This is a genomic window from Roseibium marinum (assembly GCF_002906165.1).
In the GTDB taxonomy this organism is placed as follows: domain Bacteria; phylum Pseudomonadota; class Alphaproteobacteria; order Rhizobiales; family Stappiaceae; genus Roseibium; species Roseibium marinum.
Genome location: NZ_PPCN01000002.1, coordinates 171,045 through 225,821, shown reverse-complemented (window position 1 = coordinate 225,821; position 54,777 = coordinate 171,045). Strand labels below are relative to the sequence as shown.

Sequence of the window (54,777 nt, the reverse complement as noted above, 5' to 3'; positions counted from 1 at the left end):
CGGATGCCGCGGCAAAGGAAAGCGTCGCGCTGATCGAAAACGACACAACGCGGGTGATCGATGCCTCCAGCGCCCACCGGGTCGCGGAAGGCTGGGCCTACGGGTTCGCGGAGATGGATGCCGACCAGGGCGATATCATCGCCGCCGCCATGCGGGTGGCCAATCCGGGCTGCTGGCCGCAGGGCCTGATCGCGGCGGTTCGTCCGCTCGTCGCCGCCGATCTGCTTCCGGCCGACTTTCCGCTCACCTATCACGGCATTTCCGGCTATTCCGGCGGCGGCAAGTCGATGATCGCCGATTATGAACTCCGCGGTGCGAGCGCCAGCGCCTTTGCACCTTACGGGCTTACCTTCAATCACAAGCATCTGCCGGAAATGAGCGAATATGCGCTGCTGGACGCCACGCCGCTGTTCACACCGTCGGTCGGGAATTATTACAAGGGCATGCTCACTATCCTGCCGCTGAACCTGGCGGGACTGGACAAGGTGCCGACGGGCGAACAGCTTCACGATGCGCTGGCCGATCACTATGCCGGCTGCCCCGACGGTTTTGTCGATGTCGCGCCGCTGGAAGCCCTGGACCGGGCCGAGATTCTCGACCCGCAGGCGCTCAACGACACCAATCGTTTGCGCCTGCATGTGTTCGCCAATGACGCCCGGGCCCAGGCGGCGATCCTCGCGGTCTATGACAATCTGGGCAAGGGCGCATCCGGCGCGGCCGTCCAGAACCTCAATCTGATGCTCGGAGTCGATCAGGCCACGAGCCTGGCCGCCTGAGTCCATCTTCGCCTTCCGGCCTTTCAGGAGAAATATAATGGAAAAATTCGAAACCCTGACCGGTGTCGCGGCCCCCATGCCGATCGTCAACATCGACACGGACATGATCATCCCGAAGCAGTTTCTGAAAACGATCAAGCGGACCGGTCTCGGAACCGCCTTGTTTCACGAAATGCGCACCAATGACGACGGATCGGAAAACCCGGATTTCGTGCTCAACAATCCGGCCTACCGCAATGCCAAGATACTGATCGCCGGCGATAATTTCGGCTGCGGCTCGTCGCGCGAACACGCTCCCTGGGCGCTTCTCGACTTTGGCATCCGCTGTGTGATCTCGACGTCTTTCGCCGATATCTTCTACAACAACTGCTTCAAGAACGGCATTCTGCCGATCCAGGTGTCCCAAGACGAGCTGGACTCCCTGATGAACGCTTCCGAGCGCGGCGCCAATTTCACGCTGACCATCGACCTGGAAAACCAGCGGATCCAGGGCCTGGAAAGCGGCGACATCGCCTTCGATATCGATCAGTTCCGCAAGCACTGTCTGTTGAACGGACTTGACGACATCGGCCTGACAATGGCCAAGGCGGAGCAGATCGAAACCTTCGAGGGTAAACTGGGCGAAAACCGTCCCTGGGTGTGAGACCGTTCAAAGCCGAATCTCCACATCTTTCTCAGCGCTGTCCCGGCCTTGAGCCGGGACCTGCCGAGCGGCCCTCGCTCGTGATCGGGGCGGTCGGTTCTAATTTGTCGGTGAACCTTTCTTCACACAGGCTTGAAAAGCTGTGCAGTGAAAGGTGCGGGGCGGCGGGTTAGATCCGGAAGATGGCATTGACTTCCACCAAACACTTCATGCTTCGGCATTACGCGCCCTGGACCGACCGGCGGGGAGAGCTGTCCGGTTTGCGGCTGTGCGTCTTTGTGCTGCTGCTGTTTCCCGCCGCGTGGATCTTTTTCGATCTGGCGTTCGGACCGGTCTATCCGGAGCCCTCCGAAAAGGCGCTTCACGAGAGCGGCACATGGGCCGTACGGTTCCTGCTGCTGACGCTTGCGGTCACGCCGCTCAGGCGGGTCTTTCATTGGAACAGGGTCATAGGTCTCCGGCGCATGATCGGCGTCTCGGTTCTCGCCTATGCACTCCTGCATCTGGGACTTTACGCCGCCTCGGAACACTGGAACCTGTCCAAGGTCGTGTCGGAGATCTTCATCAGGTTCTACCTGATTGTCGGTTTTACCGCGCTCGCCGGATTGGCGGTTCTGGGGGCAACGTCCTTCGACAGTGCGGTCCGCCGGCTGGGACCCAACTGGAACAGGCTTCACCTTCTGGTCTATCCGGTGGCGGTGCTTGCCCTTTTTCATTTCTTTCTGCAGTCGAAATCCGATGTCGGTCAGGCAACGCTGATGGCCGGGGTCTTCGCGCTGCTGATGCTCTACCGGCTGACGGTGAAGACGGGCTTCCCGCTGTCGAATTTTCTCGTGCTGGCCGCCTGCGCGCTGCTCGGTGCGGCAGCGACCGCAGCCATTGAATATGCCTGGTATGCGCTTGCGACCGGAATTCCCGCCGACAGGGTCTTTCAGGCGAATTTCAATGTCTCCACCAGCATTCGCCCCGCCGTGTGGGTCGGAATCTCTGGGCTTGCCGTCAGTGCGATGGCACTTCTGCAGACAGTGGGAAAACACGCAGGCAACAGGCTGCGTTTGAAAAAGGCGTGAAGCTGGTAATTACGACTGTGTCTCGTCGTTGCGCCTGCGCCGTTCGGCGTTGATCTGTTCCAGTTCGGCCATCTTCTCGCCGATCGGGCGAAGGGCTGCGACGGTCTGCCGGTAGCGGGCGGCGTGCACGTCGAGCAGACGCTGGGCGAGCTCGGGATATTCCTGGATCATGCGTTTGAAAAGCGCCCGGCGGATGCGGATGATGCGGACCGGGCCAGCAGCCTCGGCGCGGCAGGGGCGCTTGTTTTCGGCAAGCAGCGCGGTTTCCCCCAGAAGGGTTCCCTCAGCGACGCGGTCGACTTCGTCGTATCCGTCCTTGCCCCGTTTTTGAAGGCTGACTGTGCCGCTGGTAATCACCAGCCCGCCATCGGCCCGCTCGCCCTCGTCGAACAAGCGCTGGCCGTTACCGTAATCCATGCTTTCGGCGCTGAAGGCGAGCAGGCGGAGCTGATCGTCAGAGAAGTCCGAAAGCATCGGGATTTGTTTGAGAATCGCTATGTCTTGGGCAAGGCTCATACCCCAGATTTACGATGATTTTCCGTTATGGCACAAGCTTATATCCACCGGCTTCTGTCACCAGGAGCTCGGCATTGGACGGATCGCGTTCGATTTTCTGCCTGAGACGGTAAATGTGGGTTTCCAGCGTGTGGGTGGTGACGCCGGAATTATAGCCCCAGACCTCATGCAAAAGCACATCCCGCGTGACCGGTTTCTCACCGGCGCGATAGAGGAACTTGAGGATCGAGGTTTCCTTTTCCGTCAGGCGCACCTTGGAGCCGGCATCGTCCTGCATGACCTTTGCCGCCGGACGGAAAGAATACCGGCCAATGGCGAATGTGGCGTCCTCGCTCTGCTCGTGCTGGCGCAGATGCGCCCGCACCCGGGCGAGCAATACCGCGAACTTGAACGGCTTAGTGACATAATCATTTGCGCCGGCCTCCAGGCCGAGGATCGTGTCGCTGTCGCCGTCGTGGCCGGTCAACATGATGATCGGTGACTTGAAACCGTTCTTGCGCAACAGCTTGACCGCCTCGCGGCCATCGATGTCCGGCAGGCCGACATCCATCAGCAACAGGTCGATATGCTCGTCCTTCGCCAGGGCAATGCCCGAGCTTGCCGAATCCGCCTGGATGGTCTCGAACTCGTCGTAAAGGGAAAGCTGTTCAACCAGCGCCTCGCGCAGTTCGGTATCGTCGTCGACAATCAAGATTGTGCGGGCGGTCATCGTTGCTGTCCTCGCCAAATGCTGAATACTGATCACGTCGATTTGTGTGAATGACACAAGCGTGTTCCTGCCTCTATGTGCGCGGGAAATACTCGTCATACAAGCATTGCTTCGTCAATTCTTCTTCACGCGGGGTTTAGGACCGGTTTATCAATGGCTTCCGCGACTTGCGGAAAATGCGACGGAGAGACCATGAGGAAACAGCAAAAACCGGCGGATTGCCTCGAGGTCCGGGCTTTGCCGCGCGACCGGAGCAAAGGCATCCTGCGCCTCGGCGGGATCACGGTTCCGTGTTCCCTGGGTCGGTCCGGCATCCTGATCCGCAAAAAGGAAGGCGACGGGGGAACCCCGGCCGGCCGTTTCGGACTGCTGCATGTCTATTACCGGCCGGACAGGCACCTGCCCCCGGCAACGCGCCTGCCGGTCGAACGGCTGACGCCCGGCTCGGGCTGGTGCGACGATCCCGGACATGCCCGCTATAACCGGCCGGTCGACCTGCCCTTTGCAGCCAGTCACGAGAAAATGTGGCGCGAGGACAGGCTCTACGACATTGTCGTGGTTCTGGACTGCAATCTTCTCCCCGCGGTGAAGGGCAAGGGCAGCGCCATCTTCTTTCACATCGCGCGGGAGGATTACCGTCCGACGGAAGGCTGCGTCGCCGTCGCGCCGGACCACATGCGGCTGATCCTTTCCAGGATCGGCCCGGCTGCGGAAATGCTGATTCGCGCCTGAAAAGCCCGTTGTGAAATTGCCTTATTCGGAAACCTGGGGCCGGTAGATCGTGAAGGAACCGCTGACACGAACGGTCGTCCTGTCGCCGCCTTCCTCGAGATCCGCCGTTCGGACGTGGAAGCGGTTACGCTGAACGTCGAAACTGTCGTTGACATTGCTTTCCAGGAAAGTGGCGACGCCATTCGCGTCGATACTTTCCAAAATGGCGGTGTGACGCGGCGCGCCCCGGCTCTGGGTTGCCTCCGTCCAGCTGCCATCGGCGCTTTCGATCCTGACGGCCACCCGGAAATTGGAAAACTGGAAAACATCTCCCGGCCGGGCGTTGGCCAGCTGTTCCACGACGCGTCCCCAGCGATAGGTCGCCGAGGGCTTGTGAAAGCCGACACTGCGAAAACCGTTGTCGACCAGCGTCCAGCACTGACCGTTTCCTTCCACCTGTCCCATCCGCTGGGTCGCGAAGGCGATCAAACGACGAGCCTGCTGTTCGGTAACGTCGGGCATCTGCATCATCCTTGTTGGTGCTTGCGCATGATGAGATTGCTTCAATCCTGGCGGGGCGGCTGTAACCGGCATCACATTTGCGCGGATTTCTCCTGCCGCGCGGCGCCTTTTGCGTTGGGTGTTGTCTTTGAGGTCTGCTATTCACAAATCAGATCGAACAGACGAAATGGAAAAGACATGCGCTGGAAGGGCCGCCGCGGCAGCAGCAACATCGATGACAGGCGTGGCTCGGGCCGGCGCATGCGGATGCCGTCCGGCCGGCGGGCGCGTGCCGGCGGCGGGCTGGGCCTGACCGGCATTCTCGTCGTCGCCGGGATAGCCTGGTTCATGGGCATCAATCCGCTGACGCTGCTCGGGCAACTGGAAGGCGGCGGTTTCGAAGCGCCGCGCAGCCAGAGCCAGGCGCCGCGGTCCGCCGCGGATGACGAGACGGCGCAATTCATCTCTGTTGTCCTTGCCGATACCGAAAATACCTGGCAGCAGCTGCTCGACCGGCATGGCGCCGATTATCCGGAGCCGACGCTGGTGCTGTTTTCCGGCTCTGTGCCCTCCGCCTGCGGCTACGCCAGCTCGGCCACCGGCCCGTTCTATTGCGGCGCTGACAGCAAGCTTTACATCGATCTGTCCTTCTACCGGGAGCTTGCCACGCAGCTGAACGCTCCAGGCGATTTCGCCCAGGCCTATGTTCTGGCGCATGAAGTCGGTCATCATATCCAGAACGTGCTCGGCATTCTGCCCGAGTTCCACAAGGCCAGGCGGACCATGAGCAAGGAGGAGGGCAATGCGCTTTCCGTGCGCGTCGAGCTGCAGGCGGACTGCTTCGCCGGGATCTGGGCGCATTACGCCGCCCGCCAGCAGGGGTTCGTCGAGGAGGGGGACATAGACGAGGCGCTGAATGCGGCAAGCCGCATCGGCGACGACACCTTGCAGCGGCAGTCACAGGGTTACGTGGTCCCGGAAACCTTCAACCATGGCACATCGGCGCAGCGCGCCAGTTGGTTCAAAAAGGGGTTCCAGTCCGGCCGCATCGAAGCCTGCGACACGTTCAGGGCGGAAAGCCTCTGATCCCGGCCGGATTTCCCGCGACATATGGTGCGCCACCGTCTGGCAATCCGGAAATAGCCCCACTGGTAATTTCCGGTATTTTCCGCCATATAAGGGCGATTGACCGCCAATGAGCGGGCTCGCTATCCAACAAACCAAGAAACGAAGTGCACCCGGTATGGCGTCGGACACCAGACCCTTTTTGAAAATGAACGGCCTCGGCAACGATTTCGTGGTCTGGGACGCGCGCGAAAAGCCGCTGCGTCTGGCCAGGGAGGCGATTGCCGGGCTGGGCGACCGGGAAAGCGGCATCGGCTTCGACCAGATGATCACCGTGGAACGCTCTTCCCTCGGGGTCGATGCGTTCATGCGCATTCACAACCGCGACGGCGGCGAGGTGTCGGCCTGCGGCAATGCCACCAGATGCATCGGCCGCCTGCTGATGGAGGAAACCGGCAAGGACCTGGTGACGATCGAGACAGGCGCCGGTCTTCTTCACGCATTCGATGCCGCCGGAGCACGCAATGTGACCGTGGATATGGGCGTGCCGCGCCTTGAGTGGGACCAGATCCCGCTGGCGGAGGAATTCGCCGACACGCGGGCGATCGAGCTGCAGATCGGTCCGATCGACGAGCCGATCCTGCACACGCCCTCCGTTGCCAATATGGGAAATCCCCATGCGATCTTCTGGGTGGACGATGTGGAGGCCTATGACCTTGAACGGGCCGGTCCGCTGCTGGAGCATCATCCGGTCTTTCCCGAAGGGGCCAATATCTCGCTTGCGCATGTCTTCGACGAGAACGAGATCCGCGTGAAGGTCTGGGAACGCGGTGTCGGGCTGACGTTGGCCTGCGGCACGGCGGCCTGTGCCGTCGGGGTTGCGGCCGCCCGTGACGGCAAGACCGGCCGCAAGAGCACGATCCATCTGCCCGGCGGGCCGCTGGTGATAGAGTGGCGCGAGGCCGACGGTCATGTCTTGATGACCGGTCCGACCGAAGTGGAATTCGAAGGCGAGGTCGATCTCGAAACTCTTTCCTGGCGCAGGACCGCCGCGGGCGACGGGGCACCCGAAGCAGCAGGATCCGCTCCATGAGCATCGACGTGGTCACATTCGGCTGCCGGCTCAATTCCTACGAGTCGGAAGTCATGAAACGCGAGGCGGAGGCGGCCGGCCTCAAGGACGCGATCCTTATCAACACCTGCGCGGTTACCAGCGAAGCCGTGCGTCAGGCGCGTCAGGCGGTGCGCAGGGCCCGGCGCGACAATCCGCAGGCCAGGGTGATCGTGACGGGCTGCGCCGCCCAGACCGAGGCGGAAACCTTCTCCGCGATGGAGGAAGTCGACCTGGTGCTCGGCAACACGGAAAAGCTGGAGCGCAAGTCCTATCAGGACGTTGCCGCCTTCGGCATTTCGGAAACCGAGAAGGTGCGCGTCAACGACATCATGAGCGTCGAGGAGACGGCGGGTCATCTGATCGACGGACTGGCCGGGCGAGCCCGTGCCTTCGTTCAGGTGCAGAATGGCTGCGACCACCGCTGCACCTTCTGCATCATTCCCTTCGGCCGCGGAAATTCCCGTTCGGTGCCGATGGGCGTGGTGATCGACCAGATCTCGCGCCTTGTCGCCAACGGCTACAACGAGATCGTCCTGACCGGCGTCGATATTACCTCCTATGGCGCCGATCTGCCTGGGACACCGAAGCTGGGCACGTTAAGCGCCAAGATCCTGAAAATGGTGCCGGAGCTGAAGCGGCTGCGGCTTTCCTCCATCGATTCCATCGAGGCGGATGACGATCTGATGCGGGTGATCGCGGAAGACGAGCGCCTGATGCCGCATTTCCATCTGTCGCTGCAGGCGGGCGACGACATGATCCTCAAGCGGATGAAACGGCGGCATCTGCGCGCCGATACAATCCGCTTTTGCGAGGATGTGCGCCGCGTGCGGCCGGATGTGGTTTTCGGGGCCGATATCATTGCCGGGTTCCCGACGGAAACCGAGGAAATGTTCCAGAATTCCCTGAAGATAGTCGATGAATGCGGCCTGACGCATCTGCATGTGTTTCCGTTCTCCCCGCGCCCGGGCACACCTGCCGCACGGATGCCGCAACTGCCGCGTAGTCTCATCAAGGAGCGCGGCGCGCGTCTCCGGGCCAAGGGCGAAGACGCGCTTACGCGGCATCTGGCGGGCGAGGTCGGCAAGATCCGGCCGGTGCTGATCGAAAAGGAAGGCCTTGGCCGCACGGAACAGTTCACCCAGGTTGAACTGAGTGGCGGACAAGCCGGACAGATTGTGGAAACCAGGATTATCGGCCATACCGGACGCCATCTCCTGGGCGAAGCCCTTTCCAAAGCCGCCTGAGCGGCTGAGTCGAATTCTTGAGGCGATTTCATGAGCGAGAAAAAGCGCGGGTTTCTGGGTCGGCTCTTTGGCGGCAAGGAGACGCCGGACGGCCAGGAGGAGACGGTAGCAGAAACGGCCGCGGCCGAGGCCGCCTCTCCGGAACCGGCCGGGGATGAACCCGAACTCGACGTGGAAATGGAAGTCAGGCCGGCCGCCGCGATCAATGACCCTTTCAGGCCGATCCAGATGGATGCGGCTCTCGGACGTCTGCCGGACATGCCGCCTCCTGTTCCGGTCCCCATTGACGAACCGGTCTCGACCGATGTGGCGCCTGAACCCGTGGCTGAGCCAAACAATGAGCCGGAAAATGAGCTGAGCGACGAAGCAGCGCCGGAGCCGGAACCCGCCACGGAAGAACCGAAATCCTCCTGGGTGCAGCGGCTGAAGAAGGGCCTTTCCCGGTCCTCCTCGTCGCTGACGGAAGGCATTTCGTCGATCTTTACCAAGCGCAAGCTCGATGCCTCCATGCTGGAGGAACTGGAAGATGTCCTGATCCAGGCGGATCTTGGCGTGGATACGGCAATGGCGATCACGGAAAGACTGTCGGTGGGCCGCTTCGACAAGGAAATCTCGACAGAGGACGTGCGGGCGGTTCTCGCGGAGGAAGTGGAGAAGGTTCTCGAACCGGTGGCCCGGCCACTGGATTTCACCACCGGAAAAAAGCCTCATGTGGTGCTGATGGTCGGGGTGAACGGCACCGGCAAGACCACCACCATCGGCAAGCTGTCGCAGAAACTGCGCTCTGAAGGAAAAAAAGTGATGATGGCGGCCGGAGACACGTTCCGCGCGGCCGCCGTCGAACAGCTCAGGATCTGGGCCGGGCGCACAGGCGCGGAAATCGTTGCACGCGACACTGGCTCCGATGCGGCCGGCCTTGCCTATGACGCCATGAAGGAGGCCGCGGACAAGGACATGGACGTTCTCCTGATCGATACGGCAGGGCGTCTGCAGAACAGGACCGAACTGATGGAAGAGCTGGAAAAGGTCATCCGCGTGATCCGCAAGCTCGATCCGGACGCCCCGCACACGGTTCTCCTGACCCTGGATGCAACGACCGGCCAGAACGCCCTCAATCAGGTCGAGATCTTCGGCAAGGTCGCCGGTGTCACCGGACTGGTGATGACCAAACTCGACGGCACCGCGCGCGGCGGCATTCTGGTGGCGATTGCCGCCAAACACGGCCTGCCGGTGCACTTCATCGGTGTCGGGGAAGGTGTCGCCGATCTGGAACCGTTTTCCGCGAAGGATTTCGCCGGTGCGATCGCCGGCATGGCGTGAGGATTTCCATCGGCGGTCTGCGCTCGCACCACTCCCGGTTCTCGGCTAACGTCATGCGGATCGTTCAGGAGCTGCAATTGATGCTTTCAGAAAAGGCATTTTCGACCGGGCGTGTTGAAACCACTGCGGTCGGCAAGTTGCTCATGCTGGCGGTGGTGGCGTGCTGTCTCACTGCCGTTCCGCAACGAGCCGCCGCACAATCGGAGACGCAGCCGGCAACGATCGCCGCGGAGACAAATGCTTCTGACGATCGTGCCATTCAGCGCCGCATCCACGGCATATTCGAAGAGCTGGAAGGTCTGGAAAAAATCACGGTTTCCGTCAAATCAGGCGTTGTGACGCTGCAGGGAACCGTTGCGGAAACGCCGCTGGCCAACCAGGCCAGGGAACTGGCCGGACGCGTCGACGGTGTTGTCGCCATCAGGAACGAATTGCGCGAAGAGACCGCGCTCGAGGAGCGGCTGGTTCCCGCATACGAGCGCCTGCAGGCCCGGGCGTTCCAGGCGCTCAATTACATTCCCCTCGTACTGGTTTCAGGTGTGCTGTGGTTTCTCGTCAGCTTTGCCGGCTATCTGGTCGCCGGACTGCAATGGCCATGGAACCGGCTGGCGCCGAATGCTTTCATTGCCGATCTGCTCAGACAGATCATCAGGATATTGTTTTTTGTCATCGGCATCGTTCTCGCGCTCGACGTGCTGGGCGCAACCGCTGTGATCGGAACGTTGCTCGGCGCGGCCGGTATCGTGGGACTGGCGGTCGGTTTCGCGGTCCGCGACACGGTCGAAAATTATATCGCCAGCATCATGCTGAGTATCCGGCAACCCTTCAGCCCCAAGGATTTCGTGAAGATCGAAAATTTCGAAGGAATCGTGATCAGACTTACCTCGCGGGCAACCATCCTGATGGAAATGGACGGCAATCACATTCGCATCCCGAACGCAATCGTCTTCAAGAGCACGATCATCAACTACACGGTGAACCCCCAGCGCCGCTTCACCTTCGAACTTGGCGTCGATGCGGAGAGCGAACTGGACAAGGCTCTTCAGATCGGTCTGGAAACCATCGCCTTGCAGGACTTTGTACTGAAAGACCCTTCGCCGGATGCCTGGATCGACAGGGTTGGGGATTCAAACGTGCTTCTCATATTCGCCGGATGGATCGACCAGAACAAAACCGATTTTCTGAGAGCCCGTTCGGAGGCGATGCGGCTGGTCAAGCAAGCGCTTGAAACCAACGGGTTTTCATTGCCGGAGCCGATTTATCGCCTTCGCTTTGACAGCGATGTCTTCGTCCCGCGCCCCGGGGAAGACGCGGAAAAGCGAACGGCTCCCCGTCGGGCACAGCAAGCGAAGAAACAGCGTACGGCGAAAATGGGCAAGGCCAAGGACACAGGTGCCGACAAGGATCTCGAAAAGCGCATCGACGAAGAGCGCATGACGTCGGGATCCGAAGACCTTCTCGACGATACAGCGCCTAAGGAATTCGGATCGAACTCGCCGCAATCCTAGCGGTATTTACCTGGCCCGCAGGTGCATTGCGTTGTGTCTGTGAATGTGTGGTTCGACTGGAAACAACCTGTGGGCCGGATGCTGATTGGACGGTCGGGGGGAAACCGTTGAAATTTTTTTGTTCAGCACCCGGCCCGGCGGTCTTGGGGCCTGGGAGTTTGGGGTCAGGTATGGGGCAACGTGATCAGGCCAGTCCGATGAAGGACAGGATCGCGCCGACGACGACTACGAGGCCGACGAGATAAATGATGTTATGCATTTCTCTCTCCTTGTTCCGCAAAGAGAACGTGCCAGCCGGACATTGGTTCCCCGGCAGCAAGATTTTTTCTGAAAAAAGAAATGTTGAGGTCCGGCGGGCTTAGAGTATGTCGCGTTAAATTGAATTCAGGAAGTCGCCCGAACGCATTTGCAATGCAAACGCTGCCTCGGGCGTCTTCCTGAATCCGCTTAAACGCGACACGCTCTAATTACCCGGCTCCCAGCCTTCAGGCGCCATTTCAAATCCTTCGAACCGGAAACCCGGCGCGACGGTGCAGCCCACGAGCGTCCAGGACCCCAGCGAGCGCGCCTGCTGCCAGCCGTCACGGGGGACGACGCCTTGCGGACGCTGCCCGGCGGCAAGATCGTTGCCGATCGCAAGGATCTGTTTTGTCCGGCCATCGGGACTTATTGAGAGTTCCAGCGGAGCGCCTGCGTACCAGTGCCAGGTCTCGACTGCGTCGACCCTGTGCCAACGGGACAGCACGCCTTCCGGCAGCAGGAAATAGATCAGCGTCGATGCCGCGCGGCCGCTCTCGTCGGTCACCTCGTCGCGGAAGGTCTCGGCATAAAAGCCGCCTTCGGGATGCGGCTGCATCCGAAGGAGAGCGCTAACCTCTTCGGCGGTCATTTCCGGGCTGGCGGGCATCTGGGGTCCTTGAAACGGAGTTTCGACGGCAAACGAGCTTCCGGTCGCGATCCGCTCAGGTGGATTTGGTTTCCGTGCAAAAGGCAAGATCGTCAATGGTCTCGCGCAAGGCGGCAACAACTTCCTCGTAGAGCAACTGCATGTCCAGCTTGTGTCCGCCGCCCTGCTGGAGCGGTATGGATTCAGCCTGGCTGACGATGCGGCTGACCACGTCCTTTGCCCGCTGTTCGGCAGATCGCGAAAGATGATTTTCGCTGGTCGAAGGTGTCATGGTAACTGCCCCCTCATGAGTCCGTACCCCAGTGCATATGGGGGCGAAGACCGGGGTTTTAAGGCTTACGTCGAATAAAAGATGGGGTCGCGGCCCGGACGTGAACAATCGGAAAAAGTCAGGCGTTGTCCTTTCGGGTGCGGATTTCGGCGAAGATCTCGGCGGCGGATTTGCCTGTCATGCCCAGTGCCGCGGCCACGGTGGGCTCGGCGGCGCGCAGAAAGGGGTTGGCCGCCTTTTCCCGTGCCATCGTGGTCGGCAGCGTTGGCGCGTTCCTGGACCGCAACTCCGCGACTTCCTGCGCGCGAGCCTTCAGGTCGGCATTTTCAGGTTCGATGGTCAGGGCAAACCTGGCATTGGCTTCGGTATATTCGTGGCCGCAGTAGATGGCGGTGTCGTCCGGCAGTTTTCGGGCCAGCTTGGAAAGGGATGACCACATCATTTCCATATCGCCCTCAAAGACCCGGCCGCAGCCGAGCGAGAACAACGTGTCGCCTGTATGGGCGAACCCGATGGAGGGAATATACCAGGAAATCTGGTCGAGCGTGTGTCCGGGTGTTGCGATCGCGGTGATCTCATAGGGGCCGCACAGCACACCGTCTCCGTCTTCCACGGTGCGGTCGAGTTCGGCTATCTTCTGGCGGGAACGCTCCGGACCGATCACCCGCGCACCGGTTTTCTGCTTGAGCTCTCCAAGCCCCTGCACATGATCCCAATGGTGATGAGTGATGAGAATGTGGGTGAGCTTCCAGCCCTTCTCCTCCAGCGCCTGCTCGTAGGCGCCGGCATGGGGCACGTCGAAGGCGATGGTCGTCCCGCTCTCGGTATCATGAACAAGCACGCCAAAATTAGCGTCCAGGCAGGTGAACTGATGGATTTGCGTGGTGTCGCTCACGGCCATGAAAAGGCTCCTGCAGTGATTGGCGGATTGAAACCTACAGTGTCAAAGAGATGGCTTGAGAGCAAGGCAAGAGAGCTTGCGCTTTCGCTCCGTTCCCTGTTCAATCGCGACCGGCTGTAACCTGAAGGGCATAGGTTCACGACCTGATGTATCTCGACGTCGTCCATCTGCGCGCTTTTTACGATTTACCGCTTGGACGGCTGTTGCGGGGCCTGATCGGGACGCCTATCCGTAAAATGTGGCCGGACCTGAAAGGTCAGAGCCTTCTGGGCATTGGTTACGCCGGACCGTTCATGCGGCCCTATCTCGACAAGGCCGAGCGGGTGATCGCCGCGATGCCGGCTCCGCAGGGAGCGGTTCCCTGGCCCCGGGAAAAGAACAGCAGCGCCTGTACTCTCGTCGAGGACGACGCCCTGCCGTTTCCAGATGCCTATTTCGACCGGATCATGCTGGTCCATGCGCTGGATCACTGTGCGGATCCGGCCGCTCTGCTGAGGGAGGCGTGGCGGGTTCTCGCGCCGGGCGGGCGACTGATCGCCGTCGTGCCGAACAGGCGCGGGCTGTGGGCGCAGTCGGAGTTGTCGCCCTTCGGCTACGCACGCCCCTATTCGGGGAGCCAGCTCAAGGAGCTCCTGAAGACCTGCCAGTTCAATGTCCTGGAGGACAGGGAAGCCCTGTTCATGCCGCCTTCCCGGGCTCGCTTCATTCTGCGGGCGGCGCGGACCTGGGAAGGTATCGGCCGCCGGATGTGGCCCGCCTTCGGTGGCATATTGATCATGGAAGCGGAAAAGCTGGTGTTCAAGAGTCTGCCCGCCGACGGCAAGAAAAGCCGGCTGAGGGTGCTGCGGCCGGTCTTCCTTCCCGAAGGTGTCGCAACGGGGCTGAAACCGGTGAGGGCCGTACAGCCGTCAATCGGGACAAAGCAGCACATCGGTTCCCAGGTCATTACGGACAAGTGAGGCAAAGCCGAACGCGGATCGGGAACGACGGCTGGACAGGTTTCGGTTCAGACGTTCCGGTTACCGCTTCAGCAGAAAGACAGCCTGTTCGGCGACGATGTTCCAGACCCACCAGGGGGCGTTGATCGGGATCTTGTTGCCTTTGCCGCTGAGAGCGACCGCCTTTTCGACATCGGCGTCCAGTTCGTGGCAGAGGGCAACGAAATCCCTTAGCGAACAGAAATGAATGTTCGGCGTGTCGTACCATTCGTAGGGCAGGTATTTGGTCACGGGCATGCTGCCGCGAAACAGGAGCTGCGCCCTGTTGCGCCAATGGGCGAAATTCGGGATCGATACGATCACTTCCTTACCGATGCGCAGGAGTTCACTCATCACCTGTTTCGGTGCGCGGGTCGCCTGCAGGGTCTGGCTGAGGATGGCAACATCGAAGGCCCGGTCGGGATAGTCGGAAAGGTCGGTGTCCGCGTCGCCCTGGATGACCGAGAGGCCCCGGGCGACGCAGCGGTTGACACCTTCCTGGGAAAGCTCAATGCCGCGTCCGTCCACCTGCCGGTCGCGAGTCAGCAGATCGAGCAGCGCACCGTCTTCCGAACCGATGTCGAGCACACGGGCGCCTTGCGGCACCAGCGAGGCCACCACCTTGTGGTCGCCGCGGATTTCACCGGGTCCGGTCTTTGTCGGGGAAAGGTTCATGACCGGGGCTCCACCTCTTCACCGGGAGCCGGAAGGCCGCGTGCCCGGGCCGCGCCGGTTATGAAGCCGCTGATGGTCTGAAACATTTCAGGCACGTCCAGAAGGAACGAGTCGTGCCCGCGGTCGCTTTCGATCTCGACAAAGGAGACGTTCGCGGCGGCGGCGTTCAGCGCCTTGACGACCTGACGGCTTTCGGAGGTCGGAAACAGCCAGTCGGAGGTGAAAGACATGACGCAAAAGCGGGTCCTGGTATCCTTGAAGGCGTTCGGCAGCGATCCGCCGAATTCCTGGGCCAGATCGAAATAGTCCATTGCGCGGGTCACATAGAGATAGGAATTCGCGTCGAAGCGGTCGACAAAGGTCATGCCCTGGTGGCGCAGGTAGCTCTCGATCTGGAAATCTGCGTCGAAACCGAATGTCAGGTGGTCCCGGTCCTGAAGGTTGCGGCCGAATTTCTGGTGCAGGGATTCATCGGACATGTAGGTGACATGAGCGGCCATGCGCGCGATGGCGAGACCCTTGGTCGGGCGGACGCCTTCCTGGATGTAATTGCCGGCGCGCCAGTCCGGGTCGGCCATGATCGCCTGACGGCCAACCTCGTGAAAGGCAATGTTCTGCGACGTGTGGCGGGCGGCCGCGGCAATCGGCACGGCGGCGAAGACCCGCTCCGGATAGTTCACCGCCCATTGCAGCACCTGCATGCCGCCCATGGAGCCGCCGATCACCGCAAAAAGCGTTTCGATCTCCAGATGATCGAGCAGCCGTGCCTGGGCGCGGACCATGTCGCGGATCGTCACCACCGGAAGATCCAGTCCGTATGGCGCGCCTGTCAGCGGGTTCAGCGTTGCCGGGCCCGTCGTGCCAAGACAACCGCCCAGCACGTTGGCGCAGATGACGAAATAATGGTTTGTGTCGATCGGCCTGCCCGGACCGACCATCAGGCTCCACCAGCCGGGCTTGCCGGTCACCGGATTGGTCGACGCGGCATACTGGTCGCCGGTCAGCGCATGGCAGACCACGACGGCGTTGGTCTTGTCCGCATTCAGTTCGCCATAGGTCTCGTAGGCGATCTGCCAGGGACCGAGCCTGACACCCGAATCCAGCTCCAGCGCTTCGTCCGCCGAAAAACGCACGAGCTTGCTGGAAGGTGTTTCGACTTCGCTCGCCTTGAGATCTTCGGTGGCAGCGGAATTGGCTCTATCAGCGGACATGGTTTTTATGAATTTGCTCTTTGTCGTTCCGGGTGAATTTCCTGACCGATTGCAAAGATTCGGGCCTGACAGGTGCGCCAGCCAGACTGGCGACCTAGCCGCGCGAAGTCGCCTGAGTCAATGTTTTCTTTTGCGTTTGAGCGATCACATGCCTATGACTATGCGCCGCTGAACCGAAAAAGAAGGCCGGAGCCTCACATGTCTCAATTGCCGGACAGCGGACTGGCGCTGGACGATTTGCGAACGCGCATCGATGCCATCGACGCGCGCATCCACGCCGCTCTGATGGAGCGCGCGCAAGCTGAATCCGGTTTCGCCGCCGCCTCCCTTTCCGCAGGCGGAACAAGCGCTCTGTTTCATCCCGAACGCGATGCGGACATGATGCGCCAGATGGTGGAACGGCACGAGGGCGACCTGCCGCTGGTCACCGTGGAGCATCTCTGGCGCGACATCATCTGTGCCTGTACCAGTCTTCAGTCGGATACGGCCGTGCATCTCGATGGCGGCGCCGAACTGATCGACATGCTGGATCTGGCCCGGTTCTACTTCGGGTTTTCGGTCGAACTGGTTCCCGGCAGCGATGCGGCCGATGTCGTCGGCGCCGTTGCCGTCTCACAGGGCGATCTGGGCCTTGTCGCCCTGACCGACCGCGCGGAAATGCCCTGGTGGCGGGAACTGAGCGAGGCCGGAGCCCTGGTGCGGGCACGCCTCCCCTTTCTGGTTCTGGACGAAAGGCCCGCGGATCTTCCGGCTCTGGTCCTCGCCCAGGCGGACAGTCTTGTCGAGACTGCCGATATTGCCGTATATGACGCGCGCTGGACGGATCTTCTGCCTGGAAGACTGATGGATCAGGGCATCGAAGTGCTGAGTTTCTTCCGCTCCGCGAGTGGCGTTGACGCGCTGATTGCGATTTCAGCAGACCTGCCGGAAGAAGACGTTTTCAAGGCTTGCGTCGCGGCGGGCGCCGAACCGGAGGTCTTGAGACGTGTCGGCGGATATGCCGCGCCGATCGACGGCAACGGCGATCCGGACGAAACATTCGAGCCGGAGGACGATGCCGGGTTGGGCGAAGGGGACGTTCGGAAATGAACGAGATTGCAACAGTGACACAAGCTCAAGAAACCGGGACAGCGCGTCCCAGGCCCAGACCCAGGGCAGGCGTTCTGGATATCGCAGCTTACGTGCCGGGAAAATCCAAGGGCTCGCACGGCAAGACCGTGCACAAGCTTTCGTCCAACGAAACACCGCTCGGCACCAGCGCGGCCGCCAGGGCCGCCATCGAGGATGTTGCCCGACATCTGGAACTCTATCCGGACGGCTCCGCGTCCGAATTGCGCTCGGCCATTGGCGATGTCTACGGGCTCAATCCCGAGCGGATCATCTGCGGCGCCGGATCGGATGAAGTTCTCAGTCTGCTGGCCTACGGCTATCTCGGGCCGGGCGATGAGGCAATCTATTGCGAGCACGGCTTCCTGGTTTACGACATCGCCATCCGGGCAGCGGGAGCGACCCCGGTGGTCGCCCCGGAAACCGGTCTGACGACGGATGTCGACGCGATCCTTGCCCGGGTGACGGACAAGACGAAGATGGTCTTCATCGCCAACCCGAACAATCCCACCGGCACCTATCTGCCTTTCGAGGAAGTCAGGCGCCTGCATGAAGGCCTGCCGGCGGATGTGCTGCTGGTGCTGGACGCGGCCTATGGAGAATATGTCCGCCGGAACGACTATGAAAGCGGGATCGAGCTTGCCGCGACAGCCGACAACGTCTTCATGACCCGGACCTTTTCGAAGATCTACGGCCTTGCCAGTCTGCGCCTCGGCTGGGGTTTCGGCCCGGCGCATGTCATCGACGCGCTAAACCGCATCCGGGGGCCGTTCAATGTTTCCAGCGTGGCTATCGCGGCGGGCATTGCGGCCGTCAGGGACCGGGAGTTCGTTGCACTCTCGGTGGATCACAATGACAAATGGCTCCCCTGGCTGACATCCGAGCTGGAGAAGCTTGGTTTGAGGGTCACGCCAAGCGTCGGTAATTTCGTGCTGATCCACTTCCCGGAAGAAGACGGCAAGCGGGCGGTGGATGCGGATGCCTATCTTCTGGAGCGCGGCTGCGTGTTGCGTCTCGTCGGCAATTACGGCCTGCCGAACGCCCTGCGCATGTCCGTCGGCTCGGAAGACGCCAACCGGACCGTCGTTGCGCATCTGAAAGATTTCCTGGGATAGCCTGAAAGCAATACGAGACACTATGACCGGTACTCCCCTCTTTGAACGCATGGCCCTGATCGGGATCGGCCTGATCGGTTCTTCCCTCGCGCAGGTCGCCCGCCAACGTGGTCTGGTTGGGGAAATCGCGATTTCCACACGTTCGCCGGAAACCTTGCGGCGGGCCGAGGAACTGGATCTGGGGGACATCTATTCACTGGACGCCGCTGTCGCGGTGGAAGGCGCAGATCTGGTGATTTTATGCGTGCCGGTCGGTGCGAATGAATCGGTGGCGAAATCGATTGCTCCGGGCCTGAAGAAAGGCGCTATCCTGACGGACGTCGGCTCGACCAAGGGTTCGGTGATGGAGCAAGTCAGCCCGCATGTGCCGGACGGCGTGCATTTCATCCCCGGGCACCCGATCGCCGGCACGGAGGAATCCGGCCCGGACGCCGGTTTTGCCACGCTGTTCGATCAACGCTGGTGCATCCTGACCCCGCCGGAAAACGTGGATAGCGAGGCGCTGGAAAAACTCAGCGCCTTCTGGCGCGGCTGTGGCTCCGACGTCGACAAGATGGACGCCAAACACCACGATCTGGTGCTGGCCATCGTCTCGCACCTGCCGCATCTGATCGCCTACAACATCGTCGGCACGGCCGACGATCTGGAAACTGTCACCAAGTCGGAAGTGATCAAGTATTCCGCGTCGGGCTTTCGCGACTTTACCCGCCTTGCCGCATCCGATCCGACCATGTGGCGGGATGTCTGCCTGCACAACAAGGACGCGATCCTGGAAATGCTGTCGCGGTTTTCCGAAGACCTCTCCGCCATGCAGCGGGCCATCCGCTGGGGCGACGGACAGACGCTGTTCGACCTCTTTACCCGCACCCGCAGCATCCGACGATCGATCATCGAAGCAGGCCAGGAAACCGACGCACCCGATTTCGGCCGCCACGCCAAGGACTGACCGGCGTTCAGTTTGTGCGGCTGACAATGAATTCGGCGATGGCCGTCAGGGTCCGCGCTTTCGCGCCATAGGGTTTCAGCAGGGTTTCGGCTTCCTGAAGCAGGCGGGCGAGTTCCTGCCGTGTTTTTCCGGCACCCCACAGACCGACCAGCGTCGCCTTGCCCGCTTCGGCGTCCTTGCCGGTGGCCTTGCCCATGGTTTCCGGGCTTGCCTCGACATCCAGAAGATCGTCGGCGAGCTGGAAGGCGAGACCGATCAGTTCTCCGAACCGGGTCAGGCGGTCGACATCCGTTTCCGGGGCATCGGCGAGTATCGCGCCCGCCCGGCAGGCGTGGCGTAACAGGGCGCCGGTTTTCATGGACTGCAATTGCCGGATTTCGGCTTCCGAGCGAGCCCGGTGCTCGGAGTCCAGATCGAGCATCTGGCCGCCGGCCATGCCGCCGATGCCCGCGGCGCGGGACAGTTCCCGGCAAAGGCGCAGGCGCACCGCCGGATCGGCATGGACGATGTCCTCGCAGAGCACGTCAAAGGCCAGTGTCAGCAGCGCGTCACCGGCCAGGATCGCTGCCGCCTCGTCATAGGCCTTGTGAACTGTCGGCTGACCGCGACGCAGGTCGTCGTCATCCATTGCCGGCAGGTCGTCGTGAACCAGCGAATAGCAGTGAACAAGCTCAAGAGCGCAGGCGGCCTGCAGCACACCGGCATCGTCCCGCCCGAACAGCCTTGCCGCTTCCAGCACAAGGACCGGACGCAGGCGTTTGCCACCGTTCAGGGCGCCGTGGCGCATGGCGGCGAGAAGGCGCGGCGGTCGCACGGTCTCCCCGCTCAACGCGGCAGCGCTCGTCAAACGGTCGAGAACAGTCTCCACATTCCCTGCCTGCACGGCGAGATGCTGCTGCAATTCAAAGGTCACGAAGGGCTCCAGAGCGAATCAGAGACTGGTGAAATGAAGGATTTAGCCGCGGTTTGATCACGCATCGCTCAGGGTCTGGAAGCAAAAGCGCAGGACGGAGCTTTCTTTCAAGGGATCGCGCAGCCGCGAACCGGATCGCCACACCAATAAGAACCTAACGTCAGAGCCAGATTGACGGGCCTTGTCCCGCTCTCTCAAGAGGTCTCTGGACACCTGTCTCGGGGCACGATCCGGCTTGAATCCAAGCCCGGTGTCGTCAGGGCGATTACCGCAATATTTGACAGTGTTTAGATTACTTAGCAATTTTAAGCCGTTGCTTTCTTTTTTGGAGACTTGTCTCATGAGACTGCTGTCGAAACTCCTTCGGTCCGTTATCAAACGTGGCCGGCTACGCGTTTATGACGCATCCGGTGTGCTCCATGAATTCGGCTCCGGAGAAGACGGCCCGATTGTAACCATCCGGCTTCACGATAAAAAGCTCCACCGCGCGCTTTTTTTCAATCCCGAGCTCGCGGCGGCGGAAGGCTATATGGATGGCTCGCTTACCCTGGAGGAAGGGTCTACCTGCTACGATCTCCTGCACCTGGTTTTCATCAATGAGGATCCCGTCGAAACTCATCCTTTGGGAAAGCTGCTTCCCGTGCACTGGGAGGCGCTCAGACGGTATCTGCATCTGAACGGGGTCGAGCGGGCGAAAGAACAGGCCCGGCGTCACTACGACCTCTCAACCGAGCTTTACCGGCTGTTTCTCGACGAGGGCCTGAACTACAGCTGCGCCTATTACACCGATCCGCAGGACAGCCTGGAAACCGCCCAGGCGGCGAAACTGACCCATCTGGTCGCCAAACTGAACCTGGAACCGGACATGAAGGTCCTGGAGATCGGCGGCGGCTGGGGATCGCTGGCCATTCGCATGGCGCAGGCCGGCGCGCGCGTGACATCCCTCAATGTGTCTCCGGAACAGGTGAAGGTTGCCGAGGCACGCGTGAAGGAAGCGGGCCTGGAAGACAGGGTCACCTTCGTCCTGAAGGATTACCGGGAATTCGAAGGCCGGTTCGACCGGATCATTTCCGTCGGAATGATGGAACATGTCGGGATGGGTCAGCTCGACGCATATTTCGGCAAGGTGCGCGATTGCCTGACCGGGCGCGGATATGCCGTCATCCATTCCATTGGACGCATGACCCCTCCGGGGATCACAGGCCCTTTCATCAGCAAATACATTTTTCCCGGTGGGTATGTCCCCGCCTTGTCGGAAGTTTTTGCGTCCACCGAGCGGATCGGGTTATGGGTCTGCGATGCGGAAATCCTGCGGCTGCACTATTACTACACCATTCGTGACTGGCGGCAGCGTTTCCAGGAGAAGCGGGACGTGGTCGCGGGGCTTTATGATGAAAATTTCTGCAGAATGTGGGAGTTTTACCTGAGTGCCGTCGAATTGGGGTTCCTGCACGGCTCAAACATGGTCTTCCAGCTTCTTCTGTCGAAAGAGCTGGATGCGGTTCCGGTCGTCCGGGACTTCATGGTCGACAACGAACGGAAACTGAATGGCAAGGTGTAACCTGCATGCCCCGCACTCACCACATGTCCCGCCGGTCAGGGCGGAAGGCGGTGCGGCCCATCGGTGTGGCGCGGCAGGAAACCTCGGACGGGGTGCTCCGGCAGCAACATCTGTATCAGCCGGGCCGAAGGGGCTGTAGGAGATGCCGCCCAGACCCACGCCGGGAGGGACATCCGGCACCGGTAAAAGATCCCGGAAGGCAGGTTTCTGGCGCGTTGTTCGCAAGCGTATCTTTCAGGTGCTGCTCGTTCTGATCTTTCTGCCGCCCGTACTGACCGTCATCTATTCGGTGGTGCCGCCGGTGAGCACGCTGATGATCGGCCGCTATGTCCAGTTTCTCTGGGTCGACCGGCAATGGGTGCCTCTGGGGGAGATATCGCCCAACCTGATCAAGTCCGTGATTACCTCCGAGGACAGCGGCTTTTGTGAAAACCACGGGGTGGAATGGGACGCGCTGCAGGATCAGGTGGAGGCCCTGAGTGACGGGGAAAAACCGCGCGGTGCCAGCACTCTCACCATGCAGACGGCGAAAAACCTGTTCCTGTGGGGCGACCGCTCCTATTTCCGCAAGGCTCTGGAACTCCCGTTGGCGGTGATGATCAATGCCATTCTTTCCAAGAAGCGTGTCCTGGAAATCTATCTGAACATCGCCGAGTGGGGCGAAGGTGTCTTCGGCGCGGAGGCCGCGGCCCAGGCCTGGTTCGGCAAACCGGCAAGGGACCTCACGCGGACGGAGGCGGCCCGCCTTGCCACGGCGCTTCCCAATCCGCTTGCCCGCAACCCCGCGAAACCGGCACCCGGACACCGGCGGCTGGCCGCGACCAATCTTGCCAGGGTCAACGCGGCGGGCCCTATTTTCGGGTGTGTTCTGGGGAAATAGGACAAAGGTTTTGCCCCGCGAAACGGCTTGTTTCCTTGGGAAAAAGAATTTTTCGTCTTTGGGGTGGCAAAACACCGGCGTTGCCTGTATAACGCCGCCCATTCCAACACGTTGCGTGCTACCACGCCCCGGGCAACCCGGTCCGGGCCGCGCGGTTATGGACCACGGAGAAAATAAAATGGCCGTTCCAAAGAGAAAAACGTCGCGTTCCAAGCGCGGTTTTCGTCGTTCCACGGACGCCCTGAAGCAGCCGACTTACGTCGAGGACAAGGATTCGGGCGAACTTCGCCGTCCGCATCACGTTGACCTGAAGACCGGCATGTACCGGGGCCGTCAGATCCTGACTGCAAAAGAAGAGGCGTAAAGCCCCGATTTGCTTTCGAGCCGGATCGCCGCATGGCAAAACAGGATTGAGGCTGGCTTGTTCGACAGGCCGGCCTTTTTCTTGTCCGGAGCGCTGCAACATGAGCGTTCCCTCCGACTTTAGAATGGAGGAGCGTCTTGAATTGGCCCTCAAGATCGTGTCAGCTCCCGGCGTTCCACCCAATCCGGGTCCGTTCATTCCGGGAGCCGCCGCATGCGCCTTTTCTCCGCCATTCCTTTCACGCTGTTCGCACTTCTGATCTACAACGCCTTTGCCTTCACGGCGGGCGCAGCCGATCCTGCCTTCTGGGCCCGGCCGGTGATCAGTATCGCGATGGTCTCCGGCACGACATTCGAGCTTCTGGCAAGCGACCTGCTTATTACCGCCGGCCTGTTCTTTCTGTTCATAGAAATCCTGAAAGCAACGCGCATCGGTACGACTGCGCTGCTCGACCACATGTTCTCGGTTCTGGTGTTTGTCGCCTATCTGGTGGAATTCCTGGTGGTGCAAGAAGGAGCGACATCGGTCTTCTTCATCCTGATGGCGATTGCCCTGATCGACGTGATCGCCGGCTTTTCCATCTCCATCACCGGTGCCCGCCGGGACGTGTCCTTCGGGCACGGGGACATGCATTAAGAGCCCGACTGCGCGTCACGCGCACTCAGTTGAAAAATCGCACAGGGGACGACCGCTTCAAGCGTCGCCGGGTTTATCCGGGATTGCGTGTTTCTGGATCAGAGGCAGTTGCGTCAGCGTGAAGAGGAGAGTGATCGGCAGGATGCCGAAGACCTTGAAGCTGACCCAGAAATCGGTCGAGAAGCTGCGCCAGACAATTTCGTTGATCGCGGCCAATACGAAAAAGAACACGCCCCAGCGGAAAGTCAGCTTGCGCCAGCCCTCGTCGGTCAGCTGGAAGGCGCTGTCGAAGACGTAGCCGAGCAATGCCTTGCCGAACAGCAGGCCGCCCAGAAGAATGGAGCCGAACAGGCAATTGACGATGGTCGGCTTCAGTTTGATGAACAGATCGTCATGCAGCCACAGCGTCAGGGCACCGAAGACCAGCACGACGACACCGGACACCAGCGGCATGATCGGCAGGCGCCTGGTCAGCCACAGCGACACTATCAGCGAGACGGTGATGGCCACCATGAAGGCGGCGGTCGCCAGAAAGATCGGCTTGCCGACCGCCTGCAGCGCGGGAAACGCGGCCGCGATCTGTTCCCCCCTGGCATTGAACAGGAAGAACACGCCAAGCGGACCGAGCTCCAGCGCCAGTTTCAAGAGCGGCGATATTTCCTTGCGGGTCGGATCGTTCGGGCCGTGTTCGAATTCCATCTCGGTGTCTCATCCCGTTGCTGGCTTGCAATGCACCGGACATAGGTGATGCCAGGTGCCGGGGTCAAGCTTTGCGGGTTCGTTACAGGCGGAGGAACCGCCTTTCCGCCGGCAGGCCAGGAGTTTCGCTCCCGTAAATGAAAAGGCGCCCGAAGCGGACGCCTTTCCAAGCAGGGGACCTTGCCTGAAGTGCGTTGGTTCAACCGTTGGCGATGTACTGGCCACCGTTGATCGTGAGCACCGAGCCGGTCATGAAGGCGGCACTGTCGGAGGCAAGATAGACGACTGTCTGGGCGATTTCCTCCGGATGGCCGAGACGGCCGACCGGGATGTTGGCGACGATCGATTCCAGCACCTTTTCCGGCATGGCCGCGACCATTTCGGTGTTGATGTAGCCCGGGCAGATGCAGTTGACGGTGATGCCCTTAAAGGCGTTTTCCTGCGCCAGCGCCTTGGTGAAGCCGATGACGCCGGCCTTGGCGGCGGAATAGTTGGTCTGGCCCATCTGACCCTTCTGGCCGTTGATGGACGAGATGTTGATGATGCGCCCCGCGCTGCGGCCGCGCATGCCGTTGATCACCGGATGTGTCATGGTGAACATGGAGTCGAGGTTGGTCGACAGCACCGCGCGCCACTGATCGAAATCCATCTTGTGGAACATGCCGTCGCGGGTGATGCCGGCATTGTTGACGAGAACCTCGACCGGGCCCAGCTCTTCTTCCACCCGGGCCACGCCGGCGGCGCAGGCTTCAGGATCGCAAACATCCCATTTGTAAACGTGAATGCCGGTTTCGGCCTTGAAGGCCTCCGCTTTTTCGGTATTGCCGGCATAGGTGGCCGCCACAGTGTAACCTGCGTCCTTCAGACCGCGCGAAATCGCTTCGCCGATGCCCCGTGTCCCACCAGTGACCAATGCGACCTTGCTCATTCCCCTTCCTCCTCAACTTCCGGTTCCGGCCCCTTCGGGCTCTCTGACCAACCTGCTTTCATGTGCAGCCACATGAAAGCGGAAAGCTGATCGGTTTTAGTCTTTTCGAGCTGCCTGACCGCGTTTGTGGATAGCGGTCAGTGCTTGGCGGTCAGGTTTTGCCTGACTTCTGTTGTTGAGCCATGGCCGGTGGGTAACCGGCCATGATCCAGGTCAACCGGATCAGCGAACGTCCAAAAGCTGATCGATCTTGAAACGATAGAGCATCTCATGAGCGTTAGTTGAACGCAGGATGCTCCAGCAATTATCGTTCCAGGCACATGGCGACGCCCATGCCGCCACCGATGCACAGGGTGGCGAGGCCTTTCCTGGCGTCGCGCCGGACCATCTCGTGCAGCAGAGTTGTGAGGATGCGGGCGCCGGAAGCGCCGATCGGATGGCCGATGGCGATCGCGCCGCCATTGACGTTGACGACGTCCGGGTTCCAGCCCATGTCCTTGTTGACGGCACAGGCCTGGGCGGCGAAGGCTTCGTTGGCCTCGACAAGGTCAAGATCGGCGGCGGACCAGCCGGCCTTTTCCAGTGCCTTGCGGGAAGACGGGATCGGGCCGGAGCCCATGATTGCCGGGTCGACGCCCGCGGTTGCCCAGGACGCGATGCGGGCGAGCGGGGTCAGGCCGCGCTTTTCCGCTTCCGCCGCGCTCATGACCACCAGGGCGGCGGCGCCGTCATTGAGGCCGGAAGCGTTCGCCGCGGTGACCGAGCCGTCCTTGGTGAAGGCCGGGCGCAGCTTGGCAACGCTTTCGAGCGTGGCGCCGTGACGGATATACTCGTCGTCCTCGACCACACGCTCGGCCCTGCGTTCGGTCACCGTGACCGGTGTAATCTCATCCTTGAACCTGCCGGCCTTTTGCGCGGCCTCGGCCTTGTTCTGGGATGCGACGGCGAATTCGTCCTGCTGCTCGCGGCTGATCTGCCATTTCTGGGCGACATTCTCGGCGGTCTGACCCATGTGGTAGCCGTTGAAGGCATCCCAGAGGCCGTCCTTGATCATGGTGTCGATCATCTTGTAGTCGCCCATCTTGTAACCCGCGCGCATATGGGCGCAGTGCGGGGACAGCGACATGCTTTCCTGGCCGCCGGCCATCATGATCGTGGCGTCGCCGGCCATGATCTGCTGCGCGGCGATGGCGACGGTGCGCAGGCCGGACCCGCACACCTGGTTGAGGGTCCATGCGGTGGCGCTGTCGGGGATGCCGGCATTGATGGCGGCCTGGCGTGCCGGGTTCTGGCCCTGCCCCGCGGTCAGCACCTGGCCAAAGACGACTTCGTCGATGTCGCCCGCCTCCACGCCGGCCTTTTCCAGGGCGGCCTTCATGACGAGGGCGCCCAGATCATGCGCCGGTGTGTTGGCAAAAGCTCCATTGAAGGACCCGACAGGCGTGCGGGTCGCGCTGACAATGACAATATCGGTGGAAGCGCTCATCATACTCTCCAGGACTTGAGGTCGATTGGCCGTAGCAGGCTGTTGGCTCTACGGAAACTTGGGACCCTTGACGATGGATGGACTAGAAACCGCAGTAGCATTCGTGTCAACCGTAACACCCCTTATCGGCGGGCTGTTTTCGCATTCGCGGCATCATCCTTTTGGTGGCGTCTATAAAAAGAGTGGCACGATCCGATATGATTGGCTTAGTCTCAGGTACGGAGGTGACGGCAGAACGGCGAAGGTCTTGTCGTCAAATGGGAAACGAGCCGTAAGGCTGACAGGCGGAAGTGACGAATGGCTAAAACCAGCGAGCCGACAATCATCAAGAAATACGCCAACCGGAGGCTCTACAATACGGGCACCAGCACCTATGTGACGCTTGAGGATCTGGCGGTGATGGTGAAGGGCGAAGAGGACTTTGTGGTCTTCGATGCGAAAAGCGGCGACGACATCACCCGGTCCGTCCTGACACAGATCATTTTCGAGCAGGAAGGCAAGGGGCAGAACCTGCTTCCGGTGACGTTCCTGCGCCAGTTGATCCGCTTTTACGGCGACAGCATGCAGGGAATCGTGCCGAGCTTTCTGGAATATTCGATGACGTCGCTTACGAACGAACAGGAAAAGCTGCGCGGACAGATGAGCGGAGCGTTCGGGGCTACCGCCTTCGATGCCATCGAGGATCAGGTCAAGCGCAACACGGAGATCTTCGAGCGGGCCATGAAAATGTTCATGCCGTTCCCGGTCGGTGAGGGGGGGGCGCCTTCGGAAACTTCGTCCGACGAGGCAAAGTCCGGCAAGGCGGGTGCTTCGGATCTCGACGATATGAAGCGCCAGCTTGAGGAAATGCAGAAGAAGATCAGTCAGCTTTCCGACAAACCCTGATACGTCCGGGTCACAGACCCGGTTTGACGCCGACCCGAACGCACCTCCGGCCTTGAGCCGAATACCGGTTGAGCGCGCTCAATTAGGGGCGTTCAACCGAACCCGGGATGATTTAGCCGCAGTCCGGAACGAGCTTCACCGCCTCGATACCGGCAACCGCGCAGGCTTCGTCATTGTCCGAGGTGTCGCCGGTGATGCCGACGGCGCCGAGCGTTTCACCATCCGCATTCCTGATCAGTACGCCGCCGGGCACCGGAACGATGGCGCCTCCGGAAACACCGTTCAGGGCGTTGACAAAATGCGGCCGTGACTCCGCATTGGCATTCAACCATCTCGTTCCTGTTCCGACGGCCAGCGCACCGATCGCCTTGCCGGAGGCGATCTGCGGACGCATGATCGAAGAACCGTCCTGACGCTTGAGGATGATGGTGTGCCCGCCGGCGTCCAGGACCGCGACCGTCAGGGGCTTCAATTTCAGCTCCGCGGCTTTTTCAAACGCGGCGGAAGTGATTGTCTCTGCTGTTGAAAGAGTGAGTTTGCGCATTTCGCCGCTTCTCCTTAAGGTGCTGCCGCAATGAAGGTTTGCTACCAGAATCGCGCGTTGCAGAATAGGCGTATTCGCCGACAAGCAATTTGCGCAAAACGGAAAAGATCGACAGGAGGAATTCAGTGAATCGCGATTTTCAGGCACCGGGCCGGTCTCCGGTCCATGCGCGGGAAGCGATGGCGTCCACGTCGCATCCCCTGGCGACGAGCGCGGCGCTTGAAGTTCTTCAGGGCGGAGGCAACGCGGTGGATGCAGCCATCGCCGCCGTTGCGGTGCAGTGTGTCGTCGAACCGCATATGACCGGTATCGGCGGCGATTGTTTCGCAATCGTCATGGAACCCGATGGCCGCCTGACCGGTTTCAACGGCTCCGGAGCGGCACCGCGTGCAGCGACGCCGCAAAAACTGTCCGAACTCGGAATATCGCAAATCACCGATACCTCGCCCCACGCGGTGACGGTTCCCGGGGCTATCCGGGCCTGGGAAACCCTGCTCAAGGCCCATGGCACGCGGGATTTCAAATCCCTGTTCGGCCGCGCCGTCCGTTATGCCCGCGAGGGTTTTCCGGTCGCTCCGCGCGTCGCCCATGACTGGGTGGAAGATATAGACAAACTCGCAGGCGATCCGCTGTCGGCCGCCAGATACCTGGTTGACGGCAAAGCGCCGAAAGCCGGAACGATCCTGAAATATCCGCACCTGGCCAATACGCTGGAGAAAATCGCCGAAGGCGGCGCCGACGCGTTCTATGGCGGGGACATCGCCGACGACATCGTCGCCACCCTTCGCTCCCGGGGCGGACTGATGACCCATGACGATCTGGCAGCCTGTCACACGACGGCGGTTTCGCCGGTGCTGCGCGACTACAAGGGGCACACGGTCGCCGAGTTGCCACCCAATGGCCAGGGCATCATCGCGCTGGTCATGCTCGGTCTTCTGGAGCGGTTCGATCTGGAGAAGCTGGATCCCATCGGAGCGGAACGCTTCCACCTGGAAATGGAGGCAGCCCGGCTTGCCTATGGGGTGCGCGACAGGTTCGTCACCGATCCGGGTTACATGGATGTCTGCCATTCCCATCTGATCGGCGAAGACTATCTTGACCGGCTGGCGAAGCAGATCTCCACCGGCGGGCGGATGACATCCGTTCCTCATGCTCATCTGGCGCCGCAGACCGATACGGTCTATCTCACCGTGGTGGACAAGGACGGCCTGGCGGTCTCCTTCATCAACTCGCTGTTCAGCAGCTTCGGCAGCGGCATTGTCGCGCCGGACAGCGGCGTCCTGCTGCATTGCCGGGGGAAGTCCTTCAAGGTGGAGCCGGGCCATGCGAATTCGATCGACGGCGGCAAGCGGCCAATGCACACGATCATTCCGGCGATGGTGCTGAAAGGCGGCGCACCGTGGTTGTCCTTCGGCGTGATGGGCGGTCAGTACCAGGCCTGCGGCCACGCTCATGTGCTGACCAACATCATCGACTACGGCATGGATGTGCAGGCGGCGATCGATTTCCCGCGCATGTTCTTCAACATGGACAGCCATGAACTGGAGGCGGAAAAACGAATACCGTCCTCGACGCTCGACGGTCTGAAAGCGCTGGGACACTCCGTCGTTCAGGCGCACGAGCCGATCGGCGGCAGCCAGGCGATCATGATCGACAAGACCCGCCGCCTGCTGACGGCCGGGTCCGATCCGCGCAAGGACGGGCACGCGGCCGGGTATTGACCGGCCGGCCATCTGTGCCCATCCGCGTCAATTTGATCCTTGAGAAATCCGGAATCCGGGTGTTGAGTGCGGCCGGACGCGCCCGCATGAGATGAGGTCTTCAGATGCCCGGTCCTTCGAGGCGAGAATTTCTGCTTGGCGGCGCCGCAAGCCTTGCGGCTTTCGCCGCCGGAAGCTTCGCTGCCGGTCAGGCGCAGGCCGCCGACCATGCTCTTACCCTTGCCGGGCTCGATCATCGCATTCTGCCGGAGACGCTTACCCGGGGATGATGAGTTTTTCCCCGGATGGACCGCCACCTGTCTTGCGGTTCAAACAGGGTGTGAAAACGACAATCGACGTTACGAACGCGCTTCAGGAAGCTTCGGTTGTTCACTGGCACGGATTGAGGATCGCCAACCGGATGGATGGCGTGCCCTATCTGACGCAGTATCCCATCGAAGCCGGGCAGACGTTCCGCTACGCGTTCACCCCGCCGGATGCCGGAACCTTCTGGTATCACCCCCATTGCAACACGCTGGAGCAGATGGCCTGGGGGCTGACGGGCGTTCTTGTGGTGGAAGAGGCGCAGGACCCTGGCTTCGACCGGGATCTGCCCCTGAATATCCGTGATTTCCGTCTCGGCGGGGACGGCCAGTTCATCGATTTCTTCAAACCCCGCAACGCCGCCCGCGGCGGAACCTATGGCACCGTCTCGAGCGTCAACTGGCAGGTTGATCCGGTTTACGATCTGGAAGCGGGCAGTCTCGTGCGGCTGCGGCTGGCGGTGACCGATGTCACCCGGGTGGGTGCCTATGAGATTGCCGGGGCCGAGGCGCAGGTGATCGCGCTCGATTCCAATCCGCTGCCCGTGCCGCTTCCGGCATCTGGCCTGATCCTCGCGCCCGGTCAACGCGCCGACATAGCCCTGCGGGTGCCGGACGATGAGAGCGAAGAGGTGCGCCTGGTGCTGAACCGGCCGAACGGCGCGAAAACCATGGCCCGGTTCCGGCCGAAGGGATCAAGTCTTCATCGGGATCTGCGCGAGCTGAAGCCTCTGCCGCCCAATCCTGTCGCCGAACCCGATCTTGAAAATGCGGAAATACTGGATTTCGTCTTTGGCTGGTCTCCGGAAGGGGATGCGCCGCAGTCGAGCCAGTGCGGATCGCTCGGCTATACGTTCTGGTCGATCAACCGCGTCGCCTGGCCCGGCGACCTGCCCGGCCCCTTCGATCCGCTGGCGCGGCTGAAACTGGGCAAGTCCTATATTCTGCGGCTGCGCAACGAGACGCCGAACGATCATCCGATCCATCTTCACGGCGTTTCGTTCAAACTGCTGCGCTCGAACAAGCGCGAGTTGCCGCCGCTGGTGACGGACACGGCGTTGCTCCGCTCGCAGGAAACGATGGAAGTCGCGCTTGTTGCCGACAATCCCGGTGACTGGGCGTTCCATTGCCACGTGATCGAACACCAGAAAACCGGCCTGGCCGGTTTTCTGAGGATCGGGGACTAGACGGATCCTGCGGTTCTGTTGACGCATTTGCCTTCGGCGAGAGACCAGGAAGTCTCGCCTCCGACAAGAAGTCACACCGATACGGACCAGGAATGGAATTTCCGCTCGTTATCGGCTGCCGATGCATATTGTGCCAGATGCTGCCGCCGTTCCAGATGGGTTTCAGCGGAGGCGTCGCGGCCCGCCAGAAGCTGCGCGGCGTATTCGGAATGGGCGCCGTGATGGGCGTCGCGTTTCAGGGCGGTGGCTGCGATATGCGCGGGGAGTGCGTCGATCTCACCAAACCGGGCGGCTGCGGCGGATGCCCTGTCCGGATTTGACGCGGTGACCGGCTTCTGCCGGATGCGCAAGGGGCGGATCGCGGAAACGGGGTTCACTTGCATGTTTAAGCTCCGTGGCGGGCCAGTCCGTGGCCAATCTTTCGGAGTCCGGGAGTTTCCCGGATCTGACGAGGAGCTTAGAGGTCGCGGCAAGGAGAAACTGTGTTGGCCGTCACAAATGGGCAGATTTCACGAGGCTGCTGGTGCATCTGTGCACGGACGAATCCGGATATGCCTATCTGACAAAACCCGCAGAAGGGCCCCGGTTCAGACTTTCAAGTGGAAGTTTCCGGCTTCCGCTATCGCGTCAACGCTCGGTCTTGAGAAGATGGCCCGCGGCGCGCTGGCGCGGCAGGGCAGCGGTGGCGCGGTAGCTGTCGACGCCGCGCAGGGGCTCCACCCGCCTGAAGGTACGTGTCTGCGGGTCGTTGTCCCTTGTGGCGATCAGATGCGCGAGGAAAACCGAGTTCGGATAGTAGCGGGTTGCGAAAGCCGCCTGTTCCTGCTCCAGGACCGGCTGCACGGGGACCGGAAGATTGGACGCAAAATCCGGCTGGTGCTCGCTCGCGGTCTCTCCCGTTGGGGGACGCTTGCGCCTCACATTGGCACGGTCTGCCGAAGTTACCGGGTTCACTCGCACGTTTAAACGCCTCGTTGTTTCAGAATGGGACGCATTCCGCAGCCTTGCCTGAAACGTCGCAATCACCATGCCAATATAGGGAGGCGTTAACCTTTTGTCCCGGAAATCCGCCAATCTTTCTTCAAAAAGTTAACAAGACGCCGCGAAACGGCACAAAAACTAATGCATTTCGGGGATAGCGGTGAGAACTTCCGGCGGGTGGTTGCGGGCCGGTGCCGACTCGCCTGAACGGACTATCACCCGGGCGCTACGGAGCTGAGGGCAGCCTTCGGCGCAAGTCCGCTTCATCCAGCGGGAGGCGGAAATCGGACGGCGCGAGCCTCCCGGTCCGGAGCAGGTGCTGCAGGCTGACGGCGATCGACATGGCATCGTCGAGGGCGTCATGTTCGCGCCGTTCCTCGCGGTCGAGCTGAAAATAGCTCGCCAGCTGGCCGCTGGTCGTTTTGACCAGGTCCTCATAGGGCATGCCGGCCAGAAAGACGAGGCCCGCGGCATTGCCGAACCGCTGTATCGGCATTTTCGGAGCGCGGCCCTCGACATAACAACTGATGGCAAAGAGGTTCAGTTCGTCCTTGCCCCAGGACCACAGGGTTGCTTCTCCGCAGAAGGTCTCAAAGCCGTGTAGGGCCTCGGCCAGACCGACGCCGGCCCGGTCGAAAGAAGCCTGGTCTATCCCTGTCAGCTCTGTGAAAAAGGGGTCCGGTTTGGTTTTCCGGCCATATCTGTCCTTTGGGCTGATGAGAACCTGAAACGTCTCCATGATCTCATGACCGGGATCGAGCGAGAGCTTGACCGCACCGATCTGGGCCACGGAAGGGTCCGGGTCGAGCGGGCCGCCCCACATACGGCTCATGGCGCCTGGAGCCGTGAGATATTCGCAATCGAAGATGACGGCGTTGGGCATGCCGGTCACACCAACGCGAGAAATATGCTGGCCAGGAACAGCAGCACGGTGGAATAGAACGTCAGCGCGAAACCGAAGGCGCGCGGACCGGCCCCATGGGCATATCCGTGCCAGAATAGGACGCGTCCGCAAAAGAACAGCAGCGCTGCCACCGGCAGAGCGCCAAGCCACTGCGACGGTGCGAGAGCGGCGAAGCTGCCATAGACAAGAGCGGCCAGAACGGTCTGTTCGAGCGTGTTCTGCAGCACCGCCTGAAGTATTTTGGCCTTGGCCGTGCCCGCGGTGAGTCCGCTGCCGTCGATGTCCGCCGGGGTAAAGAAGCGATGCCGGGCGAGTACGCCGATGCATATGAGCAGCCAAACGCTGATCACCAGAATGTATCTGGCCGCGAAGCCCAGCCGTTCGCCGGTCGTGTCATTCGGCAGCCAGTTTGCAGGCGGCAGCACCGCCCCGGCGCTCAGCGCCAGTCCACATATGACGATGGCCGTGATCATGCCCTTGAGGACTGGGAGCTGCTTTTGGGAAAGTGAAATGGGCGGACACCGACGGGTTGCATTTAATCCATGTCCTGAGGGAAACACATGTTGGCACAAAAGAAAAGCGCGGCGAGGGGGCCGCGCTTTTGCGTTTTCAATTGGCGTTCACCCCGCTCAGTCGGGGGCCTTGCCGGTCCACGCCGTGCGGTCGAGATCCAGATCGGCGAACTTGTCGGGATCCAGAACCGGACGGGCGATACCGGCCCGCAGCTGATCCTTGAAGTCGTCCAGGATCCGCTTGGCGGTCGGGAACAGCATCATCAGGGCCAGGAGGTTCACCATGGCCAGGATCCCCATCAGCGGATCGGAGAAGAAGAAGACGGACGTGGCGTTCGGCGCCGTTGCTCCCAGAAAGACGACACCCATGACGACGACACGCAGAATCTGCGGAGCCGCGGCGTTTCCGGTCATCGAACTCAGGGCGTTTTCGCCGAGATAGTAGTTGTAGATGATGGAACTGAACGCGAAGAGCAGGATCGCGGCGGCCAGGAAATAGCTGGTCCATTCTCCCAGGTGTGAGACCAGCGACTGTTGCGTCAGCACGATCCCGTCCACGCCTTCGGCGCCCGGCGTATAGACGTCGCCCATCAGAATGACCATCGCGGTACAGGTGCAGATGATCATCGTGTCGATAAACACCGAGAAGGACTGGGTGATCCCCTGGCTGATCGGGTGGCGCACCTCGGCGGTCGCCGCGACGTTCGGCGCGGAGCCGAGCCCGGCTTCGTTGGAGAACAGGCCGCGGCGCAACCCTTGTGCGATTGCCGCTCCCATGCCGCCGCCGACTGCTTCCTCGAAACCGAAGGCATTCGCGACGATGGTATAAAGCACCGCGGGGATCTCGGTAAAGTTCAGGAGGATAATGACCAGCGCAATGCCGATGTAGCCGATCGCCATGATGGGGACGATCACATCGGCCACTTTGGCGATGCGATGAATACCGCCGAAAATGATCACGCCGGTGATGACCGTGAGCGCGATTCCCGTCCAAAGACGCCCGATGCCCAGGCTTTCCTCGACAGCGCCCGCCACGGTGTTGCCCTGAAAGGCATTGAAACCGAGGGCGAAGGAGGCGATCAGGCAAACCGCATAGAGAATTGCCAGCCACTGATATTGTTTGCCCAGCCCGTAGAGGATCGAGCGGGCGGGGCCGCCATGGTAGGTGCCGTCTCCGGCGGAGCGCTTGTAAAGCTGGGCGAGAGAACATTCGATCAGGCTGGTCGCCATGCCGACAAGGGCGATCGCCCACATCCAGAAGACCGCTCCGGGACCGCCGAGTGTGATCGCGACCGCGACACCCGCGATATTGCCGCCGCCGACACGGCCGCCGACGGACAGGAGCAATGCCTCACGCGCCGAAATCGCATTGGGATCGCCGGACTGGTTCTTTGAGGACAGAACCCGGAACATGCGCAGGAAAAACCGGAACTGAACGAAGCCGGTAATGACCGTGAAAAAGATACCGATGACGACAAGAAACGGGATGAGTGCCCATCCCCAGGTAAAATCGCCGATCAGCGCGAAAAACGATTCGACAAACTGCATGGCTCCAGCCTCCCTTTGTTTTTCTTCCAGGTTCCGACGGGAAGCCGGAACTTGGCCGAAATTAGAAGGTAGGCTTCAAATCAGGGCGAAGGCAATAAAAAAGGGGAGCCTTCACGATGTACAGCCTGAGGCTGTGCACATCCCGGCAGGAGCGCGGGCCGACTATCGGGATCAAGCCCGGGAGGCCAGATCAACAGAGCTCGGGCCGGAATCGATTGGAGGTCCAAAAGTTGATTGATCTCAAAATGTTGGGCTTTTTTCTTTCAGTTGACCGAAAGGTGCCCTAAACAAAAAACGCGGCCCCTGGGGGACCGCGTTCTTCACAATCCGGACCGGCCGGAAAATCTTAAGCGGCCAGAGCGCCCTGTGCCTGATCGACCAGAACCTTGAAGGCATCCGGCTGATTGATGGCGAGGTCGGACAGGATCTTGCGGTCGACTTCGATGCCGGCCTTGTTCAGGCCATCGACGAAGCGGCCATAGGTCATGCCGTGCTGGCGCGTTGCCGCGTTGATGCGCTGGATCCAGAGCGAACGGAACGTGCGCTTCTTGGCCTTGCGGTCGCGGTAGGCGTATTGTCCCGCCTTCTCCACGGCCTGCTTGGCAATGCGGATGGTGTTCTTGCGGCGACCGTAATAACCTTTGGCAGCCTTCAGAACTTTCTTGTGGCGAGCGTGGGCGGTTACGCCCCGTTTGACGCGTGACATCTAGGTAATCTCCTTCGGGGCTGGCGTTATGCGTAAGGCAGGAACTGCTTCACGACCTTGGCATCCTGGGCGCTCAGCGTGGTGGTGCCACGGGCGTTGCGGATGAACTTGGTCGAGCGCTTGATCATGCCATGACGCTTGCCGGCCTGCGCGGTTTTCACCTTGCCGGTCGCAGTCAACTTGAAGCGCTTCTTGGCGCCTGACTTGGTCTTCAGCTTGGGCATTTTGCATCCTTTCGTTTGTGCGACCGCGTAAAACGGCCACTCTTTGTTGGTGCATTCAGAGCCAACACGGCATGCCCTTGATTTGTCGCGGGAAACGGTCTGCATCAGAATGCAGAAAACCGGCCCACGACGAGCCGGACGACTCTGGACCGGGCGCTTATATGGGAGCCTTCCGCCATTTGCAACCCAATTCCGCGTTTTCCGGGTGCCTTTCGCGGCTTCGGATGCGGATACCGGCAGCATTCTGAAAACAGCCCTGTTGGCTACCTGCCGCCAAGGTGCGGGTCCTGATCGACATCCTGAAAAGTGAGTTGGGGCGGGCGGATACGTAACCCGCCCGACCGGTCAGGCGTTCACGTCGATGACAACGCGGCCCTTCACCTGTCCTTTCAGGATATCCGCGCCGAGCCGCGGCAGGTCTGCCAGCGTGGCGGTCTGGATGACGGTTTCGAGCTTGTCCATCGGCAGGTCCTTCGCCAGCCGTTCCCAGGCCTTCAGTCGGGCGTCATAGGGTTTCATGACACTGTCGATGCCGAGCAGGTTGACGCCGCGCAGCAGGAACGGGATGACGGTTGCCGGCAGAGCGGCGCCGCCCGCCAGTCCAACGGCGGCGACCGAGGCGCCATATTTCATCTGGCCGAGAATGCGCGCCAGCATGGATCCTCCGACCGCGTCGATGCAGCCGGCCCAGGTTTCGCTTTCCAGCGGCCGCTTGACCGTTTCGCTGACATCGTCGCGCGGCACGACCCGGCTGGCGCCGAGAGCCTTCAGATACTCCCAGGTGCTTTCGCGCCCGGTCACGGCGGCAACTTCATAGCCGAGATTGGAGAGGATGGCCGTGGCCACGGAGCCGACGCCGCCGGCGGCGCCGGTGACCAGAACCGGGCCGTTCCCGGGCTTCAGGCCGTGGTCCTCAAGCGCCATGATCGCGAGCATGGCGGTGAAGCCCGCCGTGCCAACGGCCATCGCGTCTCTTGTGGTCAGTCCCTCGGGCAGAGGCACGAGCCATTCGCCCTTGACGCGGGCCTTCTGGGCGTAGCCGCCCCACCAGGCTTCGCCGACCCGCCAGCCGGTGAGGACAACCTTGTCTCCCGGTTGGTACCAGTCGTCGGAGGATTCTTCGACCGTGCCGGCAAAATCGATGCCCGGCACATGCGGATAGGTCCTGACGAGACCGCCGCCCGGACCGAGGCACAGCCCGTCCTTGTAGTTCAGCGTCGAATATTCGACAGCGACGGTCACGTCGCCTTCCGGCAGCCGGGTCTCGTCGATCCGCTGGATCGATGTGCTGGTTTTCCCGTCCTCGTCCTTGTCGACTATGAGGGCATTGAAGCTCATGAAGTCTCTCCCTTTTCGCGGCTTTATATTGTCCTGGCGCCGTTGCTTCAACGCCGGGCCCGGTCCGCCTGTTCCCTGCTTTGCGTTTGCGGCAGGCTGCCGCCGGACGAAACGGGAGTCAATTGATCCCTTGTCGGTAGAAAGACGCGGGTGTCCGCAGGCGGAACCGCTCCGGGTGCTGCCATGCAATTTCGACTCCCGTAAAACGTGAAGATTTTGGCCGTGCAATTTTTATTGCCCAAGTGCAATATCATGTGGTTTTCGAAAAGGGAGGATACGCCATGCCGGCTGCCCGCCTGGACCTGCCAAGCAATTACACTGCCGTCCATGTCATCGGTGTCACTCGCGGCGCGAACAAGATACGGCCGACGGTCTATTTCGCCACCGGTTCGCATTTCACCCAGTCGCACCGCAGGCAAGACAATATCGGTTACCACCCGCCGCCCGGCCGACACCTGTTTTTCGGCAATGTCGATGCCGCCGCCCTCGACAAGATGCGCAAGGCGCTTGCCGGCGAGCCCGGCAACAGTGACAGGCGGGCGTTCGGACTGGCCTACTACCGCAGCCTGATTACGACCTATACCGACGATTCGGGCCGTGCCTGCGAAGTCGGGCCGCCGCCTTTGGGGCAGAACCGCGACGGTCTGGTGCTGCTCGAAGTGACCACCGAATGGTCGCACCGCTCGCGTGCCAGTCTGGAGCCCGTGTCCTATCAGGAAGGCGTCAGCCTTGTCCGGGATATCCGGAGCCGGAGCATCGCGAAACTCGGCCCGCATCGGGAGACAGGCGAGTATTATTTCGCGGACAATCCGGACGGTTAAGGCGTTTTGCGTTTTAGGGTGGACTCATTCCTGTCCTGCTGAGATGCGCCGTAAAACCGCGAAAGAGCGCAGTGAATTCCGCCAGCTTCCGGCGTTCCGTACCGCGGTCTTCGCTTTACGCAAGCTCTCGAATACCGGCACGTGCCGGGGCTTGAACGCGGAAGGCCGCACACGTTTTACGTGTGCGGCGCGTTTGCAGCATACCTTGTCGTTGCGTTTCCTTCGTCTAAAGTCTAATATAGACGAAAGTCGAATATCGAATCGGCTTGGAGAAAGCGGCACCGCAGTGCCGCGCTTTCAAAGGAGCGATCACGATGAAATTCTGGAGCCTTGCCGTCGTTGCGCTGTTGATCGTGGGTGTCGCCGCAGTCAAGCATACCAATCCGAACAGTGAACTGACCGGCGCGACCACCAATTCCGGCGTCCCCGTCACGACGTTGCACACGCCTGTAACGCCGTAAGGCGCGGGTCCTGTAGCCCGTACCCGGCACCGGATTTGACCGTCGGTTCCGTACCCTAAGGGCAGGCCAGACGCAGGAGCAGCCTGCCCGAAGAGCATCTCACTCGACCCACCTTGATGCCAGGGCGTTCGTCAACGAAAGAGCTTGTCGATGGCGTCCGCGCCCAGGCCGACGCTCTCATAATGCTTTCTGCACAAATCGATGTACATGTGGACATCGAAATAGCCGTCCGGCTCACCAGACTCATCGAGCCAGATCAAGGGTCCGTGGACCTGGAAAAACACTTTCATCGGATCTTCGTGCTCATAGGCGACAAGTGTGTGTCCCTCACCCGGCGTCTCGTAGACGAAGTCGCCGGCGGTGGCGATCCAGTCATGTTCCAGGTACCCCCATTTGCCGGAGATCGTATAGGCGAACACCTCGTGCGGGTGATAGTGCCGGTTCACCAGACCGGGGCCTTTCGCCATGAGGATGTCGCACCACTTGTTCTGTGACGGCGAAATCCACAAGGGGCGCGACGACACCGTTTCGGTGAAAGGCACATAGTATCTTTCATCCTCCGTCGCGGCATTGGCCATATAGACCTCGGGCAGGGCGTCGGGTTGAAAAACCTTGTCTATCGGTTTGATGTCTCGCCAGAACTCGCTCGGATTTTCGTTCGACATGTCTCCTCCTCCAGGTTGGTTGATTCCGTATTTTCTTTCCTGGAGCTTACACCAGGTCATGGACTCCGGGACGGTCCGTCCTTGGCCCGGCCGGAAAATTCAGCTCCGCGGCAAAAATACTCGAGTGTCCCGCGCGTGGCTATGAGGCCGTGAATTCGGCGACGGACATACAGGGAAAAGGCTGGTCGCTTGTATTGGCTCTACGGGAAAAACTGGAATTTTTTGAATTTCCAGGAGAGCTTTTCTGCACTCGGTCGATTAGTTCCATAACCTATCGACACAATCGTTGGCGGACGCCCTTTCCGAAATGCGCAAATACAAATTGGCTTTGACGATGGCCACGCAACATAGCTCGCGATTAGAAGATCCAGTGCTTGAGGCCATCTTCGGGAAGGTGGGAACGCTCATTTCGTTCAGGGTAGGAGCGACCGACGCGGGCATTCTCGCTAGGCAGTTTGGCTCGAATGTGCCGACGCCGGCAGACCTAACCAATCTACCAAACTTCGAGATGTTCCTGAAGCTGGTGGTGAACGGAAGTTAAACTAAAGCGTTTTCGGGATACGCAAACATAACATCTTAGCTAGTTAGCTTCTGAACCATGAGTTGCGAATTGCTTATGATAGGCTTAATCTTCTCGTCAACTGTGGTGAAGACGAGCACCAAGTTATGTATTCTTTCAATAACAGTCCTGACGGAAATCGGATTCCGTCGGATCTTAAAGAAAGAGAATAGATGTCAAATCTAGATACGAAAATTCAGGATATCTGGAAAGAAGATAAGCTCAGCCGTAAAAATGATGCGAAATTTCTGATCACATTCCTTAGAAATAGACTATCCGAACGACAGAAATCAGGGCAAAAGAAATCTTATGTTCTGAATATTGATGCTGGATGGGGGCGCGGAAAATCTTTTTTTATGAAGAGATTAACTGAGCACCTAATCGCAGAGGACTACCTAGTCGTTTCGGTAAATGCCTGGAAAGATGATCACGCTGAAGATCCCTTGTTAGCAGTAATGTCTGCTGCCGATTCTGAATTGACGAAACACTTGCCCGATGATCAATTCGCAAAACAGCAACTACAAAGGATGAAACGGGATACAGCAAGAGTACTTACCGCAATTTCCAAAGGTGCATTTCGCCACTGGTTACACAAAGCGATAGGGGACGGTGCTGATGCTGTTGAAGAATTTCTAAATTTAGAAGTTGAAGAAAACGAAAACTCAATGATCGACGCCTCAGGAAAATCAGGCGCTAATGAAATAATTAAAGTTTTGAATAGTAAAACCGATTCTTTGTTTTCTCAATTTAGAAAAAGTCAGCAGGCGATAGAGAATTTTAAAGGACAGATGGAAAAAACAATTCAATTGATAAGTAGTGGAAACAAGAAAACGCCTCTATTCATACTGATTGACGAGCTTGACCGCTGTCGACCGATATACGCAATTCAATTACTTGAACGTGTGAAGCATATTTTTGAAATCGATGACGTCGTCTTCATTGTCGCAACAGATACTGACCAACTTCAGCATTCAATCAATGCAATTTACGGAAATGGCTTTGATAGTCAACGCTATCTTAAACGCTTTTTTGACCGCACCTACCTATTTGAACCTCCTGAGATAGACAAATACGTTGACTTACTCTGTGAAACCTTATCTGAGTCAGATGAGGTATTACGTATTCCGTTGGAGAACGATGAAGGATTAGCAACCTTCTTGGCTGATTGTTTCACTGGCTTGGATTTGAGTTTGCGGGACGTTGAACAGTGTATGGATATTTTGCGGAGTGTCGTCACTGTTTGGCCGTACGGTCATCTACCAATACAAATGTCAGTGCTAGTGCCAATTGTGGTAACCTTCCAACAATTAGGTCTCCGCAATAGCCTTAGGGAAATTTATGAAGATTTTTTGACACTCGTGCAAAAGAGCAAGCGAAAAATGGATTTTAGATCTTACTCTATGCACCACCAACATGGCCAAGCTCCAGAGCGAGTTAATATTGCAAATATTTTTAAGTACTTTGTTTCTGCTGGCGCTAAAAATCTACCAGAATTGACATCTGAACAGCTTGGAAGTGCTTGGGCAGATTGGGTGCGCAGGCAGTACTCTGAAGAGTATCACACTTTATACGGAGGTGGTTCTATTGTTGGGAATGAGCCAAGCTCAGTAGTGAAGCAGTATCCAGAGTTCGTACGAAGCGCCGGAAGATTGATGAGCAATATCGACGGTCAAGAATAAAATTTCTTTAGAGACATACTTCTCTTAGAAGTACGGCTCTTTCTAAGCAATCGTTTTAAGCCTGTCGACCACCTCAAGAGCCAACTTCTCACAACCTTCTTGATTGTTTAGATAAGTAATGCAACGCAATGAGCGAAGATCAAAAGGTACATCTTCCATATGTCTAGTAATGAGGATTACTTCTTTACCTAGTGTATGGGCAATGCCAGCTTCATAAAACACGTTTGGGTTCTTGCCTGAAAGATCACAAATAACAACTTTAGAAGTGCAAATTAGCTCGAGAATGTCCTGCATAATGTGTTGATGAAGCCAAAAATCATCAGCACGACGGCATTCATAACCTATGGCTTCAATTGCGGTTTTGATCTTTGAATGGGCTAAGCTAAAGTCGGATGAAAATGGCATCATCATCGAGATCAGCTTTTGATTCACTGGATTCTGACTCAGTTGGAAAACAGTTGGTGCAGGACGTTGTGTTACCTTTTGGCGGTACAGTACGCGGAATAAGTCAACGTCTTTGATGGCCCAATGATTGCGCGAGAATTCCCAATCAATCATATCGAGTTCTGGAGCTAACGCTTTAATGTCAGCATTGGTTAGGAGTGGAAGCTCCGGATCAATTGTGAAGTAAAGATGGTATTCTTGGCCCCGCAATTCAATTCGAGATATCCAACCTATACCAGCTACCTCATTTGAGGTGCCTTCCTCCATGAATAATGTAGGCAATGACGTTACTGCCGAAATATCCAGGCTTCCGCTGGGCTTATATCGTGCTTTGATTCCATCGTCAGTGTGTTCGAAAACACGTCCAGCGCTGATGGTGTCCCTATGTGGGTTCGTCAGGCCACCCGATACGATCAAACTAAACATGCAACACTCCGACCTTGCCAACTGTTGGTAGCGAAACGATTGAAACCCATCAACAGGAACCTGTCCCTTATCTGCACGGTGCAGGCTCAGCGGTTTTGTGAAACGGCGGGTTTTCTTTAGTCCCACATTGGGAGCGACTAACAATTGAAACCTGTGCATAACTAAGCGATTACCGCGACTAACGCGCGACTAAGGCAACAACTGATTTGAGCTAAGTGATTGAAAAAATGGTGACCCCGACGCGATTCGAACGCGTGACCCTCAGATTAGGAATCTGATGCTCTATCCTGCTGAGCTACGGGGTCCCGAAACGGTCGCTTAGCATGATTTTTCTGTCATTGCGAGCCCTCCGGCAAAGGGAGGCCTGGAAAGCTGTTTCGCGGCGCCCGGCGGAGAACCACACCCTGGTCCAGGGCCTTCTGCCGCGCCTTTTTTCCGTCGTGTCTTCGGCTTGCCTTAATCGCTGCTTAGCAAGTCTTTCCTGAAACTGCCTTTTTCCCGCTGCGCGCGGAACGACGCGTGCGCGAAGGTGTTCTCATTGCGATGAGCAAGCCTGAGCGGACGGATCTCGGGGAGAGGCCAGGGCAACTTGTCTGCTTTCCTGTGATCACACAGCAAAGCAGGTTGATCGAGCGGATCGGTTGAGAGGACAGCGGGTGTCGAGCGGGCGCTTGAGCGGCAGGACCAGGGCGGGACACGGCGGCCGCGGGCGGATAAACCCGAGGTGGGTGCTCTGTCTTGCCGGACTTGTGCTTGCAGCCGGGTCCGCCCAGGCGGAAGAAAGAGATCAGCCGTTTGCCCGGGCCGCCGCTGAAACCTGTGTGCCCACGGACACCGCTCCTGTAAACATCGAAAAGTCTGCGGAAGACGGTGTTTTTATCGCTCCGACGGGTCAACGCTATTTCACCAGCGACCTGTATTTTCCGGACCCCCGGCCAGCCCCGGAGGATTCCGGAACAGATGGAGTAACGGGCGCTGTATCCGGATTTGAGGCGTTTCCGAACGGACCGGCGAACCGCTGGGGTCTGACGCCGGCCTGGATCGTTCTGAGGGATGGAGACGCGGGAGAGCTTCTGCAGGCCGTCCAGCTGATGGAGGGGGCGGCGGTGTTCGCGCCCGAACAGGCGGACAGCGCCTGCGCGGGCCTGCTGCGGCTGGCGGAAACGGCGGCGCGCCGCGATCATCGCGGCCTGTGGGCAGACAAGACGGCGGCGCCCGTCTATTCTGCCGCAAGGCCGGGTCTCATCGAAGAAAAGACCGGAGACTATGTGATAGTGAGGGGGCGCGTTGTTTCCCTTGGAAAAACCGAAAGCACCCGCTATCTGAATTTCGGAAAATACTGGAAAACGGACTTCACCGCCACGCTGAAGACCTCCGACGAGGCGATCTTCAATGCGGCTCTCGGCCGTTCGGGCTGGAAGGTGGAGGAACTGGCGGGAAAGTTCGTCGAACTGCGCGGCTTCGTGCAGGTGCGGGACGGCCCGCATATCGCGCTCCCTCATCCGGAGCAACTGGTGGTACTGGAGCATCCTGCGTTCGACTGAGCGAGGAGAAAGCTTCTTAAGATTTTGGAATCGATCAACTTTTCTGCTTTCATGCGAAACGTGATGAAAGCAGGGTGATCCTGAAGGCAAAAGGGCAGGACGTGACGGCCAGGACAGGAACTGATTATCGTCAGTTGTCTCTCGTCGAGACGCGGAAAACGGCTGGACGCGCGGGTGCGCGCCGCTGGTTGCGGACCGCCATGGCCTGCGGTCTGGCGCTTCTGGTGGCCTCTTGCCAGCTTTTGGGCGACGGTGCGACGGTGGGTGCGGTGTCGCCGGGCACCCTGCGTCCCAATCTTGCCAACGACATCGGCGAGCGGGAACACCCGCGCGTCGTCGCCACCTATGGCGGCGTCTACAACGATCCGGGCGCGGAACGGGCCGTCGCCAGTGTGGTCGGCCGTCTCGTGGCAGCATCGGAAGACCCGTCGCAAAGCTACAAGATCACCATTCTGAATTCGCCGGCGATCAACGCGTTCGCCCTGCCGGGCGGCTATCTTTATGTGACGCGCGGCCTGCTGGCCCTTGCGAACGACACGTCGGAAGTCGCGGCGGTGCTTTCACATGAGATGGCGCATGTGACCGCCAACCATGCGATCAAGCGTCAGGAGAGGGCGGAAGCCAAGCAGCTTGCGAACCGGATCCTCACCGATGTGGTTCAGGATTCCGAGGAAGCCCGCAAGGCGATCATCTCCTCGCAGCTTTCCTTCGCCCGGTTCAGCCAGGTGCAGGAGCTGGAAGCGGATGCGATCGGCGTCAAGACGCTCGCCAAGGCCGGCTTCGATCCTTATGCGGCCGCCAGGTTCCTGCGCTCCATGGCGGCCTTCGCGCGTTACCAGTCGGCGGACAAGTCGGGTTCTTCCGCGCCGGACTTCCTGTCCTCGCACCCCTCGACGCCGGAACGCCTGCAGATCGCCGTGCGCTCCGCCCGCCAGATCGGCGCGCCGGGGATCGGCGAGCGCGACAGGGGCCGCTATCTCGGCCAGATCGACGGCATGCTGTTCGGCGACGATCCGCTGGAAGGGTTCGTCCGCGGCCGGTCGTTCCTGCACAAGGCGCTGGGCATCGGGTTTACCGTTCCCTCGGGCTACATCCTTGAAAATTCTCCGGAAGCGGTGCTCGCCAGCAACGGCGACGGAACCGCGATCCGCTTCGACGGCGCCGATGTCAGCGGCTATACGGATCTTGTCGAATACATGAAGTCGGGCTGGATCAACGGGCTGCTGCCGGAAAGCGTCCGCCAGACCACGATCAACGGGCTGCCCGGTGTCACGGGCGCGGCGATCACGCAGGGCTGGTCCTTCCGCATCGCGGTGCTGCGCATCGGCAAGACCGGTTACCGGTTCATCTTCGCCAGCCGCTCGCCGAACGATACCTTCGACAGGGATTTCCGCGAAACGATGGAGAGCTTCACGCAGCTGACGCCGACAGAGCGGGCGCGGCTCCGCTCGCTCAGGATCAAGGTGGTCAAGTCCAGGCCCGGGGATACACCGCGCAAGCTCGCCATCGGCATGAGCGGCGTCGAGCCGTCGCGGCGCCTGGAATTCTTCTCGATTCTGAACGATCTGGAGCGGGACAACGCGATCCCGACGGGCACGTCGGTGAAGCTGATCGTGGATTAGGGCCTTTTGAAAAAACGCCTGTCGTCAATCTCTTCCGGCAGGCGCGCCCTTGCGCAGCACGGTGGGTTCCATAGCGGAATTCCATCGGATCCGGCCAGGGTCGAAGGCCGGTCCGGCAAAGCCGGGCGCGGCGGCCAGCACCGTTCTGGGGTGTTGGCTTGCCATCCGAACGGCGGTGTCCGGACTTGCCACCTTCCATGCAATCACGTTGCGGACCGCCTGGTCGAGCCGGAGCGACGAGCCGGCCAGTCCGGCTCCGTCAGGCCGCGTCACCTTGCCGGTTTCGTCGGCAAGGATGTCCATTCCGGCGAAGCTGTAGCGGCCGGGAGGGGCGGCGGCGGCCATGACGGCGTCGGAAACGAGTATGGTGTTGCCGGTGCCCTTGAGATGCACCAGAGCGGCGAACGCGTCCGGCGGAATATGGATGCCGTCCGCGATGAAACACGCTTTCAGCCGGGGCTCGGCAAGCTGGGCAAGCAGTGTGTTGTCCAGCTTCGGCAACTCGGCCGGAAGGCCGTTGCCCAGATGGGTGGAGAGCGTGGCGCCCGCGTCGGCCGCCGCCTTGACGGCCGCAAAGCCGGCCGCGCTATGGCCGATGGAAACCACCTTGCCGGCGGACAGGAGCTGCCTGACAGTCTGCGCGCCGCCGCTCCGCTCCGGGGCAAGCGTGACCAGCAGGATCGGCCGTGTGAGGCCCGCCTCGAGGGTTGCGACGAGGTTGGCGTCCGGATCCGACATGGCCTGGGCGGGATGGCAGCCGCAATAGCCGGCCGCCGCGTTCAGAAAGGGGCCTTCCAGATGATATCCCGGAACCATGGCGGGGCCGAACCGGCTGCCCGCCACCGCCGCGTCGAGCGCCCGGATGCGCTCGGCAAGCGCTTCCGGGGTCGCCGTGATGAGCGTGGGCAGACAGCCGGTAACCCCGCAGACGAGCATTGCTTCAAGAGCCTGGTCCAGAGCGGACGCGGTGATGGAGGGATCGTTGAAATCGACACCCGCGAAGCCGTTCACCTGCAGATCGAACAAACCGTCGGTAATCATGATATCCGCTTTTTCATGCTGTGGAGAGCAGACCGGCCGAAGCCCTGTCGAGATGAAGGCTGCAATCCGCATGGCGCTGCAGAATGGACGCAGGATGCATGTTGGTCACCTCCCCCTCAACCGCATTCGCGACAGCCTTCGCCTTGCGTTCGTCGGGAACGGACAGGATGATCTTGCGTGACGCCGCGATCCGGCGGATCGACATGGAGATTGCCCGGGCTGGAACATCCTCCAGAGCGGGAAACCAGCCTTCGCCGAACTGCTGGCGCCGGCACGCCTCATCGAGTTCAACGGTAATATAAGGTGCCACCGTCTCGAAATCGGCGGGCGGATCGTTGAAGGCCAGGTGGCAATTCTCACCGATGCCCGCGAAGCAGACATCGATGGTTTCTTCGGCGATGCGGGCATTGAGACGGGCGATTTCCGCCTCCAGGTCGCCGGCATCGCCGTTCACCTCGACGAATTCTCCCAGGTTGCCGAGCGGGCCGGTGAACCTTTCGCGCAGATAGCGGCGGAAGCTTGCGGGATGCCCGGTGCCGATACCGACATATTCGTCGAGATGGAACGCCGTCACCCGCGACCAGTCCAGATCCCTGGTGACGAGTGCCTGCAGCGTTTCGAACTGGCTGGCGCCGGTCGCCACGATAATGGCCGCCCGGCCCTTCGTTGCCAGTGCCGCGCCAATGGCCCGGGCACCCTCCTCCGCCGCCGCCTGTCCCAATGTCTCTCCGTCTTCGTGGATCTCGATGCGCATGTTTGTCCCATATTTAATATCAATTGTGTTTCTAATTAATGTATCCTCTGAGTTCATATGTCAATTTACACTGATTTTCAGGAGTTTCTTTTTTTATCAAAAGTGATCTTAATATTGACTCGTGCGCGCCGGCGTGAAAGCCTGACCGGGCACTTTCCTGAGGAGACACGGTATGAACAAGAAAATACTCAAGACACTCGCAGGGGCTGTTGCCGCGATAGCTCTCAGCGGGTCGGCCGTATCGGCCGAAACCGTTCTGCGGCTGGCGGAAAACCAGCCCGATACCAATCCGGTTACGATCGCGATGCTGAAATTCGCCGACCTGGCGAAGGAATACTCCAATGGCGAAATCACCGTCGATGTCATCTATGGAGGCCAGCTCGGGCAGGAACCGGAAACGATAGAGCAGGCGCAGGCCGGCGTCATCGACATGACCCGCGTCAATTCCGTCGTCCTGGCCAATGTCAGTCCGAGCATGGGCGTTTTCGCCCTACCCTATATTTTTGCCGACTGGGACCACAAGTACAAGGTTCTCGATGGAGAAGTCGGCACGGAGGTCCTTGAGGACCTGAACGATGTCGGCCTGATCGGTCTCGGCTACATGGATGCCGGATCCCGGTCGTTCTACACGGTCGAAGGCAAGCCGGTCACCAAGCTGGAGGATCTCGAAGGACTGAAGATCCGCGTCCAGCCAGCGCCGATATCCATCCGGATGGTCGAACTTCTCGGGGCGGTTCCGACTCCCATGAACTACGGCGAGGTTTATTCCGCGCTGCAGACGGGAGTGATCGACGGTGCCGAAAACGACTATGTAAGCTATCACACCTCGGCCCACTACGAGGTTGCACCCAATTATGTCGAAGATGCCCATCTCAGCCCGCCGGCGCTGCTCCTGATGAACAAGGCCAAATTCGAGTCCCTGCCGGCCGATCAGCAGGCTGCCCTGAAGAAGGCGGCGGCCGAAGCGGTTCTTTACGAACGCGAAATCATGCGCGAAGCCAACGAGAAGGCGCGCAAGACCGTCGAAGAAGGTGGCGCGACCGTCGTGGAGATCGACAATGGCCCTTTCCAGGAAGCGGTCATGCCCATCTATGATGAGTTTTCCGAACTGAAGCCCCTGATCGACAAGATCAATCAGGCGAAATAGGCAACCGGAGGGCATTCAATGGCATGGCGAAGGTCACTTAAGGCGGTCATCGACGGAACCAACCGGCTTTTTTCATTCGCCTGCCATACGCTTCTGGCCGTGATCACGGTCGTGACCGTGATGCAGGTCTTCCTGCGCTTCGCGGTGAACAGTCCGACCAGCTGGTCGGAGGAAGTCGCGCTTCTCTGCCTCGTCTGGTTCGGCATGCTGGCGGTTGCCATCGGCATCCGCCGTCACGAGCATGTGGCCATCACCTTTCTGCGGGACCGGCTGCCCGAACCGGCTGCCGTGACGCTCGACTATTTCGCCCAGCTCGCCATGGGGCTTTTCATGTTCGTCGTCATGCTCTACGGCGGCGATCTGATCGCGCTGGCGGGCGCCCAGGTCCTGCCGGCGTCCTTGCTGCCAAAATATCTTCTTTATCTGCCGGCCCTGGCCGGAGGCGGGCTCGGCGTCGCCAATGCCGCCGCCAACATCCTGCTGCGGGATGTCCATACGGCGGAGACCGAAATCCCGGAGGTCGCGCATGTCGATTGACTGGATTGGAATCTCGCTGCTGCTCGGCGGGTTCCTCGGACTGATGATCCTGCGCGTTCCGATCGCCTTTTCCTTGGGCCTTTCCTCGCTCGCGACGGTGACCTATCTGGGACTGCCACCCCTCGTCATCGCGCAACGCATGGTGAACGGATTGAATTCGTTCACGTTTCTGGCTGTTCCCTTTTTCATTCTGGTCGGCAATATCATGACCGAGGGCGGTATCTCGGACAAGCTCGTGCGCGTTTCCGACGTGCTGGTCGGCCGGTTCCGCGGCGGTCTGGCGCAGGGCAATGTCGTCGCCAGCACGTTGTTCGGCGGCATTTCCGGTTCCTCGGTCGCGGATGTCGCCTCCATCGGATCGTTTCTCATCCCCGCGATGAAGCGGAACGGCTATCCCTCCGGCTATTCGGTTGCCGTCACCGTGACCTCGTCCGTGCAGGGGGTTCTCATTCCGCCCAGCCAGAACATGATCTATTACGCGCTGGCGGCAGGCGGTCTTCCCATCTCGACACTCTTTCTCGCAGGTTATTTTCCGGGCCTGCTGCTCGGTCTGTCGCTGATGATCATCTGCTACGCGATCGCCCGGCGGGACGGGCATCCCCGCAGCGGTGCCTATAATCTGGGCGAAGGCCTGCGCATCGTGGGGGATGCGGCCATCGGGCTGTTTACCATCGTGATCATCATCGGCGGCATCCTGACCGGAGTGTTCACCGCGACGGAATCCGCCGCCGTCGCGGTGGTCTATGCGCTTGGCGTCACACTCTTCTGGTACCGCAGCCTCAGCATGGCCGCGGTCTGGCGGATCCTGTCCGGTACGTTGTCGACGCTGGCGGTGGTGACCGCCATCATCATGACCTCGGCGGTGTTCGGCTTTCTGCTGTCCTACCTTCGGGTGCCCGCGGTGCTCGCGAATGCGATCTTCTCGGTGTCCGGCGAACCGGTCTTCGTTCTCCTGGCGGTGAACGTGCTGCTGCTTGTCCTCGGCATGCTCATGGACATGGGCGTCCTGATCCTGCTGCTGACGCCCATCCTGCTGCCGATCGTCACCAAGGTCGGCGTGGACCCGATCCAGTTCGGCATCATCATGATCCTGAATCTGGGCATCGGCCTGTGCACGCCTCCGGTCGGAGTCTCCCTGCTGGTCGGGTCCAGCATCGGACGGATCAAGCTGGAGAAAGCCGCCAGAAGCATGTTGCCGTTTTATCTCGTCATGCTTGTCGTGCTTTTATTGACCACCTACATTCCCGCAATTTCGATGACATTGCCGAACCTCATGCGATAAACCCGGCTCATGGATTCAACACGCCTATCGGATTTGATGACCATTGCCCGTCTGGTTCGCGACGGCCGCGCCCGCACGCGCAGCGACGTCGCCGACCAGTTGTCCATGCGGCCGACCAGCGTGTCCGACCTGGTCGGCGAGCTGGTCGACAAGACCATCCTGCACGAGGCGGTGATCAAGCTCAAAGGGCGCGGCCGTCCCGCCGTGGCGCTGCATTTCAACGCGCGCCGGTTTTGCGCGGTCCTCATCAGCGTGATCGACCGAAAACTCGTCGCCAGAGCCGTCGACATGGATTACGGCGTGCTGCTGGAAAGGTCCGTGGAACCGCCGCACGATGCGGGAAACGCGGAAATGGCTTCGTGTTTTCAGGATCTTATCACAGGGATCGCGGGCGCCCTGCCGGCGGGCGTCGAGCTCGGGGTGGTGGTGCTGTCTCTCTCCGGTCTCCTGGACGTTCCGCGCCGGATGTGGTGTTTCTCCTCACGCTGGCCCAATCTGCAGAATCTGCAGATCGCGGATGCCCTTGCGCATCTTCCGTGGGAAATCGTCCTGATCCGCAATCTCGACGCCGAGCTGAGCGGGATCCGGCTCAAGGAACGGCTGGACGAGAGCGAAAACACCCTTCTGCTCCATTGGGGCTACGGCATCGGCGCGGCGTTCTGCAGTGGCGGATCGGTCATCAACCGGGACCGGGGACGATTCTGCGAAATCGGCCATTGGGGTCTGGGGGATGCAAAGGGGCGCCCCTGTACCTGCGGAAATACGGATTGTCTGGAAACGGTGGCGGCACTGTGGGCGCTACGCCCGGCCCTGAAGGCGGATTATCCGGATCTGCCGCTCGACGAGCACGGCCTGGCGGCGGAAATCCGGCATCTCGACCTGCAGGACCATGCCCTGTTCCGTGCGGGATTGACTCAGCTGCTGCGGCTGACGGCGAACCTGTGCCGGTTACTGTTTCCCGACCGGATCATCCTGACGGGCCCCTTCGTGCAAAACCCGGAGATCTTCCGCGAATTCGTCGATGCCATCGGGGTCTCGCCGCTGATCAAGTCGGTCGACCGGATCCGGGTGACAGTGGGTGAAATTGACCGTGGACGCGAAGCGCTCGGTGCCCTGAATGCTCCCTTCGACGATCTCTTGAGGAATTTCCTTGCCGGAAACCGCGATTGATCCGCAGCGGATTGCGGATGGTGAAGTGCTTCAAGTGCTGTAGACAGCCTGGTCCGGCTGGGCTGCGAGAAGGGCGGATTTGAGTTTCTCCATCGCCCGGCTCTCGATCTGGCGCACGCGTTCCTTGGAAATGCCGAGTTTCGCGCCGAGCGCCTCCAATGTGGCGCCTTCTTCCGAAAGGCGCCGCTCGCGGACGATTTTCAGCTCCCGTTCGCTCAGGACCTCAAGCGCGGAGGAAAGCCAGCGGTTGCGGCGTTCGGTGTCGATTTGTCCGGTGACGATCTCGTCGGGCAAGGGCTCGTTCGAAACGAGAAAGTCCTGCCGATCGGCACTGGAGCCATCGCTGTCGGTGATAGGTGCGTTCAGGGAGGTGTCCGGTCCGGACAACCGGGCATTCATCAGCGCCACATCGGACTGTTTGACGCCGATGGCGTCGGCGATCTTGCGATGCAGTTCGCTGTCGGTGAGCGGGGTTTGACTGTTGGAGAGTTTCGCGCGCAGCCGGCGCAGATTGAAGAACAGGGCCTTCTGGGTGGAAGATGTCCCGCCACGCACGATTGACCAGTTACGAAGGATGTAATCCTGGATCGAGGCCCGGATCCACCATGTGGCGTAGGTGGAGAACCGCACTTCCCGTTCCGGCTCGAAACGGGCAGCGGCTTCCAGCAGCCCGACATGCCCTTCCTGGATCATATCGCCCAGCGGCAGGCCGAAGTTCCGGAAGCGGGAGGCAACCGCGATCACCAGACGCATATGAGACAGGGAGAGCTTTTCAAGCGCCTTTTCGTCCCGATCGTCCCGCCATCGGTACGCAAGTTGCAATTCCTCTTCGCGGCTGAGGTAGGGGGCCTTCATCGCCGCCCGCACGAGCTGCCGTTTTTCGCTAAAGGACATGGCCGACACTCCGATATGTTATCGGGGGGATTACGTAGCGGAGGTCAGGGTAGATCACTTCCGCCCTCCGTTGGGGCGGAAAATGTGCACTTCTGCGTGATTTGCGCGCGAGTGGAACGCCGGCTAACGTCCTGAAAAGGAAAAGGGTCCGGATTTCTCCGGACCCTCCTTCATTCTTTCAAGGTAAAAACCGCCGATTGTTCAGGCGGCTTCCTCCTTGCCGTCGCTCTCTTCGGCTTCCGCTTCCGCTTCGGCTTCAGCCGCCGCCTTCAGGCGGCTCGGAGATTTCGCCAGATTCTGTTCGATCTGCTTGACCGCTTCGGTTTCCGAACATTTGTTCACGGCTGCGATCTCACGTGCCATGCGGTCGAGGGCCGCTTCATAGAGCTGGCGTTCGGAATAGGACTGCTCCGGCTGGGTGTCGGACCGGAAGAGATCGCGGACAACTTCGGAGATCGAGTTCAGATCGCCGGAATTGATTTTCGCCTCGTATTCCTGGGCACGGCGGCTCCACATGGTCCGTTTGACGCGCGGGCGGCCGCGAACGGTTTCGAACGCCTTCTTGACCGCTGCCGGATCGCCGAGCTTGCGCATGCCGACGGACACGATCTTGGCGACCGGAACACGCAGGGTCATCTTGTCCTGTTCGAATAGGATGACGAGCAACTCCAAAGAGTGACCTGCAACGTTCTGTTCTTCAATGGCGGTAATCTGGCCGACGCCGTGAGACGGATAAACGATGTACTCGCCGGTTTTGAAACCTTGACGCTGCGCGGTCTTTTTGGGATTCGTTGCCATATTTGTATTCTCTCCTGCGCAGTTGATCGGTCCGGTCAGGACCGGTGATGGACCGCGGTGCGGTCCTCTGTTTTTTTGTGACACGCGCCCTGTCGAAGCGATCCGAAGTGGAACGCCTGTGGATGTGCGGCGTGTCAGGGCTGGTCAGTCGTCAAATTCCACTTTAGAACCTTGTTGGCTCAGATGAGCTGCCGGGGTCTTGCGCTGTCCGGTAAATTTCGGACCGGGACGCGGTTCAAAGACTCCGTTTTTTGGGGTTGTTCTCGTGGTTGGCGACTATTCCCGTATATATAACATACTTTTGTGGAAAATTAAAGTGTTGCGCTTTTCTGATGCGCAAAAGGCACAGACCGTCTTCCTGAAACGATCCTCCAGGTGCCTGAAACATCTTGCGGAATCGCTGCGTTTCCGGGAAGCCGTCAGACTTGCGTCAGTCCGCCGCGGCAAGAAATGGGCGAATCACTTGGGGGGTTCCGGCGAGAAGTACTGCGCGAGTTTATTTTCCTTGCCGTCGAACTCTTCGGCTTCGGGAAGCGCATCTTTCTTTTCGGTAATGTTCGGCCACTTTTCGGAGTATTCGGCGTTCAGCTCGATCCATTTTTCCAGGCCGGGATCGGTATCGGGCAAAATGGCCTCGGCCGGGCATTCCGGTTCACAGACACCGCAATCGATGCATTCGTCCGGATTGATGACGAGCATGTTCTCGCCTTCATAGAAGCAATCCACGGGACAAACTTCAACACAGTCGGTGTATTTGCACTTGATGCAGTTGTCTGTGACGACGTAGGTCATCGGTATCCTCATTCGGTGCCGGTCCCAGGAAGAGGGGTCGGCCCTCCAGCTCCGGTCCGGCAGTTCCTTGCGCGGCCTGCTCGCATGTGGAGCCGCAGCGTTAAATTTCTTGCCGATGTTGGGTATCGTTTTTGGCAAGCGCGCGCAAGCGCACAGGATGACGCAATCCGCGATGATATGAGAAAGTTATTCTGTTTTTGAGCGCATTACGAGATTTGGCCTCAGCTGTCGCCGCGCCAGGCGTCAATCTTGCGTCTGTCCCGCTTGGTCGGGCGGCCCGCGCCGGCTTCACGCAGCGCCGGATGCGAAGGCGGGGCCTGCCTGGGCGGCGGCGGCGGAGACAGGTCCTCGTAGAGCTTGCGGGCCTCCTCGAAGGGGCCGCGGCGGGTGCCGAGCACCGCTACCTTCAGAACCAGGATACGCCTGTCCAGGGTAATGGTGAGGACGTCGCCGATCCTGACGGTCTTGCTGGCGGAAGATATCTTGTCGCTGTTGACCCTGACATGTCTCGACGAGATCAGTTTCTGGGCAAGGG

The 54,777-nt window shown here is 60.1% G+C and carries 59 protein-coding genes and 1 tRNA gene (2 of these 60 running past the window's edge); 30 read left to right on the top strand and 30 right to left on the bottom strand.

All coding sequences use genetic code 11. From position 1 onward, the window contains the following. The 3 genes from argC to CLV41_RS07970 form a co-directional block, all read left to right on the top strand. Positions 1–776, top strand: the 3' portion of a protein-coding gene (gene argC / locus CLV41_RS07980; RefSeq protein WP_103221789.1) for an N-acetyl-gamma-glutamyl-phosphate reductase. Its footprint begins 175 nt before the window's first position; only the last 776 of its 951 coding nucleotides appear in the window; its start codon lies off the left edge, out of view; its stop codon occupies positions 774–776. A 37-nt stretch (positions 777–813) separates the two neighbouring features. Beyond that, the gene (gene leuD, locus CLV41_RS07975) at positions 814–1,419 is read left to right on the top strand and encodes a 3-isopropylmalate dehydratase small subunit (protein WP_103221788.1); all 606 of its coding nucleotides are present in this window, start codon (positions 814–816) and stop codon (positions 1,417–1,419) included. Between the two features lie 188 nt (positions 1,420–1,607). Beyond that, entirely contained in the window at positions 1,608–2,489 is an 882-nt protein-coding gene (locus CLV41_RS07970; RefSeq protein WP_208987370.1) for a protein-methionine-sulfoxide reductase heme-binding subunit MsrQ, read from the top strand. Between the two features lie 9 nt (positions 2,490–2,498). On the opposite strand, the gene CLV41_RS07965 is transcribed toward CLV41_RS07970, so the two are convergent. Further along, positions 2,499–2,963 (bottom strand): Crp/Fnr family transcriptional regulator, encoded by a 465-nt coding sequence (locus CLV41_RS07965; protein WP_208987369.1) that lies wholly within the window; start codon positions 2,961–2,963, stop codon positions 2,499–2,501. Positions 2,964–3,030: 67 nt separating this feature from the next. After that, the gene (locus CLV41_RS07960) at positions 3,031–3,714 is read right to left on the bottom strand and encodes a response regulator transcription factor (protein WP_103221785.1); all 684 of its coding nucleotides are present in this window, start codon (positions 3,712–3,714) and stop codon (positions 3,031–3,033) included. Positions 3,715–3,906: 192 nt separating this feature from the next. Here CLV41_RS07960 and CLV41_RS07955 point away from each other — a divergent pair, with 192 nt between their 5' ends. Continuing rightward, positions 3,907–4,446 carry a L,D-transpeptidase family protein gene (locus CLV41_RS07955; RefSeq protein ID WP_103221784.1) on the top strand — a complete coding sequence of 180 codons (540 nt, stop codon included), beginning with the start codon at positions 3,907–3,909 and terminating at the stop codon, positions 4,444–4,446. Positions 4,447–4,467: 21 nt separating this feature from the next. Here the strand turns inward: CLV41_RS07955 and CLV41_RS07950 are convergent, their stop codons facing one another. Next, positions 4,468–5,019 (bottom strand): hypothetical protein, encoded by a 552-nt coding sequence (locus CLV41_RS07950; RefSeq protein WP_456238940.1) that lies wholly within the window; start codon positions 5,017–5,019, stop codon positions 4,468–4,470. A 105-nt stretch (positions 5,020–5,124) separates the two neighbouring features. On the opposite strand from CLV41_RS07950, the gene ypfJ reads away from it, so the two are divergent. The 5 genes from ypfJ (at position 5,125) to CLV41_RS07925 (ending at position 11,177) form a co-directional block, all read left to right on the top strand. Then, positions 5,125–6,012 carry a KPN_02809 family neutral zinc metallopeptidase gene (gene ypfJ, locus CLV41_RS07945; protein WP_103221782.1) on the top strand — a complete coding sequence of 296 codons (888 nt, stop codon included), beginning with the start codon at positions 5,125–5,127 and terminating at the stop codon, positions 6,010–6,012. A gap of 157 nt (positions 6,013–6,169) precedes the next feature. Beyond that, the gene (gene dapF, locus CLV41_RS07940) at positions 6,170–7,084 is read left to right on the top strand and encodes a diaminopimelate epimerase (RefSeq protein ID WP_103221781.1); all 915 of its coding nucleotides are present in this window, start codon (positions 6,170–6,172) and stop codon (positions 7,082–7,084) included. After that, positions 7,081–8,349 (top strand): tRNA (N(6)-L-threonylcarbamoyladenosine(37)-C(2))-methylthiotransferase MtaB, encoded by a 1,269-nt coding sequence (gene mtaB, locus CLV41_RS07935; RefSeq protein ID WP_103221780.1) that lies wholly within the window; start codon positions 7,081–7,083, stop codon positions 8,347–8,349. The genes dapF and mtaB overlap by 4 nt, the downstream gene beginning before the upstream one ends. Before the next feature lie 30 nt (positions 8,350–8,379). Then, a complete protein-coding gene (gene ftsY / locus CLV41_RS07930) occupies positions 8,380–9,669 on the top strand; it encodes a signal recognition particle-docking protein FtsY (protein ID WP_103221779.1) in 1,290 nt (429 codons plus the stop codon). Between the two features lie 80 nt (positions 9,670–9,749). After that, positions 9,750–11,177, top strand: a complete 1,428-nt coding sequence (locus tag CLV41_RS07925) for a mechanosensitive ion channel family protein (protein ID WP_235867091.1) — start codon at positions 9,750–9,752, stop codon at positions 11,175–11,177. Positions 11,178–11,640: 463 nt separating this feature from the next. On the opposite strand, the gene CLV41_RS07920 is transcribed toward CLV41_RS07925, so the two are convergent. From CLV41_RS07920 to gloB, 3 genes are all read right to left on the bottom strand, one after another. Continuing rightward, positions 11,641–12,084: a cupin domain-containing protein gene (locus CLV41_RS07920; protein WP_103221778.1), complete on the bottom strand. Its 444-nt coding sequence runs from the start codon at positions 12,082–12,084 to the stop codon at positions 11,641–11,643. 55 nt (positions 12,085–12,139) lie between these two features. Further along, positions 12,140–12,355, bottom strand: a complete 216-nt coding sequence (locus CLV41_RS07915) for a hypothetical protein (RefSeq protein WP_103221777.1) — start codon at positions 12,353–12,355, stop codon at positions 12,140–12,142. Positions 12,356–12,473: 118 nt separating this feature from the next. After that, entirely contained in the window at positions 12,474–13,256 is a 783-nt protein-coding gene (gloB, locus tag CLV41_RS07910) for a hydroxyacylglutathione hydrolase (RefSeq protein ID WP_103221776.1), read from the bottom strand. Positions 13,257–13,402: 146 nt separating this feature from the next. Between gloB and CLV41_RS07905 the strand changes: the two genes are divergently transcribed. Next, positions 13,403–14,215, top strand: coding sequence for a class I SAM-dependent methyltransferase (locus CLV41_RS07905; RefSeq protein ID WP_103221775.1), 813 nt, complete (start codon positions 13,403–13,405; stop codon positions 14,213–14,215). A 60-nt stretch (positions 14,216–14,275) separates the two neighbouring features. On the opposite strand, the gene metW is transcribed toward CLV41_RS07905, so the two are convergent. Together metW and metX are read right to left on the bottom strand one after the other, a co-directional pair. Then, complete coding sequence (gene metW, locus CLV41_RS07900) at positions 14,276–14,908, bottom strand: methionine biosynthesis protein MetW (RefSeq protein ID WP_103221774.1); 633 nt, start codon at positions 14,906–14,908, stop codon at positions 14,276–14,278. Beyond that, entirely contained in the window at positions 14,905–16,119 is a 1,215-nt protein-coding gene (gene metX, locus CLV41_RS07895) for a homoserine O-acetyltransferase MetX (protein ID WP_103221773.1), read from the bottom strand. The genes metW and metX overlap by 4 nt, the downstream gene beginning before the upstream one ends. Before the next feature lie 198 nt (positions 16,120–16,317). On the opposite strand from metX, the gene CLV41_RS07890 reads away from it, so the two are divergent. Genes CLV41_RS07890 through CLV41_RS07880 form a run of 3 tightly spaced genes read left to right on the top strand, consistent with a single transcriptional unit; the run spans position 16,318 to position 19,287 of the window. Continuing rightward, a complete protein-coding gene (locus CLV41_RS07890) occupies positions 16,318–17,208 on the top strand; it encodes a chorismate mutase (protein WP_208987368.1) in 891 nt (296 codons plus the stop codon). Beyond that, on the top strand, positions 17,205–18,341 hold the full coding sequence (hisC, locus tag CLV41_RS07885) for a histidinol-phosphate transaminase (RefSeq protein ID WP_103221771.1): 1,137 nt from the start codon (positions 17,205–17,207) through the stop codon (positions 18,339–18,341). The genes CLV41_RS07890 and hisC overlap by 4 nt, the downstream gene beginning before the upstream one ends. A gap of 22 nt (positions 18,342–18,363) precedes the next feature. Next, positions 18,364–19,287 (top strand): prephenate/arogenate dehydrogenase family protein, encoded by a 924-nt coding sequence (locus CLV41_RS07880; protein WP_103221770.1) that lies wholly within the window; start codon positions 18,364–18,366, stop codon positions 19,285–19,287. A 7-nt stretch (positions 19,288–19,294) separates the two neighbouring features. On the opposite strand, the gene CLV41_RS07875 is transcribed toward CLV41_RS07880, so the two are convergent. After that, positions 19,295–20,200: a polyprenyl synthetase family protein gene (locus CLV41_RS07875; RefSeq protein WP_408013649.1), complete on the bottom strand. Its 906-nt coding sequence runs from the start codon at positions 20,198–20,200 to the stop codon at positions 19,295–19,297. 340 nt (positions 20,201–20,540) lie between these two features. Here CLV41_RS07875 and CLV41_RS07865 point away from each other — a divergent pair, with 340 nt between their 5' ends. From CLV41_RS07865 to CLV41_RS07850, 4 genes are all read left to right on the top strand, one after another. Continuing rightward, positions 20,541–21,761, top strand: coding sequence for an SAM-dependent methyltransferase (locus tag CLV41_RS07865; RefSeq protein ID WP_103221767.1), 1,221 nt, complete (start codon positions 20,541–20,543; stop codon positions 21,759–21,761). A 142-nt stretch (positions 21,762–21,903) separates the two neighbouring features. Beyond that, positions 21,904–22,641, top strand: a complete 738-nt coding sequence (mtgA, locus tag CLV41_RS07860) for a monofunctional biosynthetic peptidoglycan transglycosylase (protein WP_103221766.1) — start codon at positions 21,904–21,906, stop codon at positions 22,639–22,641. 178 nt (positions 22,642–22,819) lie between these two features. Next, positions 22,820–23,005, top strand: a complete 186-nt coding sequence (rpmF, locus tag CLV41_RS07855) for a 50S ribosomal protein L32 (protein ID WP_068408258.1) — start codon at positions 22,820–22,822, stop codon at positions 23,003–23,005. A gap of 213 nt (positions 23,006–23,218) precedes the next feature. After that, the gene (locus CLV41_RS07850) at positions 23,219–23,641 is read left to right on the top strand and encodes a hypothetical protein (protein WP_103221765.1); all 423 of its coding nucleotides are present in this window, start codon (positions 23,219–23,221) and stop codon (positions 23,639–23,641) included. Between the two features lie 57 nt (positions 23,642–23,698). Here the strand turns inward: CLV41_RS07850 and CLV41_RS07845 are convergent, their stop codons facing one another. The 3 genes from CLV41_RS07845 to CLV41_RS07835 form a co-directional block, all read right to left on the bottom strand. After that, a complete protein-coding gene (locus tag CLV41_RS07845; RefSeq protein ID WP_103221764.1) occupies positions 23,699–24,340 on the bottom strand; it encodes a septation protein A in 642 nt (213 codons plus the stop codon). A gap of 199 nt (positions 24,341–24,539) precedes the next feature. Next, positions 24,540–25,268, bottom strand: coding sequence for an acetoacetyl-CoA reductase (gene phbB, locus CLV41_RS07840; RefSeq protein WP_103221763.1), 729 nt, complete (start codon positions 25,266–25,268; stop codon positions 24,540–24,542). A 304-nt stretch (positions 25,269–25,572) separates the two neighbouring features. Further along, positions 25,573–26,754, bottom strand: coding sequence for an acetyl-CoA C-acetyltransferase (locus tag CLV41_RS07835; protein WP_103221762.1), 1,182 nt, complete (start codon positions 26,752–26,754; stop codon positions 25,573–25,575). Between the two features lie 297 nt (positions 26,755–27,051). Between CLV41_RS07835 and phaR the strand changes: the two genes are divergently transcribed. Beyond that, a complete protein-coding gene (phaR, locus tag CLV41_RS07830) occupies positions 27,052–27,639 on the top strand; it encodes a polyhydroxyalkanoate synthesis repressor PhaR (RefSeq protein WP_103221761.1) in 588 nt (195 codons plus the stop codon). Positions 27,640–27,751: 112 nt separating this feature from the next. Here phaR and CLV41_RS07825 read toward each other — a convergent pair whose 3' ends face one another. Next, positions 27,752–28,183 (bottom strand): GlcG/HbpS family heme-binding protein, encoded by a 432-nt coding sequence (locus CLV41_RS07825; RefSeq protein WP_103221760.1) that lies wholly within the window; start codon positions 28,181–28,183, stop codon positions 27,752–27,754. A 125-nt stretch (positions 28,184–28,308) separates the two neighbouring features. On the opposite strand from CLV41_RS07825, the gene ggt reads away from it, so the two are divergent. The 3 genes from ggt to CLV41_RS07815 all read left to right on the top strand — a co-directional run bounded on the left by ggt (position 28,309) and on the right by CLV41_RS07815 (position 31,393). Beyond that, positions 28,309–29,904 (top strand): gamma-glutamyltransferase, encoded by a 1,596-nt coding sequence (gene ggt, locus CLV41_RS07820; RefSeq protein WP_103222008.1) that lies wholly within the window; start codon positions 28,309–28,311, stop codon positions 29,902–29,904. Positions 29,905–30,008: 104 nt separating this feature from the next. Beyond that, positions 30,009–30,173: a hypothetical protein gene (locus CLV41_RS27935; protein WP_208987367.1), complete on the top strand. Its 165-nt coding sequence runs from the start codon at positions 30,009–30,011 to the stop codon at positions 30,171–30,173. Then, entirely contained in the window at positions 30,170–31,393 is a 1,224-nt protein-coding gene (locus CLV41_RS07815; protein ID WP_208987366.1) for a multicopper oxidase family protein, read from the top strand. The genes CLV41_RS27935 and CLV41_RS07815 overlap by 4 nt, the downstream gene beginning before the upstream one ends. A 71-nt stretch (positions 31,394–31,464) precedes the next feature. On the opposite strand, the gene CLV41_RS07810 is transcribed toward CLV41_RS07815, so the two are convergent. From CLV41_RS07810 to CLV41_RS07775, 8 genes are all read right to left on the bottom strand, one after another. After that, positions 31,465–31,776 carry a hypothetical protein gene (locus CLV41_RS07810; RefSeq protein ID WP_103221759.1) on the bottom strand — a complete coding sequence of 104 codons (312 nt, stop codon included), beginning with the start codon at positions 31,774–31,776 and terminating at the stop codon, positions 31,465–31,467. Positions 31,777–32,020: 244 nt separating this feature from the next. Continuing rightward, positions 32,021–32,353 carry a hypothetical protein gene (locus tag CLV41_RS07805; protein WP_208987365.1) on the bottom strand — a complete coding sequence of 111 codons (333 nt, stop codon included), beginning with the start codon at positions 32,351–32,353 and terminating at the stop codon, positions 32,021–32,023. A 247-nt stretch (positions 32,354–32,600) separates the two neighbouring features. Continuing rightward, on the bottom strand, positions 32,601–33,257 hold the full coding sequence (locus tag CLV41_RS07800; protein ID WP_103222006.1) for a 3'-5' exonuclease family protein: 657 nt from the start codon (positions 33,255–33,257) through the stop codon (positions 32,601–32,603). A gap of 5 nt (positions 33,258–33,262) precedes the next feature. Next, complete coding sequence (locus CLV41_RS07795) at positions 33,263–33,751, bottom strand: MAPEG family protein (RefSeq protein ID WP_103221758.1); 489 nt, start codon at positions 33,749–33,751, stop codon at positions 33,263–33,265. Positions 33,752–33,907: 156 nt separating this feature from the next. After that, on the bottom strand, positions 33,908–35,338 hold the full coding sequence (locus CLV41_RS07790; protein ID WP_103221757.1) for an alanine/glycine:cation symporter family protein: 1,431 nt from the start codon (positions 35,336–35,338) through the stop codon (positions 33,908–33,910). A 346-nt stretch (positions 35,339–35,684) separates the two neighbouring features. After that, entirely contained in the window at positions 35,685–36,044 is a 360-nt protein-coding gene (gene rplT / locus CLV41_RS07785) for a 50S ribosomal protein L20 (RefSeq protein ID WP_103221756.1), read from the bottom strand. Between the two features lie 26 nt (positions 36,045–36,070). Then, a complete protein-coding gene (gene rpmI / locus CLV41_RS07780) occupies positions 36,071–36,268 on the bottom strand; it encodes a 50S ribosomal protein L35 (protein ID WP_103221755.1) in 198 nt (65 codons plus the stop codon). 345 nt (positions 36,269–36,613) lie between these two features. Next, positions 36,614–37,606 (bottom strand): MDR family oxidoreductase, encoded by a 993-nt coding sequence (locus CLV41_RS07775; RefSeq protein ID WP_103221754.1) that lies wholly within the window; start codon positions 37,604–37,606, stop codon positions 36,614–36,616. Positions 37,607–37,887: 281 nt separating this feature from the next. Here CLV41_RS07775 and CLV41_RS07770 point away from each other — a divergent pair, with 281 nt between their 5' ends. Together CLV41_RS07770 and CLV41_RS27730 are read left to right on the top strand one after the other, a co-directional pair. Continuing rightward, entirely contained in the window at positions 37,888–38,427 is a 540-nt protein-coding gene (locus CLV41_RS07770; protein WP_146048534.1) for a hypothetical protein, read from the top strand. A 314-nt stretch (positions 38,428–38,741) separates the two neighbouring features. Further along, a complete protein-coding gene (locus tag CLV41_RS27730; protein ID WP_170107144.1) occupies positions 38,742–38,888 on the top strand; it encodes a hypothetical protein in 147 nt (48 codons plus the stop codon). 131 nt (positions 38,889–39,019) lie between these two features. Here CLV41_RS27730 and CLV41_RS07765 read toward each other — a convergent pair whose 3' ends face one another. Continuing rightward, positions 39,020–39,553 carry a 2,4'-dihydroxyacetophenone dioxygenase family protein gene (locus CLV41_RS07765; RefSeq protein WP_103221752.1) on the bottom strand — a complete coding sequence of 178 codons (534 nt, stop codon included), beginning with the start codon at positions 39,551–39,553 and terminating at the stop codon, positions 39,020–39,022. A 732-nt stretch (positions 39,554–40,285) separates the two neighbouring features. Here CLV41_RS07765 and CLV41_RS07755 point away from each other — a divergent pair. Next, on the top strand, positions 40,286–41,791 hold the full coding sequence (locus tag CLV41_RS07755) for a KAP family P-loop NTPase fold protein (RefSeq protein ID WP_103221750.1): 1,506 nt from the start codon (positions 40,286–40,288) through the stop codon (positions 41,789–41,791). Between the two features lie 42 nt (positions 41,792–41,833). On the opposite strand, the gene CLV41_RS28075 is transcribed toward CLV41_RS07755, so the two are convergent. Both CLV41_RS28075 and CLV41_RS07745 read right to left on the bottom strand, forming a co-directional pair. Then, complete coding sequence (locus CLV41_RS28075; RefSeq protein WP_103221749.1) at positions 41,834–42,661, bottom strand: hypothetical protein; 828 nt, start codon at positions 42,659–42,661, stop codon at positions 41,834–41,836. Positions 42,662–42,889: 228 nt separating this feature from the next. Beyond that, positions 42,890–42,966, bottom strand: a tRNA-Arg gene (locus CLV41_RS07745). A 351-nt stretch (positions 42,967–43,317) separates the two neighbouring features. On the opposite strand from CLV41_RS07745, the gene CLV41_RS07740 reads away from it, so the two are divergent. Both CLV41_RS07740 and CLV41_RS07735 read left to right on the top strand, forming a co-directional pair. Further along, positions 43,318–44,205: a hypothetical protein gene (locus CLV41_RS07740; RefSeq protein ID WP_146048533.1), complete on the top strand. Its 888-nt coding sequence runs from the start codon at positions 43,318–43,320 to the stop codon at positions 44,203–44,205. 200 nt (positions 44,206–44,405) lie between these two features. Then, positions 44,406–45,827, top strand: a complete 1,422-nt coding sequence (locus CLV41_RS07735) for a M48 family metalloprotease (protein ID WP_103222005.1) — start codon at positions 44,406–44,408, stop codon at positions 45,825–45,827. A 24-nt stretch (positions 45,828–45,851) separates the two neighbouring features. Here CLV41_RS07735 and CLV41_RS07730 read toward each other — a convergent pair whose 3' ends face one another. Further along, a complete protein-coding gene (locus CLV41_RS07730; RefSeq protein ID WP_103221747.1) occupies positions 45,852–46,868 on the bottom strand; it encodes an N-acetylglucosamine-6-phosphate deacetylase in 1,017 nt (338 codons plus the stop codon). A gap of 13 nt (positions 46,869–46,881) precedes the next feature. Then, entirely contained in the window at positions 46,882–47,622 is a 741-nt protein-coding gene (locus tag CLV41_RS07725) for a glucosamine-6-phosphate deaminase (RefSeq protein WP_103221746.1), read from the bottom strand. Between the two features lie 172 nt (positions 47,623–47,794). Here CLV41_RS07725 and CLV41_RS07720 point away from each other — a divergent pair, with 172 nt between their 5' ends. The 4 genes from CLV41_RS07720 to CLV41_RS07705 are packed head-to-tail and all read left to right on the top strand — an operon-like array spanning position 47,795 to position 51,758. Continuing rightward, entirely contained in the window at positions 47,795–48,769 is a 975-nt protein-coding gene (locus CLV41_RS07720) for a TRAP transporter substrate-binding protein (protein WP_103221745.1), read from the top strand. An 18-nt stretch (positions 48,770–48,787) separates the two neighbouring features. After that, positions 48,788–49,306: a TRAP transporter small permease gene (locus CLV41_RS07715; protein WP_103221744.1), complete on the top strand. Its 519-nt coding sequence runs from the start codon at positions 48,788–48,790 to the stop codon at positions 49,304–49,306. Further along, entirely contained in the window at positions 49,296–50,588 is a 1,293-nt protein-coding gene (locus CLV41_RS07710; RefSeq protein ID WP_103221743.1) for a TRAP transporter large permease, read from the top strand. Before CLV41_RS07715 ends, CLV41_RS07710 begins: the two co-directional genes overlap by 11 nt. Positions 50,589–50,624: 36 nt before the next feature. After that, a complete protein-coding gene (locus tag CLV41_RS07705; protein ID WP_170107143.1) occupies positions 50,625–51,758 on the top strand; it encodes an ROK family protein in 1,134 nt (377 codons plus the stop codon). Positions 51,759–51,788: 30 nt separating this feature from the next. Here the strand turns inward: CLV41_RS07705 and CLV41_RS07700 are convergent, their stop codons facing one another. From CLV41_RS07700 to CLV41_RS07685, 4 genes are all read right to left on the bottom strand, one after another. After that, on the bottom strand, positions 51,789–52,652 hold the full coding sequence (locus tag CLV41_RS07700; RefSeq protein ID WP_103221741.1) for an RNA polymerase factor sigma-32: 864 nt from the start codon (positions 52,650–52,652) through the stop codon (positions 51,789–51,791). Positions 52,653–52,853: 201 nt separating this feature from the next. Then, positions 52,854–53,450 carry a CarD family transcriptional regulator gene (locus CLV41_RS07695; RefSeq protein ID WP_103221740.1) on the bottom strand — a complete coding sequence of 199 codons (597 nt, stop codon included), beginning with the start codon at positions 53,448–53,450 and terminating at the stop codon, positions 52,854–52,856. A 459-nt stretch (positions 53,451–53,909) separates the two neighbouring features. Further along, entirely contained in the window at positions 53,910–54,242 is a 333-nt protein-coding gene (gene fdxA, locus CLV41_RS07690) for a ferredoxin FdxA (RefSeq protein WP_103221739.1), read from the bottom strand. Positions 54,243–54,463: 221 nt separating this feature from the next. Beyond that, on the bottom strand, positions 54,464–54,777 hold the 3' portion of the coding sequence (locus CLV41_RS07685; RefSeq protein ID WP_408013641.1) for an RNA-binding S4 domain-containing protein. The gene runs 43 nt beyond the window's last position; 314 of the gene's 357 nt are visible here — the last part of the coding sequence; its start codon lies beyond the right edge, outside the window; it ends in the stop codon at positions 54,464–54,466.

What these genes read in the sequence shown, in the direction of transcription:
- CLV41_RS07705 (WP_170107143.1), top strand. Translation starts at nt 50,625, where the DNA reads ATGACCATTGCCCGTCTGGTTCGCGACGGCCGCGCCCGCACGCGCAGC.
- CLV41_RS07730 (WP_103221747.1), bottom strand. Translation starts at nt 46,868, where the DNA reads ATGATTACCGACGGTTTGTTCGATCTGCAGGTGAACGGCTTCGCGGGT.
- CLV41_RS07775 (WP_103221754.1), bottom strand. Translation starts at nt 37,606, where the DNA reads ATGAGCTTCAATGCCCTCATAGTCGACAAGGACGAGGACGGGAAAACC.
- CLV41_RS07850 (WP_103221765.1), top strand. Translation starts at nt 23,219, where the DNA reads ATGCGCCTTTTCTCCGCCATTCCTTTCACGCTGTTCGCACTTCTGATC.
- CLV41_RS07765 (WP_103221752.1), bottom strand. Translation starts at nt 39,553, where the DNA reads ATGTCGAACGAAAATCCGAGCGAGTTCTGGCGAGACATCAAACCGATA.
- leuD (WP_103221788.1), top strand. Translation starts at nt 814, where the DNA reads ATGGAAAAATTCGAAACCCTGACCGGTGTCGCGGCCCCCATGCCGATC.
- dapF (WP_103221781.1), top strand. Translation starts at nt 6,170, where the DNA reads ATGGCGTCGGACACCAGACCCTTTTTGAAAATGAACGGCCTCGGCAAC.
- CLV41_RS28075 (WP_103221749.1), bottom strand. Translation starts at nt 42,661, where the DNA reads ATGTTTAGTTTGATCGTATCGGGTGGCCTGACGAACCCACATAGGGAC.
- CLV41_RS07825 (WP_103221760.1), bottom strand. Translation starts at nt 28,183, where the DNA reads ATGCGCAAACTCACTCTTTCAACAGCAGAGACAATCACTTCCGCCGCG.
- CLV41_RS07835 (WP_103221762.1), bottom strand. Translation starts at nt 26,754, where the DNA reads ATGAGCGCTTCCACCGATATTGTCATTGTCAGCGCGACCCGCACGCCT.
- CLV41_RS07790 (WP_103221757.1), bottom strand. Translation starts at nt 35,338, where the DNA reads ATGCAGTTTGTCGAATCGTTTTTCGCGCTGATCGGCGATTTTACCTGG.
- CLV41_RS07915 (WP_103221777.1), bottom strand. Translation starts at nt 12,355, where the DNA reads ATGACACCTTCGACCAGCGAAAATCATCTTTCGCGATCTGCCGAACAG.
- CLV41_RS07955 (WP_103221784.1), top strand. Translation starts at nt 3,907, where the DNA reads ATGAGGAAACAGCAAAAACCGGCGGATTGCCTCGAGGTCCGGGCTTTG.
- CLV41_RS07890 (WP_208987368.1), top strand. Translation starts at nt 16,318, where the DNA reads ATGTCTCAATTGCCGGACAGCGGACTGGCGCTGGACGATTTGCGAACG.
- CLV41_RS07880 (WP_103221770.1), top strand. Translation starts at nt 18,364, where the DNA reads ATGACCGGTACTCCCCTCTTTGAACGCATGGCCCTGATCGGGATCGGC.
- CLV41_RS07695 (WP_103221740.1), bottom strand. Translation starts at nt 53,450, where the DNA reads ATGGCAACGAATCCCAAAAAGACCGCGCAGCGTCAAGGTTTCAAAACC.
- CLV41_RS07755 (WP_103221750.1), top strand. Translation starts at nt 40,286, where the DNA reads ATGTCAAATCTAGATACGAAAATTCAGGATATCTGGAAAGAAGATAAG.
- CLV41_RS07925 (WP_235867091.1), top strand. Translation starts at nt 9,750, where the DNA reads ATGCTTTCAGAAAAGGCATTTTCGACCGGGCGTGTTGAAACCACTGCG.
- CLV41_RS07710 (WP_103221743.1), top strand. Translation starts at nt 49,296, where the DNA reads ATGTCGATTGACTGGATTGGAATCTCGCTGCTGCTCGGCGGGTTCCTC.
- CLV41_RS07810 (WP_103221759.1), bottom strand. Translation starts at nt 31,776, where the DNA reads ATGCAAGTGAACCCCGTTTCCGCGATCCGCCCCTTGCGCATCCGGCAG.
- CLV41_RS07795 (WP_103221758.1), bottom strand. Translation starts at nt 33,751, where the DNA reads ATGATCACGGCCATCGTCATATGTGGACTGGCGCTGAGCGCCGGGGCG.
- CLV41_RS07800 (WP_103222006.1), bottom strand. Translation starts at nt 33,257, where the DNA reads ATGCCCAACGCCGTCATCTTCGATTGCGAATATCTCACGGCTCCAGGC.
- CLV41_RS07815 (WP_208987366.1), top strand. Translation starts at nt 30,170, where the DNA reads ATGATGAGTTTTTCCCCGGATGGACCGCCACCTGTCTTGCGGTTCAAA.
- phaR (WP_103221761.1), top strand. Translation starts at nt 27,052, where the DNA reads ATGGCTAAAACCAGCGAGCCGACAATCATCAAGAAATACGCCAACCGG.
- CLV41_RS07920 (WP_103221778.1), bottom strand. Translation starts at nt 12,084, where the DNA reads ATGCCCGCCAGCCCGGAAATGACCGCCGAAGAGGTTAGCGCTCTCCTT.
- gloB (WP_103221776.1), bottom strand. Translation starts at nt 13,256, where the DNA reads ATGGCCGTGAGCGACACCACGCAAATCCATCAGTTCACCTGCCTGGAC.
- CLV41_RS27935 (WP_208987367.1), top strand. Translation starts at nt 30,009, where the DNA reads ATGCCCGGTCCTTCGAGGCGAGAATTTCTGCTTGGCGGCGCCGCAAGC.
- CLV41_RS07905 (WP_103221775.1), top strand. Translation starts at nt 13,403, where the DNA reads ATGTATCTCGACGTCGTCCATCTGCGCGCTTTTTACGATTTACCGCTT.
- CLV41_RS07715 (WP_103221744.1), top strand. Translation starts at nt 48,788, where the DNA reads ATGGCATGGCGAAGGTCACTTAAGGCGGTCATCGACGGAACCAACCGG.
- CLV41_RS07770 (WP_146048534.1), top strand. Translation starts at nt 37,888, where the DNA reads ATGCCGGCTGCCCGCCTGGACCTGCCAAGCAATTACACTGCCGTCCAT.
- mtaB (WP_103221780.1), top strand. Translation starts at nt 7,081, where the DNA reads ATGAGCATCGACGTGGTCACATTCGGCTGCCGGCTCAATTCCTACGAG.
- CLV41_RS07865 (WP_103221767.1), top strand. Translation starts at nt 20,541, where the DNA reads ATGAGACTGCTGTCGAAACTCCTTCGGTCCGTTATCAAACGTGGCCGG.
- ypfJ (WP_103221782.1), top strand. Translation starts at nt 5,125, where the DNA reads ATGCGCTGGAAGGGCCGCCGCGGCAGCAGCAACATCGATGACAGGCGT.
- CLV41_RS07725 (WP_103221746.1), bottom strand. Translation starts at nt 47,622, where the DNA reads ATGCGCATCGAGATCCACGAAGACGGAGAGACATTGGGACAGGCGGCG.
- CLV41_RS07735 (WP_103222005.1), top strand. Translation starts at nt 44,406, where the DNA reads ATGGCCTGCGGTCTGGCGCTTCTGGTGGCCTCTTGCCAGCTTTTGGGC.
- fdxA (WP_103221739.1), bottom strand. Translation starts at nt 54,242, where the DNA reads ATGACCTACGTCGTCACAGACAACTGCATCAAGTGCAAATACACCGAC.
- CLV41_RS07950 (WP_456238940.1), bottom strand. Translation starts at nt 5,019, where the DNA reads ATGCCGGTTACAGCCGCCCCGCCAGGATTGAAGCAATCTCATCATGCG.
- CLV41_RS07700 (WP_103221741.1), bottom strand. Translation starts at nt 52,652, where the DNA reads ATGTCCTTTAGCGAAAAACGGCAGCTCGTGCGGGCGGCGATGAAGGCC.
- CLV41_RS07720 (WP_103221745.1), top strand. Translation starts at nt 47,795, where the DNA reads ATGAACAAGAAAATACTCAAGACACTCGCAGGGGCTGTTGCCGCGATA.
- rplT (WP_103221756.1), bottom strand. Translation starts at nt 36,044, where the DNA reads ATGTCACGCGTCAAACGGGGCGTAACCGCCCACGCTCGCCACAAGAAA.
- CLV41_RS07965 (WP_208987369.1), bottom strand. Translation starts at nt 2,963, where the DNA reads ATGCTTTCGGACTTCTCTGACGATCAGCTCCGCCTGCTCGCCTTCAGC.
- phbB (WP_103221763.1), bottom strand. Translation starts at nt 25,268, where the DNA reads ATGAGCAAGGTCGCATTGGTCACTGGTGGGACACGGGGCATCGGCGAA.
- ftsY (WP_103221779.1), top strand. Translation starts at nt 8,380, where the DNA reads ATGAGCGAGAAAAAGCGCGGGTTTCTGGGTCGGCTCTTTGGCGGCAAG.
- metW (WP_103221774.1), bottom strand. Translation starts at nt 14,908, where the DNA reads ATGAACCTTTCCCCGACAAAGACCGGACCCGGTGAAATCCGCGGCGAC.
- CLV41_RS27730 (WP_170107144.1), top strand. Translation starts at nt 38,742, where the DNA reads ATGAAATTCTGGAGCCTTGCCGTCGTTGCGCTGTTGATCGTGGGTGTC.
- CLV41_RS07960 (WP_103221785.1), bottom strand. Translation starts at nt 3,714, where the DNA reads ATGACCGCCCGCACAATCTTGATTGTCGACGACGATACCGAACTGCGC.
- metX (WP_103221773.1), bottom strand. Translation starts at nt 16,119, where the DNA reads ATGTCCGCTGATAGAGCCAATTCCGCTGCCACCGAAGATCTCAAGGCG.
- hisC (WP_103221771.1), top strand. Translation starts at nt 17,205, where the DNA reads ATGAACGAGATTGCAACAGTGACACAAGCTCAAGAAACCGGGACAGCG.
- CLV41_RS07845 (WP_103221764.1), bottom strand. Translation starts at nt 24,340, where the DNA reads ATGGAATTCGAACACGGCCCGAACGATCCGACCCGCAAGGAAATATCG.
- mtgA (WP_103221766.1), top strand. Translation starts at nt 21,904, where the DNA reads ATGCCGCCCAGACCCACGCCGGGAGGGACATCCGGCACCGGTAAAAGA.
- rpmF (WP_068408258.1), top strand. Translation starts at nt 22,820, where the DNA reads ATGGCCGTTCCAAAGAGAAAAACGTCGCGTTCCAAGCGCGGTTTTCGT.
- rpmI (WP_103221755.1), bottom strand. Translation starts at nt 36,268, where the DNA reads ATGCCCAAGCTGAAGACCAAGTCAGGCGCCAAGAAGCGCTTCAAGTTG.